At 40.2% G+C, this 57,671-nt stretch carries 55 protein-coding genes, 4 tRNA genes and 1 other annotated feature (1 of these 60 running past the window's edge); of the genes, 17 read left to right on the top strand and 42 right to left on the bottom strand.

The features are described from left to right. The 4 genes from ACTJKA_RS15295 to ACTJKA_RS15310 form a co-directional block, all read right to left on the bottom strand. Window positions 1–266: T7SS effector LXG polymorphic toxin (locus ACTJKA_RS15295; protein WP_327859632.1), on the bottom strand; the 266-nt coding region annotated here is incomplete at its 3' end. A 240-nt stretch (window positions 267–506) separates the two neighbouring features. Continuing rightward, the gene (locus ACTJKA_RS15300) at window positions 507–1,742 is read right to left on the bottom strand and encodes a TerD family protein (RefSeq protein WP_268357473.1); all 1,236 of its coding nucleotides are present in this window, start codon (window positions 1,740–1,742) and stop codon (window positions 507–509) included. Window positions 1,743–2,115: 373 nt separating this feature from the next. Continuing rightward, window positions 2,116–3,555 (bottom strand): 6-phospho-beta-glucosidase BglA, encoded by a 1,440-nt coding sequence (gene bglA, locus ACTJKA_RS15305; RefSeq protein ID WP_440607839.1) that lies wholly within the window; start codon window positions 3,553–3,555, stop codon window positions 2,116–2,118. A gap of 9 nt (window positions 3,556–3,564) precedes the next feature. Next, entirely contained in the window at window positions 3,565–5,463 is a 1,899-nt protein-coding gene (locus ACTJKA_RS15310) for a beta-glucoside-specific PTS transporter subunit IIABC (protein WP_440607830.1), read from the bottom strand. A gap of 155 nt (window positions 5,464–5,618) precedes the next feature. On the opposite strand from ACTJKA_RS15310, the gene ACTJKA_RS15315 reads away from it, so the two are divergent. Further along, window positions 5,619–6,329 (top strand): GntR family transcriptional regulator, encoded by a 711-nt coding sequence (locus tag ACTJKA_RS15315; RefSeq protein ID WP_171465964.1) that lies wholly within the window; start codon window positions 5,619–5,621, stop codon window positions 6,327–6,329. A gap of 49 nt (window positions 6,330–6,378) precedes the next feature. On the opposite strand, the gene ACTJKA_RS15320 is transcribed toward ACTJKA_RS15315, so the two are convergent. Together ACTJKA_RS15320 and ACTJKA_RS15325 are read right to left on the bottom strand one after the other, a co-directional pair. After that, a complete protein-coding gene (locus ACTJKA_RS15320; protein ID WP_017368419.1) occupies window positions 6,379–7,386 on the bottom strand; it encodes a hypothetical protein in 1,008 nt (335 codons plus the stop codon). Window positions 7,387–7,505: 119 nt separating this feature from the next. Then, window positions 7,506–9,683, bottom strand: a complete 2,178-nt coding sequence (locus ACTJKA_RS15325; RefSeq protein ID WP_268357476.1) for an Ig-like domain-containing protein — start codon at window positions 9,681–9,683, stop codon at window positions 7,506–7,508. 252 nt (window positions 9,684–9,935) lie between these two features. Here ACTJKA_RS15325 and ACTJKA_RS15330 point away from each other — a divergent pair, with 252 nt between their 5' ends. After that, window positions 9,936–10,832, top strand: a complete 897-nt coding sequence (locus ACTJKA_RS15330; protein ID WP_265154215.1) for a PhzF family phenazine biosynthesis protein — start codon at window positions 9,936–9,938, stop codon at window positions 10,830–10,832. A gap of 39 nt (window positions 10,833–10,871) precedes the next feature. Here ACTJKA_RS15330 and ACTJKA_RS15335 read toward each other — a convergent pair whose 3' ends face one another. The 5 genes from ACTJKA_RS15335 to ACTJKA_RS15355 form a co-directional block, all read right to left on the bottom strand. Further along, window positions 10,872–11,732, bottom strand: a complete 861-nt coding sequence (locus ACTJKA_RS15335) for a LysR family transcriptional regulator (protein WP_336750380.1) — start codon at window positions 11,730–11,732, stop codon at window positions 10,872–10,874. A gap of 114 nt (window positions 11,733–11,846) precedes the next feature. Further along, window positions 11,847–13,190, bottom strand: a complete 1,344-nt coding sequence (locus ACTJKA_RS15340) for a TcaA 3rd/4th domain-containing protein (protein ID WP_144610818.1) — start codon at window positions 13,188–13,190, stop codon at window positions 11,847–11,849. Between the two features lie 180 nt (window positions 13,191–13,370). Beyond that, on the bottom strand, window positions 13,371–13,877 hold the full coding sequence (locus ACTJKA_RS15345; RefSeq protein ID WP_440607831.1) for an LURP-one-related/scramblase family protein: 507 nt from the start codon (window positions 13,875–13,877) through the stop codon (window positions 13,371–13,373). Between the two features lie 105 nt (window positions 13,878–13,982). After that, window positions 13,983–14,324, bottom strand: a complete 342-nt coding sequence (locus tag ACTJKA_RS15350; protein ID WP_039165381.1) for a darcynin family protein — start codon at window positions 14,322–14,324, stop codon at window positions 13,983–13,985. 71 nt (window positions 14,325–14,395) lie between these two features. Further along, window positions 14,396–14,986 (bottom strand): Crp/Fnr family transcriptional regulator, encoded by a 591-nt coding sequence (locus ACTJKA_RS15355; RefSeq protein ID WP_171465969.1) that lies wholly within the window; start codon window positions 14,984–14,986, stop codon window positions 14,396–14,398. Window positions 14,987–15,086: 100 nt separating this feature from the next. On the opposite strand from ACTJKA_RS15355, the gene ACTJKA_RS15360 reads away from it, so the two are divergent. Together ACTJKA_RS15360 and ACTJKA_RS15365 are read left to right on the top strand one after the other, a co-directional pair. After that, a complete protein-coding gene (locus ACTJKA_RS15360) occupies window positions 15,087–15,335 on the top strand; it encodes a hypothetical protein (protein WP_072368203.1) in 249 nt (82 codons plus the stop codon). A 14-nt stretch (window positions 15,336–15,349) separates the two neighbouring features. Beyond that, window positions 15,350–15,592, top strand: a complete 243-nt coding sequence (locus ACTJKA_RS15365) for a hypothetical protein (protein WP_144471748.1) — start codon at window positions 15,350–15,352, stop codon at window positions 15,590–15,592. Window positions 15,593–15,649: 57 nt separating this feature from the next. On the opposite strand, the gene ACTJKA_RS15370 is transcribed toward ACTJKA_RS15365, so the two are convergent. Together ACTJKA_RS15370 and ACTJKA_RS15375 are read right to left on the bottom strand one after the other, a co-directional pair. Then, window positions 15,650–16,498, bottom strand: coding sequence for an MBL fold metallo-hydrolase (locus tag ACTJKA_RS15370; RefSeq protein ID WP_268357478.1), 849 nt, complete (start codon window positions 16,496–16,498; stop codon window positions 15,650–15,652). 59 nt (window positions 16,499–16,557) lie between these two features. Beyond that, complete coding sequence (locus ACTJKA_RS15375) at window positions 16,558–18,387, bottom strand: hypothetical protein (RefSeq protein ID WP_440607832.1); 1,830 nt, start codon at window positions 18,385–18,387, stop codon at window positions 16,558–16,560. Window positions 18,388–18,836: 449 nt separating this feature from the next. Between ACTJKA_RS15375 and ACTJKA_RS15380 the strand changes: the two genes are divergently transcribed. Both ACTJKA_RS15380 and ACTJKA_RS15385 read left to right on the top strand, forming a co-directional pair. Then, entirely contained in the window at window positions 18,837–19,382 is a 546-nt protein-coding gene (locus ACTJKA_RS15380; RefSeq protein ID WP_171465972.1) for a Pathogenicity island protein, read from the top strand. Between the two features lie 51 nt (window positions 19,383–19,433). Then, window positions 19,434–19,592 carry a hypothetical protein gene (locus ACTJKA_RS15385; protein ID WP_025093698.1) on the top strand — a complete coding sequence of 53 codons (159 nt, stop codon included), beginning with the start codon at window positions 19,434–19,436 and terminating at the stop codon, window positions 19,590–19,592. 390 nt (window positions 19,593–19,982) lie between these two features. Here the strand turns inward: ACTJKA_RS15385 and ACTJKA_RS15390 are convergent, their stop codons facing one another. From ACTJKA_RS15390 to ACTJKA_RS15430, 9 genes are all read right to left on the bottom strand, one after another. Beyond that, window positions 19,983–20,489 (bottom strand): DNA polymerase III, encoded by a 507-nt coding sequence (locus tag ACTJKA_RS15390; protein WP_265154222.1) that lies wholly within the window; start codon window positions 20,487–20,489, stop codon window positions 19,983–19,985. A gap of 42 nt (window positions 20,490–20,531) precedes the next feature. Then, window positions 20,532–20,783 carry a hypothetical protein gene (locus ACTJKA_RS15395; RefSeq protein ID WP_171465987.1) on the bottom strand — a complete coding sequence of 84 codons (252 nt, stop codon included), beginning with the start codon at window positions 20,781–20,783 and terminating at the stop codon, window positions 20,532–20,534. Between the two features lie 593 nt (window positions 20,784–21,376). Next, entirely contained in the window at window positions 21,377–23,146 is a 1,770-nt protein-coding gene (locus ACTJKA_RS15400; protein ID WP_171465974.1) for a DUF262 domain-containing protein, read from the bottom strand. A gap of 663 nt (window positions 23,147–23,809) precedes the next feature. Continuing rightward, the gene (rlmH, locus tag ACTJKA_RS15405) at window positions 23,810–24,289 is read right to left on the bottom strand and encodes a 23S rRNA (pseudouridine(1915)-N(3))-methyltransferase RlmH (protein ID WP_035390089.1); all 480 of its coding nucleotides are present in this window, start codon (window positions 24,287–24,289) and stop codon (window positions 23,810–23,812) included. A gap of 80 nt (window positions 24,290–24,369) precedes the next feature. Continuing rightward, window positions 24,370–24,540, bottom strand: a complete 171-nt coding sequence (locus tag ACTJKA_RS15410; RefSeq protein WP_073414986.1) for a CxxH/CxxC protein — start codon at window positions 24,538–24,540, stop codon at window positions 24,370–24,372. A 164-nt stretch (window positions 24,541–24,704) separates the two neighbouring features. Then, window positions 24,705–25,532 (bottom strand): energy-coupling factor transporter transmembrane component T family protein, encoded by an 828-nt coding sequence (locus tag ACTJKA_RS15415; protein WP_017368435.1) that lies wholly within the window; start codon window positions 25,530–25,532, stop codon window positions 24,705–24,707. Beyond that, window positions 25,523–27,238, bottom strand: coding sequence for an ABC transporter ATP-binding protein (locus tag ACTJKA_RS15420; protein WP_017368436.1), 1,716 nt, complete (start codon window positions 27,236–27,238; stop codon window positions 25,523–25,525). The genes ACTJKA_RS15415 and ACTJKA_RS15420 overlap by 10 nt, the downstream gene beginning before the upstream one ends. Before the next feature lie 19 nt (window positions 27,239–27,257). Continuing rightward, on the bottom strand, window positions 27,258–27,815 hold the full coding sequence (locus ACTJKA_RS15425; RefSeq protein ID WP_024718471.1) for an ECF-type riboflavin transporter substrate-binding protein: 558 nt from the start codon (window positions 27,813–27,815) through the stop codon (window positions 27,258–27,260). A 14-nt stretch (window positions 27,816–27,829) separates the two neighbouring features. Then, window positions 27,830–28,690, bottom strand: a complete 861-nt coding sequence (locus ACTJKA_RS15430; RefSeq protein WP_007497378.1) for an SAM hydrolase/SAM-dependent halogenase family protein — start codon at window positions 28,688–28,690, stop codon at window positions 27,830–27,832. 111 nt (window positions 28,691–28,801) lie between these two features. Beyond that, window positions 28,802–29,072, bottom strand: a binding site (T-box leader). Window positions 29,073–29,264: 192 nt separating this feature from the next. On the opposite strand from ACTJKA_RS15430, the gene ACTJKA_RS15435 reads away from it, so the two are divergent. Then, complete coding sequence (locus ACTJKA_RS15435; protein ID WP_375805772.1) at window positions 29,265–29,954, top strand: ABC transporter permease; 690 nt, start codon at window positions 29,265–29,267, stop codon at window positions 29,952–29,954. Then, the gene (locus ACTJKA_RS15440; RefSeq protein WP_251185900.1) at window positions 29,955–30,836 is read left to right on the top strand and encodes an ABC transporter ATP-binding protein; all 882 of its coding nucleotides are present in this window, start codon (window positions 29,955–29,957) and stop codon (window positions 30,834–30,836) included. Between the two features lie 39 nt (window positions 30,837–30,875). Here ACTJKA_RS15440 and ACTJKA_RS15445 read toward each other — a convergent pair whose 3' ends face one another. The 11 genes from ACTJKA_RS15445 to ACTJKA_RS15495 form a co-directional block, all read right to left on the bottom strand. Next, a complete protein-coding gene (locus ACTJKA_RS15445; RefSeq protein WP_017359973.1) occupies window positions 30,876–31,340 on the bottom strand; it encodes a GNAT family N-acetyltransferase in 465 nt (154 codons plus the stop codon). Window positions 31,341–31,408: 68 nt separating this feature from the next. Continuing rightward, window positions 31,409–32,596, bottom strand: coding sequence for a S1C family serine protease (locus ACTJKA_RS15450; protein WP_056703865.1), 1,188 nt, complete (start codon window positions 32,594–32,596; stop codon window positions 31,409–31,411). Between the two features lie 81 nt (window positions 32,597–32,677). Beyond that, complete coding sequence (locus ACTJKA_RS15455) at window positions 32,678–33,472, bottom strand: MBL fold metallo-hydrolase (protein WP_007497388.1); 795 nt, start codon at window positions 33,470–33,472, stop codon at window positions 32,678–32,680. A gap of 6 nt (window positions 33,473–33,478) precedes the next feature. After that, window positions 33,479–34,342, bottom strand: coding sequence for a two-component system regulatory protein YycI (locus tag ACTJKA_RS15460; RefSeq protein WP_017368442.1), 864 nt, complete (start codon window positions 34,340–34,342; stop codon window positions 33,479–33,481). Beyond that, entirely contained in the window at window positions 34,329–35,708 is a 1,380-nt protein-coding gene (gene yycH / locus ACTJKA_RS15465; RefSeq protein ID WP_050826804.1) for a two-component system activity regulator YycH, read from the bottom strand. The genes ACTJKA_RS15460 and yycH overlap by 14 nt, the downstream gene beginning before the upstream one ends. After that, a complete protein-coding gene (gene walK, locus ACTJKA_RS15470; protein WP_019743492.1) occupies window positions 35,698–37,536 on the bottom strand; it encodes a cell wall metabolism sensor histidine kinase WalK in 1,839 nt (612 codons plus the stop codon). The genes yycH and walK overlap by 11 nt, the downstream gene beginning before the upstream one ends. Before the next feature lie 7 nt (window positions 37,537–37,543). After that, window positions 37,544–38,251, bottom strand: a complete 708-nt coding sequence (yycF, locus tag ACTJKA_RS15475; RefSeq protein ID WP_017359978.1) for a response regulator YycF — start codon at window positions 38,249–38,251, stop codon at window positions 37,544–37,546. A 348-nt stretch (window positions 38,252–38,599) separates the two neighbouring features. Continuing rightward, a tRNA-Phe gene (locus ACTJKA_RS15480) sits at window positions 38,600–38,672 on the bottom strand. 26 nt (window positions 38,673–38,698) lie between these two features. Continuing rightward, window positions 38,699–38,775: transfer RNA gene (locus tag ACTJKA_RS15485), tRNA-Asp, on the bottom strand. Between the two features lie 81 nt (window positions 38,776–38,856). Next, window positions 38,857–38,928 (bottom strand) — tRNA-Glu (locus ACTJKA_RS15490). A 6-nt stretch (window positions 38,929–38,934) separates the two neighbouring features. Further along, window positions 38,935–39,010, bottom strand: a tRNA-Lys gene (locus tag ACTJKA_RS15495). A gap of 334 nt (window positions 39,011–39,344) precedes the next feature. On the opposite strand from ACTJKA_RS15495, the gene ACTJKA_RS15500 reads away from it, so the two are divergent. Beyond that, window positions 39,345–39,869: a peroxiredoxin family protein gene (locus ACTJKA_RS15500; RefSeq protein ID WP_079919806.1), complete on the top strand. Its 525-nt coding sequence runs from the start codon at window positions 39,345–39,347 to the stop codon at window positions 39,867–39,869. Window positions 39,870–39,898: 29 nt separating this feature from the next. Here the strand turns inward: ACTJKA_RS15500 and ACTJKA_RS15505 are convergent, their stop codons facing one another. The 4 genes from ACTJKA_RS15505 to ACTJKA_RS15520 form a co-directional block, all read right to left on the bottom strand. Continuing rightward, complete coding sequence (locus tag ACTJKA_RS15505; protein ID WP_017368446.1) at window positions 39,899–40,108, bottom strand: hypothetical protein; 210 nt, start codon at window positions 40,106–40,108, stop codon at window positions 39,899–39,901. A gap of 14 nt (window positions 40,109–40,122) precedes the next feature. Further along, entirely contained in the window at window positions 40,123–41,256 is a 1,134-nt protein-coding gene (locus ACTJKA_RS15510) for a DUF418 domain-containing protein (RefSeq protein WP_322536141.1), read from the bottom strand. 132 nt (window positions 41,257–41,388) lie between these two features. After that, a complete protein-coding gene (locus ACTJKA_RS15515; RefSeq protein ID WP_007497400.1) occupies window positions 41,389–42,684 on the bottom strand; it encodes an adenylosuccinate synthase in 1,296 nt (431 codons plus the stop codon). A gap of 216 nt (window positions 42,685–42,900) precedes the next feature. Then, complete coding sequence (locus ACTJKA_RS15520) at window positions 42,901–43,503, bottom strand: TetR/AcrR family transcriptional regulator (RefSeq protein WP_282706817.1); 603 nt, start codon at window positions 43,501–43,503, stop codon at window positions 42,901–42,903. 116 nt (window positions 43,504–43,619) lie between these two features. Between ACTJKA_RS15520 and ACTJKA_RS15525 the strand changes: the two genes are divergently transcribed. After that, on the top strand, window positions 43,620–44,825 hold the full coding sequence (locus ACTJKA_RS15525; protein ID WP_017368448.1) for a cytochrome P450: 1,206 nt from the start codon (window positions 43,620–43,622) through the stop codon (window positions 44,823–44,825). Between the two features lie 32 nt (window positions 44,826–44,857). Here the strand turns inward: ACTJKA_RS15525 and ACTJKA_RS15530 are convergent, their stop codons facing one another. The 3 genes from ACTJKA_RS15530 to ACTJKA_RS15540 form a co-directional block, all read right to left on the bottom strand. Beyond that, complete coding sequence (locus ACTJKA_RS15530; RefSeq protein WP_017359894.1) at window positions 44,858–45,271, bottom strand: VOC family protein; 414 nt, start codon at window positions 45,269–45,271, stop codon at window positions 44,858–44,860. 130 nt (window positions 45,272–45,401) lie between these two features. Beyond that, window positions 45,402–46,766 (bottom strand): replicative DNA helicase, encoded by a 1,365-nt coding sequence (gene dnaB, locus ACTJKA_RS15535; protein WP_003214779.1) that lies wholly within the window; start codon window positions 46,764–46,766, stop codon window positions 45,402–45,404. 282 nt (window positions 46,767–47,048) lie between these two features. Then, entirely contained in the window at window positions 47,049–48,005 is a 957-nt protein-coding gene (locus ACTJKA_RS15540; RefSeq protein ID WP_440607833.1) for a DUF4885 family protein, read from the bottom strand. A gap of 109 nt (window positions 48,006–48,114) precedes the next feature. Between ACTJKA_RS15540 and ACTJKA_RS15545 the strand changes: the two genes are divergently transcribed. The 7 genes from ACTJKA_RS15545 to ACTJKA_RS15575 all read left to right on the top strand — a co-directional run bounded on the left by ACTJKA_RS15545 (window position 48,115) and on the right by ACTJKA_RS15575 (window position 55,529). After that, complete coding sequence (locus tag ACTJKA_RS15545) at window positions 48,115–48,972, top strand: hypothetical protein (RefSeq protein WP_008347513.1); 858 nt, start codon at window positions 48,115–48,117, stop codon at window positions 48,970–48,972. Window positions 48,973–49,471: 499 nt separating this feature from the next. Next, window positions 49,472–50,353, top strand: a complete 882-nt coding sequence (locus ACTJKA_RS15550) for an alpha/beta hydrolase (protein ID WP_035390120.1) — start codon at window positions 49,472–49,474, stop codon at window positions 50,351–50,353. 209 nt (window positions 50,354–50,562) lie between these two features. Continuing rightward, complete coding sequence (locus ACTJKA_RS15555; protein ID WP_440607834.1) at window positions 50,563–52,188, top strand: AraC family transcriptional regulator; 1,626 nt, start codon at window positions 50,563–50,565, stop codon at window positions 52,186–52,188. A gap of 98 nt (window positions 52,189–52,286) precedes the next feature. Continuing rightward, window positions 52,287–53,252 carry an iron-hydroxamate ABC transporter substrate-binding protein gene (locus ACTJKA_RS15560; protein WP_017359887.1) on the top strand — a complete coding sequence of 322 codons (966 nt, stop codon included), beginning with the start codon at window positions 52,287–52,289 and terminating at the stop codon, window positions 53,250–53,252. 89 nt (window positions 53,253–53,341) lie between these two features. Next, entirely contained in the window at window positions 53,342–54,130 is a 789-nt protein-coding gene (locus ACTJKA_RS15565; protein ID WP_440607835.1) for an alpha/beta hydrolase, read from the top strand. Between the two features lie 18 nt (window positions 54,131–54,148). Then, on the top strand, window positions 54,149–54,292 hold the full coding sequence (locus ACTJKA_RS15570; RefSeq protein WP_008347524.1) for a YycC family protein: 144 nt from the start codon (window positions 54,149–54,151) through the stop codon (window positions 54,290–54,292). 22 nt (window positions 54,293–54,314) lie between these two features. After that, entirely contained in the window at window positions 54,315–55,529 is a 1,215-nt protein-coding gene (locus tag ACTJKA_RS15575) for a CynX/NimT family MFS transporter (RefSeq protein WP_440607836.1), read from the top strand. Window positions 55,530–55,569: 40 nt separating this feature from the next. On the opposite strand, the gene rplI is transcribed toward ACTJKA_RS15575, so the two are convergent. Together rplI and ACTJKA_RS15585 are read right to left on the bottom strand one after the other, a co-directional pair. Further along, window positions 55,570–56,019 (bottom strand): 50S ribosomal protein L9, encoded by a 450-nt coding sequence (gene rplI / locus ACTJKA_RS15580; RefSeq protein ID WP_007497423.1) that lies wholly within the window; start codon window positions 56,017–56,019, stop codon window positions 55,570–55,572. Further along, a protein-coding gene (locus ACTJKA_RS15585; protein ID WP_017359884.1) for a DHH family phosphoesterase crosses the window boundary here: on the bottom strand, window positions 56,016–57,671 show its 3' portion. It continues 324 nt past the right edge of the window; 1,656 of the gene's 1,980 nt are visible here — the last part of the coding sequence; its start codon lies off the right edge, out of view; it ends in the stop codon at window positions 56,016–56,018. Before ACTJKA_RS15585 ends, rplI begins: the two co-directional genes overlap by 4 nt.

A 57,671-nucleotide genomic window follows, 5' to 3' on the forward strand; every position in this document is an offset into this window, starting at 1 on the left:
TCTAAAAAGTGTTCTTCTACAAAGGTGTCGCCGCCAAAATTTGTATCATCAAGTGTCCCAGAAACACCTTCATGAAAGGCTTTTTGTTTATCAATGAAACTAATAAACATGTCCACATTTCCGGCGAGTTCTTTGTAGAAGCTTTTAATGTTATCGGCACCTTTTCCAGTGAAGTCGTCACCGAGATTGGCAACACCTTGAAGTGCCTTTTTTAAATCTATCATTTGTTCACGGAGTTCCTGATAGTGTTTTGCCCTTGTATCCATGACACTGGTTAGTGCTTTTGCATCAAGTATCTTGCCCAGATTAAGCCACTCCCTCCATTATTGATCATAAAGTCTATTTTACCGTGACCTCCAAAACGGAAAAATAGGCTAAATGACACAAAAAATGGAATGAACTCTCTATTCAATTTACCCTCTAATTTGGATAAACGAGTTTAACAATTGTAGAGATATAGAAAAGGCCAGACAGTTCATTATACTCTGTCTAGCCACATGTTCACGTTACTTATAGTCATTGATTGGTCCTTTATCCATCAAAACATCGATCTCATTTGAATATTTCATTTTTAACTTCGGTCTACGCTCAGAGTTTGGTTTACTGTAAAGCTCTAGTGGATGGATGATCACGCCATCATTTGTGTTTTGAAGAATACCTGGAACACAAGAATAAATTCGATCATTGTCATTTGCATGTTTCGCGTGAATCGTGACAGACGTTCCTTGATGATTATCGATACTCATAGACACTCTATATCTATAGAAAGAACCTGTTCCATTTGATTGAGCAGAGTAAACAACGGGTACCACCGCAAGGATATCATCATTTAACCTTAGTTTAATGACTTCTGTTTTCATTGATTCACGATCTCTACCGACATCTCCCATATGCTCAACAGCCCCGTTACCGTAACTTTTAAGCGCGGGAACACCTTTTGCGCCAAACATGGCCACATCTATTTGTTTTCCTGACTTCGTATAGACCAATGCGTAAATATCATAATCGGTTCCAGACTCCCAAGATACTGTAGCCGTAATCTCTGGTGTTTTTTCAATGATGATCGGTTTATGACCTTTGTCTAGACTAATTTTACCTTGAACTTTCTCTAAGCTAATAGGTGCAGCGACTTTCTCTTTAGCGGCTGTGTTCATTGGAGCAGGCTCATTAATTTGTTTTTCAGAAACCATTGGAGGAGGTGTAGAAACATCCTGTTCATCAGGTTCAACCTCTACCCCATAAAGCTTGCATAGCCCTTCCAATCCAGAATCGAAGCCACGCCAGATGGATCGTGCTTTCGTTTCACTATTTCTTATGTATAGCTCTACTACGACAATACCCTTTTCATTTGTAAAGCTTACTGGTGTTAGGTATAGGACCTCATCACCTGTTCGAATTTCTGCTTGCAGATTCTTCACATGAGAAAAGCCGATGCCTCGATCCTCTGTTAGTGTAATAGCCATCTTTGTGATTCCGACAGGCACTTTGCTCATATCAAAATTCAATTGATGTCTTTTCAACTGATCTGATATCTCTGCTGGTAAAAGTGTTGCGACACCCGTAGTACTCTCCGGCTGATTGTAAAAAATAATACCATTATCTCCTTGAACTAGATTTGAATCTGTTAAGAGAAACGCCGTTAAAGAAATATCAATTGCAGATGACACTTCATAACTGATGGATAATTGCCCCTTTGGAGAGTTTAGTACGGTATTGGCACCCATTTGCAGAGTTTGATTCATTTCAACAACTCCTATTCTTTATCTACCATTTATCGTTTTTATAGACCAATTATACCAAATAGTGCAATAGAACCTATTAATATCTTTCTCTTTTTTCATCTATGCAATGATATGAGACAATGCCACCTAAAAACAAACTACTCTCGAAAGGAGAATCAATGTGTATAAAAAAATCATCCCAGCTGTTACAGTGATATTCGGTTTTTGGATTCTTCTTCAATTAGCATTTAGTATCAATGTCTTCCACAATCCAATGAATTATTTTATTGTGATCACTCTCTTTTTTCTTTGTATTCAGGCCACATTGAAGCATAGGAAATAAAAAAACCCGAACAAGCGCATCCCACGCTCATCCGGGCCAGTCATTTCTTTATTACACTTCTTCACCATTCGTTGCGATGACGTTTTGATACCAAGTAAACGAATCTTTTTTAAGACGCTTCATTGAACCATTACCTTCGTTATCACGGTCAACATAAATCATGCCGTAGCGTTTTTTCATTTCACCGGTTGTGAATGACACGATATCAATGATGCCCCAAGGTGTGTAGCCGATGAGGTCCACACCGTCATATTCAATCGCTTTTTTCAGTGCTTGAATATGAGAAGCGAGATATTGAATTCGCTCTGGGTCATGAATAGAGCCGTCTTCTTCCACTTGATCAATGGCACCAAAGCCATTTTCCACAATGAATAGCGGGATTTGATAGCGATCGTAAAAACGATTCAATGTATATCTTAAGCCTGTCGGATCAATGGACCAGCCCCAGTCACTTGATTTGATATACGGATTTTCCACACCATGTGGCAGTGCTCCATTGACAATGTCTCCGTTGTGATCAGATACCACATCGCTTTTGACCGTTGTTGACATGTAGTAGCTAAAGCCAAGGTAATCTACTTTTCCTTTTCTTAAGCTTTCTTCATCGCCTTCTTCAAAAGGAATGTGATAGCCTTCGCGTTCAAATTCTTTTAACGCGTAGCTTGGATAGTAGCCACGCACCTGGACATCTGGGAAGAAATAGCGCTGTCTCATATATTCTTCTGCCAGCATGACATCCTCTGGGTTTGAGGAATATGGATAAATTGGCACGTGGGACACCATCGCTCCAATTTGAAAGGACGGATTGATCTCTTTTCCTTTTGCCACTGCCCATGCACTTGCAAGCAATTCATGATGTCCCGCTTGATACATGACTTCTTTGGCATTTTCGCCTTCTTTGACAGATACCCCTGAATTTGTCCAAAGGAACAACGGGTTGTTGACGTCCATTTTGTTATTGATTTCATTAAATGTCATCCAGTACGTGACCTTGTCCTTGTACCGATCGAAGCATACTTCCGCAAATTTCGCGAAATATTCAGCGACTTTTCTGCTTCGGAATCCGCCGTATTCTCTTGCCAAATGAAGGGGCATTTCAAAGTGAGACAACGTAATGACAGGCTCGATTCCATGTTTAATCAGTTCATCAAACACATCATCATAAAACTGTAAGCCTGCTTCATTCGGCTCTTCTTCATCCCCTTTAGGGAAAATTCGGCTCCAGCCGATCGATGTTCGCAAGCATTTTAATCCCATTTCAGCAAACATGGCGATATCTTCTTTGTAACGATGGTAGAAATCAATGGCTTCATGGTTTGGATAAAAAGTTCCTTCTTCTATCGTTTCCGTGATCTGTCTTGGTACACCATGAGCACCTGCTGTCATCACATCTACAACACTCGGCCCTTTGCCAGCTGCATTCCATCCACCTTCGAATTGATGAGCGGCTAATGCCCCGCCCCATAAGAAATCTTTTGGTAAAGTCATTATCTATTCCTCCTATTTCACAATTGTCATCATGACGTCAGTTGGCTGACATGTCGAACGTTTCTCTACAATCACATCTTCGTATGCTTGGGTATTGGTAATGATAACAGGTGTGATTGTTTGTAATCCTTTGCTTTCAATTGCTTCCTGATCAAATGTCATCAACAAGTCACCCTTTTTCACCTTGTCGCCTTCTTTGATATTGAGTGTAAATGCCGATCCATCTAGAGAGACCGTATCAATTCCTACATGAACAAGTAACTCCACCCCAAATTCAGAACGCAGACCAATCGCATGTTTTGTTGGTGCAAGCATGACGACACTGCCATCAAACGGTGCAAACAGTTTGTTATCGGTCGGATGAATGGCAAAACCTTTCCCCATCGCCCCAGAGCTAAATACGGCATCTGGCACTTCAGATAACGAAAGCACCTTTCCTGTAAGTGGAGCCGTGATCATTTCTTCATTGTTCATAGAAGTATTTGCCGTTTCTCCGTCTTGATCTTTAAGAGGTGTTTCACCAGCTGACTGTTCTACTGTATCTTCTCCATATCCGAACATTTGAATAAGCACAACTGGTAAAATCAGCGCAATGGCCACACCAATCAAAATACCAATGATAGACGTTGGATAATCTGCACTGATTCCGTTCACAATCGTCAACGGACCCGGCAGCCCTGCATATGCAAAGTAATAAGGCGTAAAGAAGCTGGCCACAATGGCACCGACCGCTCCAGAAATACACCCGAAAATAAACGGCTTTTTAAAACGTAAGGTGACACCGTAAATCGCAGGCTCCGTAATACCGAAGAGTCCTGTGATTCCAGCTGAAACCCCAACTTTCCGTGTTTCCCGATTTCTTGCTTTTAAAATAACTCCCAGCACCGCACCGACTTGAGCGATAACAGCGATGGTTTGATATGCCTGAAAGGAGTCTCGTCCATATTGTTCAAAGTTCGCAAGTACCATTGGCGTGATGCCCCAGTGAACACCGAAAATCACGAGTACTTGCCAGAAACCGCCGATAATGGCCCCTGCCAGAGCTGGTACATTTTCAGCTAAGACATTGTATCCGTTTGCAATCCCATTTGCACCTGCTGTCGAAAGAGGACCGATTAATAGAATGGTTAACGGAACCATGACGACCATACATAGAAATGGGACAAATAGCGGTTTGACAACCTCATGAATTCGTTTGTTTAAGAATTTTTCTACATAAGAAAGAATCCATACTAAGAAAAGCGGTGGCAAGACGGATGATGTATAAACCGTTTCAGATAACGCAATCCCTAAAAAGGTCACACCTTCCCCTGATGCTACACGTCCGGCAATCTCTGTCCAAGCTGGACTGACAAGTGCTGCTGTACAAGCAACCGCGATGTACATATTCGTTTTGAAATGCTTGGCTGCAGTTATCGCAATAAAAATAGGCAGGAACGTAAACGGTGCCCAAGAAATAAAGCTAAACACTTCATAAGTGCCTGTTTTCGAGAAGCTTGGAAATATCAAATTTATTAAGATAAGTGCACCTTGCAAAATACCAGCTGCGGCTAAAATATACACAAATGGCGCAAACACAGCGGACATGGTCGCAATGACCCGATTCAGTATCGTTCCTTTGTTTTCATTCGGCTGATCATCATCCGACGTTTGGAGCTGAACAAGGTTGAAAAAATGCTCATATACCTCACCTACATGCTGACCGATCACAACCTGAAACTGACCACCGTTTTCCACCACTGTAATGACTCCAAGCATGGCGTTGACTGCTTCTTTTGCCTTTGGATTAGAACGCTTCAACACCAAACGCAGCCTCGTGGCGCATCTTGCGGCACTCACCACATTTTCTTCTCCGCCAACTGCTTCTAAGATGTCTTCTGCAAGCTTTTGATAATCCCTCACTTTTGACATATAAAACCCCCCTTTATCACTACTAGTATATGTACATTATAATTATACCGGTACAATTTATCAATACATATATAATTTTATTTTGCATATCAAAGAGAAATCGGGATGTGCTATAATACAAAGACAATAAATCGTGAAAACAAAGAGGAATGGCTATGTTAAAGTATCAACAAATTGCGAGCGATATTGAAAAATATATTGTCACACATGAGCTGCAGCAAGGAGACAAACTTCCTGTGCTTGAGACTCTTATGAATCAATTTGCTGTGAGCAAAAGTACAATTATCAAATCATTAGATTTACTCGAAAGAAAAGGGATTGTCTATCAGGTGAGGGGCAGCGGCATCTTTGTGAGAAGGCACAGGCGCAAAGGCTATATCAGCCTTTTATCCAACCAAGGATTTAAAAAAGATTTAGAGGAATTTCAACTGACATCAGAAGTTCTCACGTTAGTTACCGTCAAACCGCCAGAAGAAGCTGCGCTGAATTTAAACATTGAACCAGATGAGGATGTTTTCTACCTTAAACGCATTCGTTACATCAATGGACAAACTTTATGTTTAGAAGAGTCCTATTACCGGAAAACCATTATTCCTTACCTCAACACAGAAATTGCAGCCGATTCTGTTTTTAAATTCATTAGTGAAGGCCTTGGTCTTAAAGTGGGCTTTTCTGACATGTACCTGCAAGTTGGCAAACTAAACGAAACTGAAGCGAAGCACCTCGGACTTAAGCAAAATGATCCTGCTCTTCGCGTCGAAACCGTCTTTCATCTCACAAACGGCCAGCCCTTCGACTTCTCGAAAATCACATATAACTACATGCAATCCCAATTTTTTATTCAGGCGAATAATTATTATGGGTGATGAAAGGAAAAAGCCCCTCATTTTTGGGGAGCTTTTTTTAATGCTGGTATCATTTGTAGTAGTTATAGTCATTGAATGTTGCGATCATATCTTCTTGTGTCCCTTTTTTCCCACGATTCGTATTAAAATATAACGTTCCGTCATCGAAATCAACAGCTTCTATCTCAAAAAGAGTAAATGCACTGCTCGTTATTCGGAAAGATAGGTCATTTCTAGTAAACAACTCTTTTGAAAAATCTTTTGTTGTTCCCTTTTGCTCTTTGATCATTTGGTTGATATTTAACGGATACGTGAGAATAACACTCACATTAGAAGCTCCTCCGTTGGGATCTGGCTTAGATAAAGGGACATATAATGTTCCTTGGTAAAAAGAAATTCCTTGAAGAATGTACTTCGAAACATCTACCACTGATTGATGGATCACTGCTTTTGTATAATTTAATGTAAATGTGGCCTCATACTCAAATTTTCCTGTTTGATCATTAAAATCTCCAATGAAAAAGCGATTGCCAGACCTCACAATAAATTTGTCTGCTCCAACAGAATACGTGATGCCGCTAACTGATAAATTCGTTCCCTGGTACTGAAGGACATAGGCTTTAGCCACTTTGTATGTACTTTTTTTCGTGTTCACTTGTAGCTTCACGATCTTTTTTACATACTTGACACCATCGGTCATAGGGGCTACATAAATACTAACTTGCTCATCTCCTTTTTGGGCTTTGACAGCTAAGTCATTGGCATGTCCTAAATCATAGCTAGTACTATTCGTGTCAGAGTTTTTAAGAAGCTTCACTGTTCTATTGCTTGACGAGCTGTTCATTTTAATAGAGTACAATTGTGTCAGCTGGGTTGAAGTATTTATTTTTGCAGCATAAATCATGTTATTGTTACGGTCGACACACATTCCTTGCATAGAGGTGTAGAATCCAGAGCCTGACATTCCAGTATACGTTGTATATGTGTTGAAATAACCGGATTGAGCTTGAACACTTGAAGACCACATACTGCAACAAAAGATAATAGCCGTTAGGACGACATATTTTATTTTTTTCAAGATTGGCACCACCCTATGATTGGAGTTATTTTGAAAATACGATCTGAACATAAAATCGTCACCCTTAAAATGAATGACGATTGTTATAGAAATTAAGTGTGATCATTTATTAGGAAAATCTACTTTTCAGCCTTAAACGTCTTTACTATCTTACTACTCTCTGACATTCCTTTTCCTGTAACGGTAACGTAGATCTTACCGCCCTTAGCGCCTAGTTGTTTGATGGTCACCTTTACAACCTTACCTTTAGAGACCGTTGACTGACCAATTAATTTTCCTGATTGGTTATAGATTTTGACAAGGTCCTGTTTCGATAATTTACTAACGGTGATCACGTCATTTTTCTTCTTGTTGTTGACGATGTTGATTTGGCTGCCTTTTAATGCAGAGGATGGCTCACCTTTAAAAGAAACAGCCTGTTTTCCGCTTTCCAACATCTTGTCACTGCTTCGTGTAACAAATACTTTTCCGCTCTTAGCCCCAACTTGTTTGACGTACAATTTGATGGATGAACTGTTAGCCGGTTTTGATGCGGCTAGTAGTTTGCCGTTTGTTGAATAAACTTTGATGACGTCTTTTTTCTTAAGCTTACTCACTGTAATGACGTCATTTTTATTTTTAAGATTATTGATTTTGATCTGGTTGACTTTTAGAGCGTCTGCTTTTTCACCCTGATAGCGAATTGGTACTCGATTTCCCTCTTTTAGACCAGGTTCTTTCATGCTGATATAAAGCGTTCCACTTGTTTGACCCAATTGTTTCATGGAAATCGTCATGTTCGAGCTCGATGCAGTTTGCTGCGCAATCGCTGTTCCACCAGAAGCTTGTTTAAAGATTTTGATGACGGATTGTTTTTTGATTCCTTTTATCGTCACCGTATCGTTTTTACCTTTATTGTTCGTCACCTTCACTTGGGATGCTGCAAGTGGAGATGTGACGATTTTTTTGACGGTTACGACTGGGAGGGAAACCTTCCTCTTCCCGCTTTGCAACGTGATCGTTACTTTAGAACCTTTTGTTAATTTTCCCGTTTTTAATTTAAAATTTTTCCCTGGGGTGATTGGAAATGGGCCATATTTCTTTTTTGTGGAACTTGTGCTGAGCTTGGACATGGCTTTTATTGTGCTATTTGTAGAATCTGATTGTACTTCTACAACAGCATTAGACCCAAAGGTGCTGAAACCATTAATTGTATCACTCGAATCATCTATATCTTCTACATAAACTTTCTGTACATCTTCTTGAGATTGATCTGTTTCACTTGGGTTATCTGCCATGAACGTCTTTACTGTAATTAAGTCACCACCGATTAATTTTGAAACAGGAACGTCATAGACGCCATTAGAGTCTGTCTGACCTTCTCCAATTACTCTGCCTTCTCCATCTAAAATATGAATTATACTTTCAGGAGCTGCGGTCCCACCCACTGAAGTTGAAAGCTGAGTAAATGGATTAATAGTTGGAGTTGTTGCTGTAATTTGGAAGATCTTTTCATGCAAAGCATTATTATAAGAGGGTTCTATCACTTGAAAATAACTTTGATCTAATGCTTTGATGGTGTTTTTGTCTACACTCAATTCAAAGTTGCCATCATCATCAGCAGTAAGCGTTTGAATGACTTCCTTTTGTTTTTTAAAAATAATCTTTGCATAAGGAATTCCCGTTTTGCCTTTAACAGATTTAGACCATTTTGTTGTAGGAATAAGTGAAATCTGCTTAGGATTAACAATTTTTTTGTAAACGTCGATATTGCTGCCAGTCGTCATTTTCACTGTTAGGAATGTGCCTGCATTTAGAACAGGAAGCTTTAAATGAATGGCATCATTAAATGTTCCTGAGGCAATCACTTTACCATCTTTCATGACCTCTACTTTTGTGTTCTTCACAGTTTTCCCCGTTAGCTCCTGAGAAGTATCATATATCGGATCTAATGAGGTAAACGATTCCTTGAAAACATACACTTTGTTTGAAGAAAGCTTTGTCCCATTTTGGTCATAAGTATCTAGCTCTATCGTTTGGCCTGAACTAAAATTTGAAGAGAACAACTTAAAGTTTCCGTTACTATCTGCTGTTGCGTAGTGCATATATTTAGATTTCCAATTAGCAGGAACACCCCAATCTGCAAATGCGACAATCGCATTTGGCGTTGTTTTACCCGTCAAATAGTTATCACCATATTGATAACGATCAACCGTTGTTTTCGTTCCACCCTCTGCGGCACTTACATTTTCTTGTATATTCAAACTCAACATCATCATACAAAGAATAGAAGCTACTACTTTCAGGACTATTTTCATAAAGATATCCTCTCTTTTCCTATTAATGTTTTTATATACAAATATTATACATTTTAACCAATATAGGTACAAGGTTTAATGTTAAGCCTAAAGACTTATAAAAATCCATATTCATAGATATACAGAGTGATTTCGATCGTTTTTTCATCTTACATGAACAATTCCAATTCATCACATTCAAAAGATTCATTTTACGAATGCATCCTACACACTTATGATGAACATAACAACATGTTTAGGAGGATTCGTCAGATGAAAGATATTAGAGTGTATCATGTCGATGCGTTTACAACTGAGAAATTTGGAGGTAATGCCGCTGGGGTGGTGTTGGATGGGGGATGGTTAACGGAGGATGAGATGCAAAATATCGCCAAGGAGTTGAACTTACCCGAATCCGTTTTCTTGCTGCCGGCACATGATGAGAAAGCTGATTATCGAGTGAAATATTTCACTCCAACGGAAGAGGTCAATTTCTGCGGGCATGCGACGGTTGGGTTGACTTGGCTTTTAGCGACGGAGCTAGGGATGGCTAAAGAAAAATCAGGGGTTGTGTTAGAAACAAAGATCGGCCATGTTCCCGTTATATGGCACGAGGAAAATGGCAAAGTTGTGGATGTGGAGATGACACAGGTCACGCCAAAGACGCGAGATTTTATCATCGATGTAGAAGAGCTTAGTGACATGCTCGGTATAAGCAGTGACAGGATTGATCCATCCTATCCTATAAAATTAGCAAACACCGGAAACTGGCATCTCCTGGTTCCGCTGAAACACCAGGATGACATTGATCAAGCGGCACCAAACTTAGCAGCTTTAGGGAAAATGAATAAAGCGCAGGGTATCACAACGACTCATCTTTATACGTTTCAATCCACAAAGGACTGTGATCTTTATACAAGGGATTTTGCACCTGGCATTGGTATACCCGAAGATCCTGTAACGGGAGCAGCAAACGGAGCATTAGCCGGATATCTGTATTTGGAAGGGATCATTCCTCAGCAAGAAATCACTCATCTGCGCATTGCTCAAGGTGATGCCATCGGCAGACCAGGATTGCTTCGTATCACGGTCATTCCGAATGAAGCAAAGCCGGTGATTAAAGTTGCAGGTGCAGCGGTTATTACCATTCGCGGGGTAATAACGCTATAAATTGATCAGCTTGAATAGAGACTCTCGTTCAAGCTGAATCTATTTAAAATGATCTTTGACCACTTCAATCCATCTTTTAGTAGAGGGAGAGGCTGCGTTAAAAGATTTAAACGCCATATTGATTTCGCGATAAACACTGGTCTCAAGTGGAATTACGTTCGCATGAGGCACCTGAGGCGGCAAAATCAACTTCGGAATGATCGTGAGCCCAAGGCCTTCCTGAACCATAGAGATGAGCGTATTGTTGTCCCCAATCTCAAATAAAACATGGGGTTTTACGCCGCTTTCTTTTAATAATTTCTTAATGAGTTGATCACAGCCCGCTTTTGGCATAATAAATGGTTCATCTTGGAACGAAGCCACTTCCATCACCTTCTTTGTATGGAAACGATGACTCTCTTGCATGAGCACTACCAATTCATCTTGAAACAGTGGAACAGTTTCCAAATCTCTAGATGGCTGTGTTAAAAACCCAAGATCAACTGTGCCAGACGCGATCCACTCTTCAATCTCTTCATAGCCGCCTTCGTATAACTCCAATTGGATATTGGGATAACTTTTCGTAAATCGATGTATCAGCTGCGGAAGCATTTTTGAAGAAAAACTAGAAAACGTGCCGATCTTAATACTCCCCACTTCCATCCCTTGAATCAACGCCGCCTCCTGCTCAAGCAATGACGCATGATGAATGATTTGGCGAATATGCGGCATCACCCGCTCACCTGCATCTGTCAGCGACAGCCCGTTTCGATTCCGATGAAGCAGCACAATGCCAAGCTCTGACTCAAGCTTCGCCATATTATGACTCACCCCAGACTGCGTCAGCCCAAGCTTCTCACCAGCTTTTGTAAAGCTGCCGCATTCAACAACTGTTTGAAATACTTTGTATGGGAATGTCATTCGTTTGCTCACCTCTTTTGCTTTCTGGCCATTAGTATTGGAACGCAGAAAGTACAATTTCCTTTTAAAAGAAATTGTACTTTCTGTAAAAATTATCTCATTTCTTTTGCTAAATTAAAAACTTGTTTTTTCTACCTCTGTGCTTGTCATATACTCATCACTATACGAGTAATCGTCTTCAACACTGCTAATTATCCATGATTTTTTATCTTCAATATATTCGAGAGTAAGCTCAACTTCTGAAAATCCTTCTTCGCTTTCACTGTCGACGTATTCAAGAACTTCTCTTTCTTTATCATGAAACTCTACTGGAATATGTATTAGATGTGATCCTCCACTTCCAATTTCATAGGTAGCCTTCGAAAAATCAATTCTTGTGCCTAGTGCCTTTCCCTCATAATAATTCTTTGAATCATACCCAGCAATCACTTCTATAAACTCTTTCTTAAGATTATCAGACACTTGTTTTAACTTATTTGCATCCTTAGAATTTTTAGCCTCGACCCTCTGCTTTGCGAAATCATTTATCACCTGTTTCATATTTTCTTTAAAAGCTTTATCAATGATTGGATTAGGTGTTAAATCATACTGATTTGTTGATCCTCCGAAAACAGAAGACGTATCTGTATCTTCTTCAACTTTCACTTCATATTCTTTGCTTTTGCCTTCTCCCCATGGGAATTTAGCCTTGCCTTGTAGAGTGATCCCTTCTTTCACAGGACCAAAAGTCGTACCTTCTTCTATTTTCTCTCCAGTTCCTTTTCCATTCACTACTATTTCTGTATTAGGTATCGATGATGAAACATCTACATTATTACCTGAAAAATTAAGACTGACTGTTTTTTCAAAAGAATCAGCATCAAAAAGAGTGAATTCCTCCTCATCATTTACTGTTGTATAATTAAATTTTTTTTCTCCTTTTATATCATATACACCTGGTCCGTAATAGCCCAGCATTTTAGAACTACTGTCTTTTAAGTTGATTTTTTCTCCATTAAAAGAAATTTCAGCACCCTTGGCGGCTTCCACTTCTACCTTATAAGCTCTCGCTTTAATCGTATATTTCTCTCTCCCTAAAAAACCTTTCTCTTTATCTATAAAGAATGGTCCCATAGACAAAAAGGCTTTTCCAAATAGACTCTCAGTAAATGTACTATCCTTACCGTCTGAATTATAATATTTTGCTTGATACTCTAATAACTCAACCTGATTTTCAAATTCTTTACTTTCATTTTTTAGATAGTTAATAATGCTTTCAGCATCATTTTTATCCCATGACATCTCTTTATTTTGAAGCTTCACTAATTTAACTAGGCCCTTTGCATCCCCATTTTCCACTTTTTCCTTAAATTCTTTTGCCAAATCTGCTGGATTTGCTGAACGTCCAGCTACCAAAAAGATAATAATAAATAACAGAACTACACTACTACCAATAATAAATAACGTCTTTTTTTTCATTTTCATACTCCTTAATCAATTTATTTGATTATTATAACACTAAAGTTAAATAATAGAGTATGACCCAAAAAATTCATAATATATGAATCATAAGAATTAGCAATTAAAACTCAATTTACAAAAACACCTCGAAAAGCTTTAAGCTCTTTGAGGTGTTTTATGGATGACTATATTCTGTTTCTAGTTAGTCGTTGTCGTCGACGAAGACCTAGACGCCGCTTCATCCGCTTTCACACAATCAATCGCAACAACCAATGCAATCATCACAGGCTCCATCTCTTCTTTCAAAATATCCACCTTATAGCTGTCACCCCAAGTAAACCATTCCTTCTTTACCTGACCGATCACTTCGCCGCTTTGCAGCACTTGGAAATTCATATCCCACCAGTTCCCTTGTACTTCGATCCTAGCGGCATCAATTGAATATTTTGCTTTGAAGAATGTAAACTCTTTTTTGATCGTCAATACCTCTTGCCCACCGACTTCTACTAAAAACTTTGGTAAAAAGCTGAACATTTTCTTCGTGATTACAGCGATGACTTCTCGTTCTGTATTCAAAATGGTAAACGTCTTTGGCACCTTCATAAAGCTGCCTTCGACCACATATACATCATTCTCCTGTTGATCCTTTACCGTAAACCGGCCGCTCAGACTAAATACCTTTTGCTTCATATACAGCTGCTTCATAAGTACCTCCGATTCCGTTCAAAAATTTATCCGTTCTTCCCTTACCCCTGATTATACCAAAAAATAGAATGTGCAAAAAACCACCTGATAGCAGGTGGTTTTCGATTACTGATCCATTTTCAAAGATTCTTTTTCATATGTTTGAAAAGCATCTTCCATTCCCATGATGACCTCTTTCATTTTGACATAACCACTTGTGTAAGGAATAGAATCTCTAATCTCTTCCCACATAAAATGATAGAACTTCAGGTCATCCGTTTCACACATCACAAAATCTGTGTAATCCTTACCCGGAAGAGCTTCAGCATCAAAAAAGCGCACCGTCACATGTTCCTCATATTTCTGCATCAATTCTTGCAGCGAAGCCGCATGGGTTCTGCGCTCCTCTCGTGGTAAAGCAAGCCAAGATGGATAGAACTCTAATAAAACAACCATCATATATTTCATCATCATGCCCCTCGATTCTTCTATGATGTGATGATTGTACGCCAGATCTAGAGAATGTGCATTAACATAGGTTAATGTTCAGCAGGATGCAGTAGCCTGCTCAGCGAAACTGGAGAAATACCGATATATGAGGCAATATGATATTGAGCGATACGTTGATGTAACCCGGGATATTTCAATAAAAACGCCTGATATCGCTCAATGGCTGGCAAATAGAGCAGTTCCCTCTCACGCTCTTCCTTTCTCGTATACAGCCTTTCTACACTCACCCGAACAAACCGCTCCCACATATGACTGCTGTCCATCAACATTTGAAGCAGATCATACGGAATTTCAATCACGATAGAATCCTCCATCGCTTCAATCGAATAAGGAGAAGGCTGCCCGTTGATCATACTTGCATAAGAAGTAGCAAAATCATCTTCCAACGTAAAAGCCACGTTGTACTCCCTTCCATCCGGTAACAAATAGAAGAGACGGAAGAGACCTGTTATGCAGAAATAGGCATGCTTCACCGGATCGCCAGCCTTGATTATGCATGTACCTGCTTTTAACTGTTTAATCGTTGTTCCATCTTTGAAAGCTTGCCAATGATTTTGTTCAATTGGATATTTCGATATTTTGGTTTTGAACGTGTCGTATAGGTCAGTTATGTTGTCCATCTGTAAGTAACCTCTCTATTAATAGAAGAATTGATAAAAAATGGTGTCAGAAAACACTCAGGTTATAATGGAAATATAAGCGATGATGAGAGGAGAAACAATGAAAAAAATCACTTTTTTTGACTGGACCATCCATTTACAAGCAGACTTAACAGCGATTACAGATCATCATGAAAAGAAAATGGTCATTTTAGAGCCATCTATTGAACTAAATAGCATCATCTGGTTGGATGACAACAACGAGCTACAAATCAAACCTACTTGGGATTGTGTCATTTCAATTGATCCAACCAATAAATCACTGACAATCCGGCAAACAAAAGAAGTATTCGGAGATGTGTACGAATGAAAATAGGAGGAACTATGAAGAAAACCACTTTTTATGATTGGACCGTTCACTATCCTGAACATTTAACAGCCGTCAAAGATGATACAGAAAAGAAAATGGTCTTTCTAGAACAGACTGTTGAATTTAAAGGAATTATTCGTATTGATGAGAATGATGAACTGCAAATTAAACCTACTTGGGATTGTGTCATCATTATTAATGCCAAAAACATGTCTGTCACAGTTCGTGATGCAGAAGATGTTGTGGGTTTGCCGTAGAAATAAAAAAGTCTCGTTTGAGGAAAATCACTCAAATGAGACTTTTTCATTTATTATTTAATACCCATTTACAAAGTACTCTATAGTTTCTAATTCATCTTCTTTCCGTTCTCTGTTCACATACTTTTGATATTCATTCGTGATTTTCTGCTTATCTCCACCACATAGATCAGTGAATTTCGCAATCTTCCTAAGCTTGTCTGTTTCCTGACGAAACTCCTCTTTTGTCCACGGTCTTTGGTGTGAAGGAATATACGTATCGGCATCAAAAGCATCTAACTCATCTAAAAGACGCAAAATTTCTTTTACCGTAAAATGTACTTTTTCTGCATACATTTTCGGATAAATGCAATCACCAAGAAACAGGATTTTTTCCTCTTTCACATACACGATCACAGAATCTGCAGCATGATCGCCCCCAACATGCTGCACAACACAAGTGACCCCGCCAAGATCAATCTCCATCCGGCGATCAAACGTGACATCCGGTAAAACCACCTGAATGTCTCGATGATTCTTATATTCTTCTTTTATCGCCTTCGCGCAGAACTCAATCTCCGTTCCTTCCCTCACCCGCTCATCAATCGCCTCATCTGACCAAGAAAACGGAAGAAGCTTCTCCATTTCTTTTCTGGTTTTTGCAGAAGCAACTGAAACCGCATGAGGCAACGCCGGTAGACCAAAAATATGATCCCAATGCCAATGCGTGAGGACCACCATATCGGGCGTGGCATTCTCGTGTTTTAAAGTTTTTTGGATAAAATAGTTCGCATGATCTTCCGAGTTGCCGGCATCGATCATTAATGTTTTGTTATTGCCTACGACCATGCCTAGGATGGGGCGGTCTGTGAGTGATACTGGTGTGATGTAGGAGAAGGTTTGGCCTATTTTTTTGATTGTGTGCATGGTGTGCCTGCTTTCTAATATTTAGATTTCATTCTCGTAGTGCGAAGGTAAACCGAATCCTATTTCTTTAATAAGTATTTGGCTAACTTTCGATCTTCTTTATCCTTTGTCTTCACGGCAATATGTTCAATCAATTCTCTTGTGGCCGCTTGCTGCGAATACGAAGGAGACCATTCTTTTAATACACTTAAAGCATGATACTGTAAATTTCCATCATCTGATCTAAGTGCAGCTTGAATCAATGACAATCCTACACCTTCGTGTTCATATAAATCTTGCACAATATATTGTAGACAAGCCACTTCATCATCGGAGAGGTTTAATAACGATAAATGTGTTTCTGCAAATGTGCAAAGCTCTCTAATATGCTCTTGATGATTTGTGTCCATCACAGCAAAGTATATTTCACTATTTGTCGGATCTTTCTCAAGTAAAGCAAATAGATGCTCAATCACATCTAAACGATAAAAGAGAGCGATTTCAAGTGCTTGGGAGCTAAAACCCTGTTGTAACGAATCGGTTGCAAGCTTTGACCATCTACTGTCATTGATAAACGGTTGAACAGCTTCCTGGATAGCCTTATAATCGTCCTGTTTCCATGAATCATTCAATCGGTCTTCCCAAATCTCTTGTTCATCATTTAAAAACTCATTTATTTTCAATATTGGATAAAAGTCCTCAATTGTTTGGCAGTGCTTATGAGCATGGTGAATATATCGGCAGAGAACTGAGCTTGCATTTGAATACTCATCGATTCCGTAGATAGAAACCTCATCTTCTAATAATGCTTGAATGATGAGACTCGCTCCATCGTATAATTCTTTGGAAATTTCATCTTCTGATAAAGCGGTTTCTAAATCACCATTAAGAGCGCAAGTATAAGCTGAGTATTCATTCATGATTGTATTTTCGCAGCCCTTTGTTAGTAGCCATCGTTTTATTTCTGACGTCGATGCTTCCAATTGCTCAACAGCCGAAATCTTCCCCCATCCATCGACGGACTTTGCAAGACGCCAAACATGTTCGTTTCCTTGAATTGTGCCATTCTTCAATGCAATCACGACATAAGAAGTAAATTCTTCATGCATACCTATTGTGAATAAGAGCTCTTTGTATTTTTCACAGTTTGTACATCCCAGTATCATGACTGCAAATTTGACGACCTCCCGATGTGCCGCATGTTCAAGAAGCCATAACGCTTCTTGCTGTACACGGGATTCATCCCATTGTGTTTGCTGAAATCGTTCAATTAACTCACTGCTGCGGCTCGCCATATTGTTAGAAATGATTTTTTCATATGTTTTCTTTCTTGTTTCATTTGCAGGATGATTTAGTTGTTTTTCAAAAAGCTTCAATAGCTTCTTCACATAAAAAGGGGCAGGTCGTTCATCTACATAATAATCAGATAAACCGGGAGCCAATCGTGGTTCATTTTCGTCAAATAAATAATCTTCATCGGGTAAACGGTCGTCTACTATTTTATGATGTGATTGAATTTGTTGTTGAATAAAGGGAACGATTTTCTCTTTATGATCCCATGGGAGAAAGTCTATCTTCATTGATTCATCTAAAACTGTTTCATGATCTACTTTCACAATGCAACGAAATCGTACATACCCACCAAGTTTAACGGACACTTTGTGTTTTGTACCATCTTGAAGCTCCAATATCCCTGACAATTTTGAATAAGGGATCATATGAGTCAATAAACTTTTTCGTTGTTTTTTATCAACTGTCACACCATCAATGATTAGTTGCTCTTCTTTTATTTGGTTTGTAATTTCTATAGAATGCCCTTTATATTCAATTTTCCATGTTTTATTTATTTCTTTTTCTACGTCTTTTATTACGTTACGCATTTCACGTTTAAAGTCAGCTTTAATACCCATGAAAGTCTCCTTTAACTATTTATAACTAGAATAAGATCAGTATGTTTTTCCTACTATGATTTCATTTATTGGAATAGTTGTTTTCATTTTATATAATACGATATTTAATACAGAAAATCTTTAAATAATAAACTTATAAGAAACAAGAAATTCCCATTACCTCTCCTAGTTATTATTTCTCATTGAATTATCAATTCAAGATTTTTATATCTCTTACTGGCAACATCTTTCTTTATATGCCAAAGCAGCGCTTACTATTAAAAGTAATCACAACTGATTTATCAGATCGAAACCTCTAAATATAAAAATACAGATGCAACTTTAAAAAATAAGAAAAAAGTCATTATTAAATTTCATTTAAAACATTATTATTTACTTATTTTATCTTTTCATCATTTAACAGCATGTATAGCTATGTTAGTATGGCATCCAAAGGAGGATGATAAGTGATGAATATTAAATTAAAAAGCACTCTAATCAAATTGGTAGCATCTCTATTTCTGATGAGCGCCGTGGCTCTACCAATTTCACCTAAAGATGCAAATGCCACAAAGTCACAAGCCACATATAAAGTGGAGAACCTTAATGATAGTGAATTAAAGATGACGTTCGATCATGCTGATGTTCATATCGATTCTAAAGGAAATGCTATATTGGAAGATCAAATAACGAATGAAAAACAAGTTCTTCCTAAAACATCGACCGATAAAAACAATAATCCTGTTACCTTGCATTATGAAAAAATTAAAAATGGGATTTTAATTAAAGTTGTGAGTGAAAAAACAAGCGGGAAAATCAGTACTCAATCTGTCGGAAAATGTATTCTAGGTACTAGTGGTGGGGCAGTAACCGGAGGTGGTACGCTTGGTCTTGCTGGTGCTGCTGTAGGAACTGTCACAATACCTGGTATCGGAACTGTAGGCGCTGGTGCAGTTGGTGCAATCACAGGTACTGTTGGCGGAGCAATGACAGGAGCTGCTGCATCTTGTTTTTAATGAATTGCAAAAAGGGTACTCTCTTTTTATCCTAAAGGGAAGGTGATCATGGTGTATAAAATCATCATTCCATCTATACTAATCATTTTTTTTCTCTGGATTCTATTACAGATTTCACTAGAGATGAGCATATTTAAGAATCCAATGAATTATTTTATCTTATTCATTCTTTTCTTTCTTACCATCAAGCTTGTAAAAGAGAAACAATAGGAACCTTATGGGATGTGCTAGAGGAGATGAATAAATTCATCTCCTCTTAGTTAATATTCTCACTGATATCTTTAATTGAAGTTCTTCAGAAAAACCTTGTTGGAGGTAATCTTGTAATGGTTCTAAATGATAAAACTGCTGCTGGAGATATTATTGGACGTGTACTATTAATTGAAGATAATTACATGTGTAAGTCTTCAATTCTTTTTTAGAAAAAATATAATTAACATAGCTAAGGTGGCACCTACAATGGATTGGTGCTGTTTCTGTTTTTTTAAAATCCCACTCACTTATGTATAAGGCTCACCGTGATGCCTTTAAATGAGGTTATTAGAATATTATTTTATGTTGCAAGATCTCTAGAACTATATTTAAATTAGAAATTGCTTATCACTCTACACAAAAACTAATGATTTCCTTCGGTACAGGTTCAAATATTAATACCTCTGGCTTTGGATAAGGCCTTTTCCTCAAATAATCTTTGAGTGGGATCATACTTTTCCAGTACTGCGCAATCCAATATTCCATCGTTTCTCCAGTGTCAAAATTTAAAGCTTCCTCATCAAACTCTTTCATATCTTCATAGAACGCTTGATCATAAATAGAAAGCGAAATATCACGATCAAATACAAATATCTTGTCCGTAAATATAGGGAAACAAAAAGACTCTGAAAAACGATTGATTATATCAGCGCCGATTGCTTCTTTGAAATGAATCCATTTAGGAATATTGGAAGGTCTTAAGTTTTCTGTGATCTCTAATTTCACTCTTCCACCATTACTATATTTATAATTTGACTTCGTAGAATATTTAATGCCACTGTTCATGACTTCTTGCTGTGAAACATGAAACTCATGGTTCTCGGGAAAATATGCATGGTATATTAAATGACTCATGTATCTCATCTTCCTATATATAAAGTTGTGTTTGAATCTTTTTTATGACTCAAAAGCAGTTCTTTCTGGGAATACCCCTCCCTCTCTGATTAGACACACTGCTAACCTTTGAGCAGCTCTATCAAAATAAAATTTTGAAGGAATATTCTCATCGGGTATAGCTTCTATCTCTGAAACTTTTTTCGTCAATTTATTCAATTCAATTTTCCCCATACTATTTTCATTTGGACCAAATCTATATATGACAGTAGTGTGATTTTCGTATTCTTTTAGTAACAAGACATATGAAGCCATTTTTCCTCCTCTAATAACATATTTACTCTTCATCCTATCTTTTTAAACTCCCCAGAAACTGGGTCATTGAAGGATGCCTGAAGGATGATATTGATAGATACCTTTATCCAACTATGTAGGAATAATTTGTTTTTTAATAATGCATATTATAGTTTTGCTTTAGCAATCGCTAAGAGCTTTTAGTTTGTATCTATATGTTAGTTGTGACTTTTGTTTTTATTAATTTTGTGAATGAACGCCTTATAATATACAATATTCACTAGACACATTACATAGCCTAAAACAAATATAATCGCTAAATCTTTAAACGCTAAGTTTGTCCCTTTATGTGTAATGATACTCCATATAAAGGGAAGTATTTCTACAGTGAATGCCATTGCAGCTCCTAATATTGAAGGTAATATAATAAAAGTAATAATAAATGATTTAATTATCTTCTTCTCCTTTAATAGTTTTTAAAATTAATTTCTATTAACTGTTCATTTAATTTGATGTTTTTAATTCCGTGACGTATCTAAGTGAAGTTTTAAGTATTTTTAAAGCTATGAAAATAACACAAGTGACTCAAATTCATAGCTTCTAAAAAATAAATTTCAAATTAGACCTTTTCTTTTTAATTCCCTTATTGCTCTTAAATCTTCAGGGGTTGGGGTTGGTTGTTCTTCACTTTTACTTAGAAAATCGGGTTGATTTAATCCCCAATCATTAAATACATTTAATAGCTCGTCAGAAATTCGTATGTCTCTTTCTCGAATTTCATTCATTCCCCAGTCTTTATGTTCGCTAGATAAATTTAATAAGATTTGAACTTTAGACTTATTGTAGCTGTCTTGTTTCTTTTTAAAATATCCATTACTTGCAATGATATTAAGCTTTTTTTCAAAAGGTATTTTATTTCCCAAATGCTCCACAAGTTCTTTTACCTCTTCCTCAGAATTATTTGGAAAATAACTAGATTGCCATTTTCTAGGTAGTATATGCTCGATTTCCCATTTATCAGGAAGGAGTTCCTCCTGCTTTTGATAAGCAAGTATCTTTAGAATCATCCGAACAGTATTACGATGCGCAGTTTTAATCTTAATTTTTAGCTCTTGTTCATCCAACTTATTAAAATTAAATATAGGTGTAGGCGAATTAATAATTTCAGAGTTTAGATTTAAAATCCCTCGCTTGACTACATTAATTGTTGGCGTAACTATGTAACGAGCTGCCAAAACAGCAAGTAAATTTTTAAGAAACCGTAAAAAAAGGTTTTCGAAATTTGGTAACTTATGATGATTAAGATAATAAATAACTACTGGATACTTCCAAAATTCATTTGGATACGAAGATAACCCATCAAGTATTTGTTTAATCTCGATATTTTTAGACCAATTCTCATCTTCTATTTCCACACGATTGTTAACCACTCTCCATAAATTCAGCATTGAATTTAAGTTTGTAATAATATCAGTTTTATATAACTGTTCAAAATTATTTCTTGAATAATACTTTCTTAGACCTGGAGTTGTAGTATTTCGATCATTTTCTAAGGCTCTTAAATAGAACATATAATAATAGAATAGTTTTTGAATGCTTTCACCAGCATCTTTCGCTTCATCATCAAGTTGTTGCCATTGCTCAATGAAAACAGCCCTCATATCAACACTTAAATTATTATAGATTTTCGCTTTAAAAATATCAGCATCCGATAAAGCTAGTCCTCTATCGTTAAGAGTTGAAAAGATCGTTAAAGCTGTATCTTGGGAATCAGCTGTGATTGGTAATAAAATTGCCTTGTTTAAAACATTCCTAATAAACCAAAAAAATAACTCCGGTTCATTTGAAGCATAATTCTCAATTAACTCTGTAAATAATTTATAGTTAAGTGAATAGTTATCTTTTGCAGTTTCTTTAGTAGTCCCGTTAACAAGAATCTGACCAAAAATTTTGTTTCCCTCATCACTTATAACTCTAGATTCAATAAGAGCTTTTTCAAAGTTAACCTCAGCTGTTAATTCATCTTGTTCCCACAATGCTGATTCTATTTGTGCTTTAAAGTTTGCTACTTCTTTTGTTTCTTTCATTGATTTAAGTTTGAAGTAAAGCGCTCGTAACAATAAGAATAAAGACGTAATTCGCTGCTGACCGTCTATAATTTCTTGTTCACCACTATCATTTTCATAAGAAACAATCGTTCCTAGAAAATAAGTGCTTCCATTATCATTTTCTGTATACTCTGTTAAGTCTTCAAAAAGCGTTTGAATCTGTTCGTCAGTCCATGCATACGGACGTTGATATTCAGGAATAATAAATTTATTTACTTTTCCTGTTTCTAATAGTTGCTTTACACTCTGTTTATTTACTTCTATAGATGTAGCCATTATTTATTCTCCTTTCTTTTAATACATTTACTTTATACTACCGATTAATAATTGAATTATTAATCTTTTACTAGTATGCTATCTTGTAAATCAATATGGATAATGTGCTGGAGATACAAGTTCTGAAAAGGTATTGGTCAGAAAGCTTTCTCTTTCTATCTTTACACCAGATATTTTTAATGCTTGTTCAAGTGCGATATCCATATCTATTTAATATTTTATTTTTTCAAGTTATGTCTCCTATTATTTAATTTTCCATTACCTAATTTCAATAAAACTTCATTCAATCGAATAATATTTTAACAGAAATTGTTAGTCTCTACGATTTCACAAAATAGGTTCATTATCATTCATATTCTTCTACTCACTATTGTTTAAATAAGTTATGGAATTAGACATAAAAAATTAACAGTAAGAATAAACCTAGCGATTTTAAAAAGAAAAAATATTGGTTATTGAAAAATTCAATGATTTTCCTATGATGCATCAACAAAAGATAAAACAGAGAAGACAGCGAATGGAAAGTTTAATGTATCATTATCAGATACTCATAAGATTTAAGTTTACAATGTCTAGCAAAGACATCTTTTATAGAACATTAAGCTGAACCTTTTTACATCAAGATACTATTAATTATGGTAGGAATGATTAAAAAAACCTCATCTACTTATGATAAGGCTCCCCCCGCACAATCCGAAACGCCCGATAAATCTGCTCCACCAACACCAGCCTCATCAACTGATGCGGAAACGTCATTTTTGAAAATGAAAGTTTCTCATTCGCACGCTGCATCACAGCATCACTTAACCCAAGTGACCCACCTATGACAAAACACACCTTACTTTTTCCGTATGTTGCCAGCTTATCTATTGTATCGGCTAATTCTTCGGAACTTTTCATTTTTCCTTCGATGGCGAGGGCGATGACGTGGGCGTCTGGGTTGATTTTGCTTAGGATGCGTTCGCCTTCTTTGTCTTTGATGATTTTCATGTCTTGCTCGCTGAGATTCTCGGGTGCTTTTTCGTCTGCGAGCTCAATGATCTCGATTTTTGCGTATGCCTGTAATCGTTTTGTGTATTCGGCTATGCCTTGCTTTAAATATTTCTCTTTTAATTTTCCTACTGTGATAATTGATATATTCACAGGTCATCCCCACCTTAAGAACAAGTTATTCATATAAGTTATCAACAATTGTGGATAAAATTTGTGTATTTTGTGTCCGATCATTCGTTCCCCACTATATATATTGCAGGTTCATCGCACAATTCACAGGTTGTGGATAAGCTGTGTGTATGTTCGATTTTTCTGAATTCTGGCGGTGTTTCGTGATCATCTATGTACATGTCTAGTACGGTTTCTATATGTTCTGCACAAGCATAAAGTAATTTGTTCATAAGTTTCTAATTCCTCCAATATATCGTCTGTTTATTCACAAGTGTTTCGCTCATTGTTCAATATAACCGATTTATTCACATGTTAATAGTCTTTTACCATTTTCCACACCTTTTATCCACAAACCAAATAAAAAAGCCTCCACTCTTGTGAAGGCTTCCTTCTATCAAAACGGATTGTAAAATCTCGTTCCTCTAACAAATGTAATCACTAGCGACACAATCAGCACCACGCCAACAAACAATAACGCCGCATAATCTGCTTTTTGAAAGTCTTTCGCCGTAAACCATGTGCGTTTTTTATGCTTTCCAAACCCGCGCAGTTCCATCGCATTGCTGATCGTTTCAATCCGCTCTAGGCTAGAAAAAATCAATGGCATCACAATCGAAAGCGCATTTTTAATCCGTTTCCCCAGTTTTTCATTCTTCGATAAATCAATGCCTCTTGCTTGCTGAGAAATGGCAATCGTGCGAAAATCACGCTGAATATCTGGAATATAGCGCAAAGCAATCGCTACCGCATACGAAATCCGGTAGCTGACCCCGATTCTGCTGAGCGATGAGGCGAATTCACTTGGATTTGTTGTGACAATAAACAATAGCGCCGCTGGCATCACGGTCACGTATTTCAGTGTAATGTTCAATTGATAGAAAAGCTGTTCAAGTGTGACGTTGTACCAGCCTGCAATGTGAAACAGCTCGTGCTTCGCTCCATAGATGGCGACACCTTGCTGGGGAGCAAAGATGTAAATGGCGATGTTGTTGATCACAAGAAAAATCGCCAGGACAATCACTACGAAAGAGATATCACGAAATCGTATGTTTGATAGCTGAAAGAACACGATACTGGCAACTAGCATAAACACTAATACGCCTGTATCATATGTGAGCATCGCTGCGGATGACCAGAGGATAAAGCAAATGAGTTTGGTGGCGCCTGTCAGCCGGTGAATCGGCGACGGGCGATCGATATAAGACAGCATGTCTACAGCCATGTCATTCGTTCCTTTCTGTCAACCTCAATGAAGCGATCCACGAGTTCATTTGGATTCGGCCAATCAGCTTTCAGCGCCAGTTCATATAGCGACGTTTCCTTTAAGCTCGCCTTTTGGACTAGCAACTGATCTGTCAGTACTTTGGCTGGTGTATCATCTGCGATTTTTTCTCCATCTGAAATGACAATGGTTCTTGTTGTGTATTCGAGCATGAGATGCATATCATGGGTGATCATCAAGATCGTGACTCCCTGCTGATTTAATTGCTCTAAAAACGTCATCATCTCTGTGTAATGTCTAAAATCTTGACCGGCCGTTGGCTCATCTAAAATGATGATTTCTGGCTCTAACACAAGAATCGATGCGATGGTGACGCGCTTTTTCTGTCCAAAACTAAGGGCTGAGATCGGCCAGTTCCGAAATGGATACAGCCCGCATACTTTTAAAACCCGCTCTACACGATCCTTGATGTCGTCTTCTTTTACGCCTCTTAAAACGAGACCGAGGGCGACTTCATCAAAAATCATTTGTTTCGAAATCATTTGATTTGGGTTTTGCATGACGACACCGATTCGTTCGGAGCGCTGTTTGATGGTGTCTCCTGTGATGTCATCGCCATTTAGATGAATTGTCCCTTTTGTTGGCTTTTCAAATGCGCAGAGCACCTTGGATAGTGTCGTCTTGCCTGCGCCATTGGCACCGGCGATGCTGATCATTTCTCCTTTTTTGACGGTAAAAGAGATGTTGTTCAGTGTGTTAGGTCTTGTCGGATAATCAAAGCTCAGCTCACGCACTTCTAGTAAATCCGGCGCTTCATTCTGCTCGACTGATGGCTCAGATGCTTCCATCCATTGCTCGATTTTCTCTTTTGCCTCGTCATTTAAGGTGAGATGCTGTAAATTAGCGATTTGATCTCCTGCTGCAATCGGAATGCCTGCATATTTCATCGCTCTCACATATAAAGGCTCACGTAAATACGCCGCTTCTAATACATTCGAGGCGAGCAATTCATCTGGTGTCATATCCGCTGCAATCGTGCCGTCATTGACAACGATGATGCGGTCGACATGGCGGAAGAGGACGTCTTCCAATCGATGTTCCACCATCACGACCGTTTTTTTCGTTTCTTTTTGCAGACGGTCAATGAGATCGATCACTTCTTTGCCTGTTGCGGGATCAAGGCTTGCCAGTGGTTCATCAAACAGCAAAATGTCGACATCATTAACAAGTACGCCTGCAATAGCGACACGTTGTTTTTGACCGCCTGACAGCTCATGCACGGATGATGCCAGTTTGCCGTCTACCTCTGTTAATTTTGCCGCTTTCTCGACACGTGTTTTCATTTCTTCGCGTGTGACTTGATCATTTTCAAGTGTGAACGCGATATCTTCTCCTACAGTCAGCCCGATAAATTGTCCATCAGGATCTTGCAGCACCGTTCCGACGAGCTGTGAAAGAGAGAAAATGTTCTCTTTCTCTGCATTTTTCCCGCCGATGTGAAGACTTCCTTCCATAGAACCTTTATAAGACGCAGGAACTAGCCCATTGATACAATGGGCTAGTGTGCTTTTTCCCGATCCAGACGGGCCTGCGATGAGGACTTTTTCTCCTTCATAGATGGTCAGGTTGACATCTTTCAATGTTGGTTCTGCCTGACTGCGATACTTGAATCCGAAATGTTCGAATTGAATCATCGGTTTCTTCATTTATGTGTTCCACCTTGCTTCATGATGTTTCTTTCGATAGACTGCCGCTTTTGCTTCTTGTTTTCGCATAAGCCGCAATGATGATGGTGCCTAGTACACCGACTGTGATGATGTTTGAGATTCCTGCCACGATTCCTTGAACAAACACTTTATTTGCAGGTTCTGCATAGATCACAATGTCGAGTACCGGCGCAATGACAAACCAGCCTAATGCTTGTGCGCCGGCTTGGACGGCGTTGAAGAGCGTGATTTTTTTCCAGCCAAAGTCGCCCTCTTCTACTTTTAAACGGTTCGAAATGAGGCCGATCAATAAACCAACAACACCCGAAACGATAATCCAGCTCCACCAAGGTCCAAATGTGGTGGCATCTTTAATCAGATGACCAATAAATCCAATCAATGCGCCTGCAATAGGACCAAATAGCACGGCCATTAACGCAAGGAACGCGTACGATGTTTCAATTTGTGTATTCGGAATCCCAGTTGGAATGGAGACGAAGCGTCCTAAAATGACAAAGACGGCTGCCCCAATCCCGATGGCAACGACAGTTTTCGTTGAAAGTTGTTTACCTGCCATGATGTTTCCTCCTCTTATTCATATATAATGCGCGGAGCTTTGCGAATCGAAAGGCGCCAGCCTGTGCCTGTACCGATGTTATAAGCCTTTGCAAATGACCCTTGATTGATCGCCACGCCTAAATGATCGAGTGAATTGACATATACGAGTGGTTCGCCTACCTTTAAATCGGCAAAAGATCGTCCATAGGTCATGATATTTTTATACACATTTTTTGGCCCGTTGGCAATGGTAACTTCTATTGCATCCCCATAATTGATTGAAAGCTGTTCAAATAACGTATGATGAATGTTTGTCCATAGGTTTCCGAACCGCACATCTAAAATATCAATCGTCCCTGTGATTACTTCTTCTTCCGCATAAGCTTGTACGACTGGAAGGTGAATAATGTCCTCTATATTCGCCTTTGGCCCGACCTCTTCAAAAGAAATCACACCTGAAGCAATTCTCGCGCCTGTATAGGCGTAAATGTCTCTACCATGGAATGTATGTGATTTTCCTGACTTCGGCAGACGATTGATGGTTTCATCTAAATACCGAGCCTCCACGATGCCAATATCCTGTGCGACATGCGTAAGTGTCCCATTATCAGGTGTGATGATGTAGTGTGAGCTTGTTGTTTTGACGACAAGGCTCTTTCGCTCTGATCCAACGCCTGGATCAACAACGGAGACAAATACCGTTTCTTCCGGCCAATATGTGACCGTCTGAAGCAAGCGATAAGACGCTTCCCAAATGTCGTATTGGGGAATGTTGTGAGTTAAATCAAAAATGCGGATGCCGCTGCTCACTGTATTGGCTACGCCGTACATTGCGCTGACCGCTCCATCATCAATACCGAAATCTGATTGTAAAACCAATGCATGTTCACTCATGTTAATCTCCCTTTCATTTGAAAAAATGGTAGTGGTGTTTCACGTGGAACATTTGAACATTTGTATGAAAAAAAGTGGACAATAAAAAATACCCCATCCTTATCTATGAATCATAAGGACGAGGTATTTGTCTCGTGGTACCACCTTTATTTACTGTTTGCTCGCGCTAAACAGCCTCTACAAGTACAAAGCTCCAATTTGGCTCATATACTGTGGTTTTGATAACGAGTACCAACTCTCGTCGTCACCTACTAATATCATGGATATGTTCAGCACGAGGCTCAGAGACCATTTTTCGAATCATTATTTTTGCTTCTTTTCAGCTACCGAAGCTCTCTGTGGAAAAATTGATGATTGTACTTTCTCTCGTCATTGCCTGTTTAACTATCTTGAATTAAAGCTATCATACATGATGTTTTTTGATAAATCAAGATATTTTTCTGAACATTTTTAAAAATGAGTTAACTGTTCTGGAAGAGTCTTCTTTTTTATAAAATTTAAGCAAATGTTAAAGAGCGAGATATGGTGTCTTTCTTTTCTAGCGGTATAATAAAGATGAAGGGAGGTACAGTGTGTGTGGACCATCTGTATGAACGAATTTAAGCAGCTCTTCAAAAGCACAAAATCCATCTTAACTATTGTTATTATTTTCATTTTATCTACTTTTGTATCAAGTCTTCCATTTATAGCTGCTTATCAAGGGAAGTGGGAACAGGCAAAAGACCCTTATTCCATTGGGAATGAACTAGTGATTTCGTTATTTGGTTTCTTCCTTATTTTTTTATTATCTCATGATATTTTGAGCCGCGAAATTCATTTGAAAACCATTCGTTTTCTCGTCAGCAAAACGACCCGTTTAAACATTGTCATCGGGAAATATCTTGGGCTGATGCTGTTTTGGCTCATTTGCATTATGACCACATATATATTAAATATGGTGATTTCACATCGTTTTCTGTTCTCTGATGCCTTAAAAATATTAACGTTTATCAGTGTCGGCATCTCCTGTGCTTTGTTTTTGTCCATGCTCTTTCCAACACCACAGAAATCGATGTTTGTTGGCATGTTGTTTTCCTTTCTATTTCCGATCATGAGCATGATGTCTGTTCTTTCTTCAGAACGGTTGATTCACTGGTTCCAATACGTGACGCCTTATTATTATGCGCGCTGGAGTGAACCGCTGACCTATGTGCTGATGAATGCCGCATTGACTGTTGTCTTACTCGTTGGAACTGCACTACTGTTTCAGAGGAGGGATGTCTAAGTGCTTCACACAAAAGGGCTGACAAAAAAATATCGGACAAAAGTCGCAATAGATCATATTGATCTTGATATCCATCAAGGGGATATCTTCGGCCTCATTGGACCGAAGGGTGCTGGTAAGACGACCTTTTTTAATATCATTACAGGAATCTCCCGCCCCACCTCTGGCACGTTTATCATGATGAACATGACGTCGTTAAAAAAAGTACGTCATCATATCGGTGTTCTGCCTGAATATACAGATTTATATGAAGGGCTGACTGCTATTGAGCATATTGCCTATTTATCGAAAATTACGGGTACTCGCCAGAAAACGAGCTATTATGAAGAATTAATCGAATTTGTTGGCTTACATCGTTATCATCAAGAGAAAGTCGGTGCCTTTACACCTGGGATGAAGAAGCGGCTCGGAATGGCTCAAGCCATCGCTCATCAGCCTGACTTTATTTTACTTGATGAGCCTTTTGCGGATATTGATGCAGATTCTATCTTACATATCCAGCGGGTGATTGAATCGTTAAAATTTGAAGGAAAAACTGTCTTTTTAACAGCAGACGAGCCAAGGTTCACCCAGCCTATTTGTACCAAAACAGCTTTCATATCTGAAGGAAAAATCGTGTCCTCAAGTACTCATCCTCAAGAGAAAACCATCACGTCCTCAACCATTCGTGCCACCTTCAAGCATGCATGGATTGATGATGAGGTGAAGCCTGTTCTCACGCAGTACTTACAAAGTGTGGGAACAGACCTTGTGATCAGAGATGACGAGACCTCATTGTTGATTCGTTCAGAAGCTCAAGTCCCAGCCATCATCCGTGCGTTTGTGAAATGCAAAGTCGATCTATACCGAGTCACGGCGCAAGATGCCATGATGTCCACATAAAAAAGTACCGTACGCTCGCCGCACGGTACTTCTTTTTTTTTATAAAGGCTTGCTCATGTAAATCCCAGTCTCAGCGAATCCCGTTTTCTCATAAAGTGAGCGGGCGATTTGATTATGGGCAAAGACATGCAGCGATAGTTTCTTCACACCTAATGACTTTGCCTGCTCTTCTAATGCCGCCATGGCCTGTTTTGCCAACCCTTTTCCTCGATACGCTTCAAACAAAATAAAATTATAAATAAATCCTTCATGCTGGGGATGATCTGGATCATAGCAAAGCCATACCCACCCAATGGATTCGTCTCCATGCATGAATGTCCACAGCTCATGATCCTCTGTCTGAAGACCTTCAGGTAGCAGCCGCTCAAATTGTTCCTCTGCGTTCTTTTGCGCTTCTTCCTGACCCCACGTCCCTGCGAGTATCTTTTCTTCTGCGTACCTCTTAATGGATGCCTCTATCAAGACGTCATAATCCGTTTGTGACATCGGCTGTAATGTGACCAAACGTATCTCCCCCTTTCCTTTATCATATGCCGGGCATGTAAAAAAAGCCAGTCCCCTATAGGAACTGGCTAGCCTCCGAACCGATCGGTTTGGGAGAGTTTGATCTCGACTGATTTTTTCTTTCCGCTTCGGTAAAATTGCACCTTTACCTTGTCGCCGACTTTCTTTTGATAAAGATATTTACGCAGATCAACGATATTTTGTACTTCCTTGCCGTCAAACGACGTCACGACATCCAGCTCTTTTAACCCTGCTTTTCCTGCTGGAGATAAAGGCTCGACACTCATCACGACGACTCCGGTTGTGACCTTTGATGGCAGTTTTAACGTTTCCTGCCAATGATAGCTCGCAATATCTGCAAGTGATTTCATCCCAACACCAAGGTACGGACGCTTCACCTCTCCATAGCGCTCTAAATCCTCTATGACAGGGATCACCAGATTCGCAGGAATAGACAGCCCAATCCCTTCCACCTCTGACTCAGCAATCTTCATTGAATTGATGCCGATCACTTTGCCGTCCATATTAATCAAGGCTCCGCCGCTGTTCCCAGGATTAATGGCGGCATCCGTTTGCAAAACTTCCGCATTCCAATCCGTCTGTCCGTCCCCATTAGAATCAACAGGGATCGCACGCTCCGTTCCAGAAATCACACCTTGTGTGACGGAGCCAGCAAATTCAAGGCCCAATGGATTTCCAATGGCGATGACAGGCTCACCTGGTTTAACATGGTCTGAATTGCCGAAGGCAGCGGTTTTCTTGATCTTATCACTTTTGACCGTAAGTACCGCTAAATCCATCAGCTGATCACTGCCGACAAGATTTGCCCCGATCCTTGTCCCGTCCTGAAGGCTCACTTCAAGCTGGTTTGCGCCTTTGATGACATGATGGTTGGTCACGATATAAAAGGTGTCACCCTTTTTTTTATAAATCACACCTGACCCGCTGCCTGCTTCACCGCCTTCTTCCCAAAAGCTCGACTTTTGAATGTTAATGACGCCGACAACTGTATCCGACATACTCGATACCACTTTTGTGACCGCATCATTCACGTTCACATTGACGGTCTTTAAAGGGCCATCTGATGCCTGCTGATCTCCAGCTGACTGCCATCCAAAGGGGCTGCCGTTTTGTCCAGACACATAGGGGAAAAAGAATCCCATTAAAAAAGCTCCTACCAATACACCGATCAGACCAGATAGGAAATATCCTTTTCTGCTTCGTCTCGGCTTCCACTCTACATCGCGATAATCCACTATGTTTCCTTCCTTTCAGTGAATAGATGATGTATATAGTGTTGGTAAGAAGCTCTTATCTTAATCATACGATTGTAAAAATCATACGGCGCAAAGCGGGGTTGCTTTTTTCGGGTCCGTATCATATAAATCAAAGCCGTCCCCTACAACAAAGCCCTTCATTTCAAGCGTCTGCTGGACCGCCATACGGGCTAAGTCCTTCATGTTGTTGTCTTGACTCAAGTGGGCCAAATAAATGCGTGAGGTGGCGTCTCCAATCACGTCTGTCATAGCAAGAGCTGCATCTTCATTGGATACGTGTCCGACATCGCTCAAAATTCTGCGTTTAATGCTCCATGGGTAGCGCCCCATTTGCAGCATGCCGACATCATGGTTGCTCTCAAATACGAACGTATTGGCTGATTTAATAATCCCTTTCATCCGGTCACTCACATAGCCTGTATCCGTCATAAGGGCAAGTTTACGCCCGCCATAATGGAATACGTAAAACATGGGCTCTGCCGCATCATGTGATACGCCAAATGATTCAACATCGAGACCGCCGAATGATTGAACCGTCTCCATATCAAAGTGGAATTTCTGCTCCGTATCCACTTTCCCAATATGTGACTCCATCGCCTTCCATGTTTTCGCATTTGCATAGACAGGAAGCTTGTACTTTCTTGCCATCACACCAAGTCCTTTAATATGATCTGAGTGCTCGTGTGTGACAAAAATTCCGTCCAAGTCTTCTGGCTTTCGGTCGATTTGACCAAGCAGCTCTACCATCTGTTTGCCGCTTAAGCCCGCATCTACTAAAAAAGCATGCTCGTCTGTTTCTAAATAAAAAGCGTTCCCCGTACTTCCGCTCGCTAGTACACTGAACTGCAAGCTCATGTTCTCTCACTCCAATGAAGATTTGTCTTCTTTCTCTATATGATCAAGTGTTGAGCCATCAATGGCATTGATCAAATATTCTTCTTCTGTCTTTTTCTTTGAACCAGCTGCCACGCCTTCAATCTCTACTCGCCATACAGGAACCATGACTTGAGTGCTTGCACCTGGGTATTGCGTGTAGTAGCCAAGCTCCACTTTTTTCACTGTCGTGTTTTGGCTCAGCATATTTTGTGTATATAAGTCCTTCACCGTTTCAAGCGCTGGGACAAGGGTTTCTTTTCTCACTTCATTAATCGATGTCACCATCGACTGCCGATACGAGACGACCTCGTTTTGATCGTTCACATCCAATGTGATCTTCCCAATAGTTTCGGTGTCATCAAGACCTTCTTGGAAGATGTATTTTCCTTTATACGTTTGGAAAAAGACGATTTCACCTGTTTCTTCATCGATGCTCCAGAGCTTATAATTCTTACCATCCAGTAAACGCTGGCTCACAAGATTGGTCGCTGCTGTTTTCATATCTTTTTTCGGCAATGCAACTGGTTTATTGAAGGTCATTTCAAGCAAGGTGACAGGATCATCTTTCTCGGTTTTCGGGAATGTGCTTTTCGTCTTTTGATCAGCTAATCCGTCGACATCCTTTTTCGTATATTGCTTTTTCTCAGCTGTAATGCGGTATCCAATCTTCGCTTCATCTGATAGATTGCCATATTTGATTCCGTCTGCCTTCATTTCTTCCAGCGTATCTGTTTTTTCGATAATCGCAAAATGATCGGTCGATCGCTTTTCAAAGTATTGAAAACCTAGAAAGATATCGAGAACGAGAAAGGCTAGGATAAAGATCGTTTTGGTCTTATTCCACTCCATGATTCTCGCTCCCCTCTGTCAGCAAATCATTCGTTAAAATGACGGTTTTTCCGTTATATTTCATACACCATACCGGCTCTAGCCAGACAAACATCGCTTGATCCTGATCTGATGCCGTGGATGTCGCTTGATAGGCAGGGAAAATCTGTTCAATTTTCTCTAAATCATCATACTTCGTCTGCTTGATGATCAAGTTTTTCAGCTCTGTCCCATTCATCAGTTTGACCTGTTCACTCTGACTCGCTTTGTTGCCGAGAATGTAGTTTGGACGCTTATAACTCAAAATGTCATCATTCGCCCATTGCACTTCAAGCGATGTCATACCAAATGGATGCTTTGTGCTGTTGACGATCGGCAGTCCATCCATAAACATATTAAAGGACAGCTGCTGGTTGCTGTTGATGCCGAAGTATTGATAATTATCGGTAAAACTTCCGTTATCATTGAAATATTTCACGCTTCGCTTGATCAAATCTCCCGTTTGGAATACGGTACTAGAATTGATATTACGATGCTGATATTGGATGCGGTGGTCTTTTTGATTTGCTTCAAGACGACTCGTTCCATCTGTATACACCGTCCGGTTTAAATTAGACTCTTCCCCAACTAGACTTGGGTCTGTAAACAAAGCGTCCTTGAATTTGCTTGTCTTAATCGTTTCGATAAAGAACATTTTCGCTTCAAGCTGCTTTTGCTTCTGCGGCAGAAGGAAATCTCGTTTTGAATTTGTAGAGAAAGTATATAGATCATAGCGCGGCATCTCGTTTTGAGCGGCGGCAATGCTATCCATCAGATTACGATAGTTGGCTGATTCAATCGTCAGCTCAAGCACCGATTCCTTGCTGTATGAGATCAAATAGACTTTCTTATTGGCCTTATCCGGCTGAGCGAACGGCACAATCATCCGGTCAAACGAGTTGTATTCAATGGATTTATTCGGCCATTTAAACAGCGCTTGGAAAATATCAATCGGAATCGGATCATTGAACACAAGATCCAATGTTTTACCTTGCCCCTCGCGTCCATAGAAGAAATTCTTAAATTTCTGCTCGGAATATTGGTCCGACACATCGGCAATCTCTTTGACATCCCACAGGCTCACATCATTCCAAAAGTTTTGGAAGAGTTCCTTTTGATCCACTTTGAAATGCTCTCCATTGGAATGGATGAACATCTCACGCGGCTTCACGACATCAATGAGACTCCGAGGCTCGTCGCTTGAAATCTTCTTCGTTTCCACGACCTTTGTGCCGGCATCCGCCTGATCCTGCATGACGGGCTGGAACATCCAAATATTCCACGTAAACACAAGACTGATCGCAATTAGGATTGTCAATATAATGGTTTTAAAGGTCTCACGCTTCATCCCAATCATCCTCTTGTTCTTCATTGTACGGAAGGGTAAAGGTTACCGTTGTTCCTTTTCCTTCAATGCTGTCAGCCCAAATATCTCCGCCATGAGCCTGAACCATTTCTTTTGCAATCGCAAGGCCTAGGCCGGTTCCGCCAAGCTTTCTTGTTCTTGCCTTATCCACTCGATAAAAACGTTCAAAGATTTTATCCATATCCTTCTTCGGAATACCGATTCCTTCATCTTTGACGCTGAATAACACAAGGCCCTTCTCCTCGTCCAGATCGACGGTAAACGTAATGTGTCCACCCTCTGGTGAGTATTTCATGGCATTGGAAATGATATTATCGAGCACCTGTGTGATTTTGTCTTGATCAATTTCCACATAGATTTCACGCTGCGGCAGGTTGCGGATGAAATCGACATGCTGCTCCTTCGTCATTTCAAAACGATCAATGACGAGCGAGATAAACCTGATAAAATTCGTCCACTCACGATTGAATTGATAATCCTTGCTGTCGAACTTAGACAGCTGGAGCAGGTCATTCACAAGTCTAATCATGCGCTCTGTTTCATTTTGCGTGACACTGAGGAACCTTGGCGCAAGCTCTTTATCACCAATCGCACCTTCAGCGAGTGCCTCAAGATAGCTTCGCATCGTCGTAAGCGGTGTGCGCAGCTCATGCGATACGTTCGCCACGAATTCACGACGTTCCGCATCAATTTTTTCCTGCTCGGTTACGTCATAAATGACTGCAATTAAACCATCAATCTTCCCATGCTCTTTCTGAATCACTGAGAAATTGACACGCAAAACAGACAGTTGATCTTCACGTTCAATTTCTAGCAGCATGGAGTCTTGATTTTCGACTAAATCTTCAAATGTATGAGTTTCTTCTAAGCCAAGCAAGGACGTGATCGGCATCTCTAGAGCTGTTTCACGTGAAACATTCAAAAGCTCTAGTGCCGGGCTGTTTAATAGAATAATGGCCCCGTTTTGATTCGTGGCAATGACGCCATCTGTCATATAGGCGATAACAGAAGAAAGCTTTTTCCTCTCACCCTCTGTCATCAGCTGCGCTTCCTCCAGCTCTCTCGTCAGATGGTTAAATGTCGTCGCTAGCTGACCAATCTCATCATGTCCATACTTTCGGACCTTTCTGGAAAAGTTCCCTTTGGCGAGCTCGATCGCTTGCTTTCTCATATCCGAAATTGGGTGTGTAATGGTTCTGAATATGAATATACCAAGTAGAGCGGTCGTCCCAAGTGCGATGAGTGTACCCGTCGCCAAAATGGTGTTGATTGTTCGCATTTGGTTAAAAACACTTTCCATGGATGAGACCACATAAATGACACCAACAGTTTCTTGGTTCTCATTTTTCACGGCTGTCGCCGATATGCGGACTCGTTTATTTGATTCTGGGTCATAGAATTTTTTCTCGTAGTCTTTGCCAACCGCGAAAATACGGCTAATGATTTGATCTGTGATTTTCTTCCCGGCAATCTCTTGACTGCCGTTATTCACAGAGGCAATGACCTCTCTGCTTTCGTCAATATAGCTGACTTCAGAAATTTCATTAGACTCATCTTTGTTGTTAAAATCGTTTAATATCTTTTGAGCATCCTCTTTTAATTCTGCCTTGCTTTTCGATGAATCTTGTTCTAGGTAATACGATAACGAGTAGATTCGCTGATTCAAGGAATTATCATAGGAATTAATTAAGGACTGCTCTAGCTGCTTCACAAAGTACACGCCAATAATCTGCATGGCGACAATGATCAGCAGCACATAAATCAAGGTCAATTTAAAGTGAATCGAGCGAAAAAAACCTACTTTACTCATAAGAATCTTAGTCCTGCTCTGGGTTTCTTAAATAATAGCCGACGCCTCGTCTTGTTACGATCCAGCTCGGGTGGCTAGGGTTGTCTTCAATTTTTTCACGAAGACGGCGGACTGTCACGTCTACTGTACGGACATCCCCGAAGTAATCGTAGCCCCAAACCGTTTGCAGTAAGTGCTCACGTGTCATGACTTGTCCAATATGTTTCGCTAAGTAATGAAGCAATTCGAACTCACGATGCGTTAGCTCAATCGTTTCGTCACGCTTAGACACGACATACGCATCTGGGTAGATCACAAGTGAACCAATCTCGATATCATTTGATTCAGATTCTTCCTCTGATTGCGGAGCAGCCGTCTGTCTTCTTAAATTTGCTTTTACACGTGCAAGCAGCTCGCGTGTACTGAATGGCTTTGTGACATAATCGTCTGCACCAAGCTCAAGACCAATGACTTTATCGATTTCAGAGTCTTTTGCTGTCAGCATGATAATCGGCATGTCATATTTCTTTCTCACTTCACGGCATACTTCAACGCCATCTTTGTTCGGCAGCATAATGTCGAGCAAAATAATGTCTGGCTTAATTTCTTCTACCATTTCAAGGGCTTCATTTCCGTCATACGCACAATGAACCTCGTAGCCCTCTTTTCTTAAGTTAAATTCCAATATATCCGCAATCGGCTTTTCATCATCTACGACAAGAATCTTTTTTTCCATTGTGATTTCCTCCTGCATTTTTAGCATCTATGTCATTCCATTTTGCATGTCTCATTACGCCTTTTTCATTTACGAAAAAAAGGCTCACTGTCTATTATAACGTTTTAAGAGGCAAAGATAAAAATAATAACGGCTTTCTTTGCTAGTAAACGTTGGATAGAAGAACTCCGCCCAAAAAAATTTGATGACTTTTCCCTTTTTTATTGAAACTTTCCCAGTCACCAAACGTCTATATACATGTAACGTCTTCTTCTTATGGAGCCGGGCCCTACCTAGGTCCGGCTTCTCCCTTTTTATGCCTTCTTTTCATAATAAAAACGCACCTGCGATTGCAGATGCGTTTGGAAGTGGCTCGGGACGGAATCGAACCGCCGACACACGGATTTTCAGTCCGTTGCTCTACCAACTGAGCTACCGAGCCATCATCAAAAGATGAATATGTATAAATGGCGGTCCGGACGGGACTCGAACCCGCGACCTCCTGCGTGACAGGCAGGCATTCTAACCAACTGAACTACCGGACCTCAGTAACTTGCCCGAAAAAGCAATCGTGGTGCTCCTTCAAGCAAGTGAGGAAAAATTAGCTTAACGCTAAAGTAAATCAATGACCCGTACGGGATTCGAACCCGTGTTACCGCCGTGAAAGGGCGGTGTCTTAACCGCTTGACCAACGGGCCAAAACATGGTGAGCCATGAAGGACTCGAACCTTCGACCCTCTGATTAAAAGTCAGATGCTCTACCAACTGAGCTAATGGCTCTCGGTTTGTGAAAAGTAATTCTGAAGAAGTTGTACTGCGTCAAACCAATCGCTTTAAAAAAGCTGGAACATCGCATTTTAACAAGTTTCAGAGACCTTTGCAACAACGAGATTTATAATATCATAGAGTAATTACATATGGCAATACGTTTTTCGACATTTTTTTAAAAAAAGTGTCGGATTTGATATCTTCTGTTAAACCGCCTAATTCTGCAAGCGCCTTCATTCAATCATTGGCTACTGCCCAATCCAGCACACAGAAACGTTTGATTCCGACCAATATTGGTTATACAAGAAACAAACAGCATGGTGATTGAAAAAGGAGGAAGCATAGGATGAGTTCATTTAAATTAGGAGATAAAATGCCCGATTTTTCACTGCCAACAGTGCAGGGCGATCACATTGAGTTTTACAAACATTTAGAGGAGCATCAAAGCTGGCACCTCATCGTTTTCTTTAGAGGATCATGGTGCCCAGTATGTGTCGAGGAATTAAAAGAGCTGGAAAAACAGCAATCCTATTTTCAAGACAAGGATATTCACTTAATGACGATTTCAACGGATAACGCTGAAGACTTGAAAGAATTTGCAGACAAAGAGGGACTTTCTTTCCCCATCATGTCTGACCAAAACCTCACATCATTGAAAGCCTATGAAGTCTTCTATCACGGGGAAGATGCCCCATACGAAGACCACGGGGTGCACGGAGAACCTGCCTATTTCTTATTAAATGAAAAAGGCCAAGTCCTCTATCAGCAAAGACAAACAAGTCCATTTGGCAGACCACATGCCAACGAACTGCGCAAAATCATTCAATACATTCGTAAAAATTTAAAAGGCCAATATAAAAGCCTGAAGTAAGGAAAAAGCCCTCGTGATGAGGGCTTTTTTTATGAACGCCTTTTATTATATAGCCAATCTGCGGTGAAAAAAACAAAGAGACCCGCCATGAGAATGATAAAAGTGACAGGTGGTTTATTACCCTGGAAATACATGTACAGCGCATGTCCTCCTAATGCGAGAAGATAAAAGACAAATGCTGTTACAGCTGCTTTATGTGTATTCGCTTGTTCTCTTTTCGTCATTTTTTTAAAAAACATTGTGTCTATCCCCTTTATGATGCTTTTTTCATCGTCACCCGGCGAAGTGCCCGTGAACGAATATATTCCATTGGCCCGATTCCCCAGACGTTTAAGCAGCATGCTGAAATGGCGATTTGCAGCAGAGAGATCAACAACCATGATAAGACGATAAGGGGGGCGTTGATTTGACCGCCAAGACCCAATCCCCAGCTGTAAAAAAGAAGCGAGCAGATGACATTTTGCAGGATATAGCAGCTAAGCGCCATTTTCCCTACATATTCAAACCAAGTCCACATGAACCATGACTCCGTGCGTGCTAGAAGCTTCGCCACGACAGCAATATAGAAAATAGAGAGGAATGGCGAAAACACATAGCGCACCACGAATTCCACTATGTCATTTGGTACAAAGACGAGCGCATTCAGCGGCAGTCCAATCCACAAACCCATTCGGAACAATGTTTTCCGCAGAGTTTGCCCACGCTCATTTGCATAAAATACACCGGCTCTCATCATCCGCACACCTAATAAAAACAAAAAGGTATTCATTGGGATAATAAAGATTGCTTCTTCTCGGTACATCAAAAAGTGCTGTAATCGGTCTTGAACTTGAGATATCCATGTCTCCGGCAGTTGTTCTTCGTACGCTGGTTCACTGCTCTCGCCATAGGATTCATTTTCCAATTCAGAGAAAGAAAATACAACGAGAAAAGCCGTCACCAACAAATGAATGACACCCGAGACAATCATGCCTTTTTTGATGCGCCGACTTCCTCCACGGACAATAAACGCCACAAGCAAACCCGTGATGGCGTAACTCATGAGCACATCATATTCCATCACTAGCGCAAAATGGACAAAGCCTTCAATAAATAAAAATAAAAGAATCCATAAATATGTACCCGGCCAAGTCATATTTTTTCTTTTCGCCTGCTGGTATTTCAGCTCTAGCCCTACGCCAAACATGATTGTGAGCAGCGATAGCATTTTGCCATAAACGAACATAGAGACAAGACTTTCAAGAAAACTGCCATTTTCATATTCATCCGCAATCTGATCTGTCGCAAAGGTATCCCCTGCGTATGCAAAAAACCAGACGTTTGTACCCAATGTACCTAATATCGCAAAACCTCGTAAAATATCTAATAATCGTATTCTTTCTTTCACTAGAACGCTCCTTCCCTTTTATACAGTTATCATATTTTGGTAATATCGGGAAGTCAGTTCCGTAGAAATTAAGGAATATTTAAACAAAAAAAACACCAGTAAAATGTGTAATTTTACTGGTGTCTGATCAGTCTATAATGATGGACGGTACACGCTGCGGACAACGTTCGTTTGGGAACGGTCTGGTCCGACTGAGAAAATAGAAAGTGGAATACCTGTTAATTGTGAAATGCGCTCTAAGTAATGACGGGCATTTGCAGGCAGTTCACTTAAATTCTTCACGCCTGTAATATCCTCTGTCCAACCTGGCATTTCTTCGTAGACAGGTTCACATTTCGCTAATTCATTTAGACTTGCTGGGAATTCTTCAGTGATTTCTCCGTTCAATTTATAAGCAACACAGATTTTCAATTTCTCAATCCCTGTTAGTACATCGATGGAGTTAAGAGATAAATCTGTAATTCCGCTCACACGGCGCGCATGACGGACAACAACACTGTCAAACCAACCAACACGGCGCGGGCGGCCAGTTGTCGTACCGTATTCACGGCCAACTTCACGGATTTGATCGCCAATTTCATCATGGAGTTCTGTCGGGAATGGGCCATCACCTACACGAGTTGTGTAAGCTTTTGATACGCCGACCACATGTTGAATTTTCGTAGGACCTACACCAGAACCAATCGTCACGCCTCCAGCCACTGGGTTAGATGACGTCACGAACGGATATGTCCCTTGATCGATATCAAGCATAACGCCTTGTGCCCCTTCAAAAAGAACACGGCGGCCTTCATCTAGAGCATCGTTCAATACAACAGATGTGTCCACGACATATTTTTTCACTTGCTGACCATATTCATAATACTCATCTAAAATATCTTCAATTTTGAAGCCTTCTGTGTCGTACATTTTCTCTAAAAGACGATTTTTCTCTTCTAGATTACGGGCAAGCTTCTCTTCAAATACTTCACGATCTAATAAATCTGCGATACGGATTCCGACGCGGGCAGCTTTGTCCATATAAGCTGGTCCGATTCCTTTTTTCGTCGTACCGATCTTGTTAGCCCCTTTCCGCTCTTCTTCTACCTCGTCCAATTTTAAGTGATAAGGCAGAATGACATGGGCTCTATTGCTGATTCTGAGGTTATCTGTACTCACATTCCGTTCGTGAAGATACGCAAGCTCAGTGACCAACGCTTTAGGATCAACCACCATTCCATTACCGATGACACAAGTTTTCTCTTTGTAAAAAATACCGGACGGAATGAGGTGTAGCTTGTAAGTCACTCCATCAAATTTGATTGTGTGACCTGCATTGTTTCCCCCTTGATAACGGGCAATCACCTCTGCATTTTCTGAAAGGAAATCGGTAATTTTCCCTTTCCCTTCGTCACCCCACTGCGTACCTACTACGACTACTGAAGACATATCGTGCACCTCCGTTAACCTTTCAAAACGTTATCTCTTTCAAACACATTTATTTTATCAATGGACAATGAAAAAGTCAACGTGAAATCCGAACATTAATATCTTGAAATCAAATTTTGTTCGTTTTACATGTGAGGAAAAGCGCTTTAATTGCTCATTCTACGCTTAAACAAGGAGATTTCGATCAAAATTACTGTTTTTCTCATTTCCGTTTGTTCAGTGATTTTCAATCAATTGAATCATCGAACTTGCCATAAAGTCGGGTGAGTATGGTCTACCTTTTCTCAGCCACCACTCAGCTGTTCCAACATAAGCAGAAATGACAAATTGCTTCTGCATCTCGAGAGGAACGTGTTGTGGATCAGGTGTTGAACCTGTGACTTCTTCTAGCCCCAAAGTAAAACTTTCTTCAAAAAAAGCACTGGCCGTCTGATGAATATTAAGCTCTCTTCCCCTTTTCAAGAGAATCTGATACTCCTCTTCATGTTCCTGCAAATGCTGATAAAAGCGATAAATATACACATATGCTGCATGATCGCTCTTCCACTCACTTTCATGTACAGGAGCAAAAATAGCGGTTTTCATGACATCAAACATCTCATCCATGACCTGCTGAGCTAAGTCAAACTTATCCTCATAATGCTGATAGAAGGTGGTGCGATGGATTCCTGCCTTGTTCGTCAAATCTTGTACAGAAATCTTCCCCCATTCCTTCTCCTTTAATAACTGAAATAACGCTTTTCTTAATTGTTGCTTTGATTCAGTTGTGCGCTTATCCCCTCTGTAGCAGTCCGCCACAAGCCGCTCTCCCCTTCCCATTTTCTTCAACAGATTTCTCTTTTCTGTTGGTTGAATCCTTTCTCCTGATGAATTACCTTTAAATCTAACACAGTGAAAAAAAGGAATCATCTGACAACCCATAAGGAGTGATGATCATGGAAACAACAACACCTAGTGCCGTTCAGAAAGCGTTATTAAGAGGGAAAAATAAGCAGGACCCGTATCACCCATTTGATTGGTACGCCAAAATGCGTCAAGAATCCCCTGTTCATTTTGATGAACACAGCCAAACATGGAGTGTCTTCACCTATGAAGAAGCAAAGCGCGTCACCATCGATAAAGATACCTTTTCTAGTCAACCTCCTCAAGACCACCGGAAACATTCACTGATGAAAACAATGGTCATGATGGACCCGCCAAAACATACACGAATCCGTTCCATTGTGAGCAAAGCCTTTACACCCCGGGTGATGAAATTGTGGGAACCACGCATTCAAGAGTTAATGGATGATCTCATTGCACAAATAGAAGGTAAGGAAGAGATTGATCTTGTTCAAGACATCTCCTATCCGCTTCCTGTCATAGTCATTGCAGAGCTTTTAGGTGTGCCAACAGAACATAAACAATCCTTTAAAGAATGGTCCGATATTCTCGTCAGCATGCCTAAAAGTGAACATGAAAAAGATGTCGTTGAATGGCAAAAAACACGGGATCAAAGCGAAGCGGACATGATGGCGTTTTTTGCTGACATCATTGAAGAGAAGCGGCAGAACCTTAGTGAGGATTTGATTTCGCTTTTAATCCAAGCGGAGGAAGATGGAGATAAGCTGTCCGCAGACGAATTAATTCCTTTCTGCAATCTTCTCCTGTTAGCAGGCAACGAAACGACCACCAACCTGATCTCCAATATGATCTTTAGTTTGTTAGAAAATCCGGGGTCGTATGAAGCGCTCGCTCAATCACCTGACCTCATTCCTCGAGCTGTGGAGGAGGCTGTCCGTTTTCGTGCCCCTGCGCCTACCATCGTCCGGTATGTCACAGAAGACACCGAACTTGGAGGAAAAGTCTTGAAAAAGGGAGACAGTGTGATTGTCTTTCTTGCTTCTGCGAACCGGGATGAGCGTCAATTTCCAAACGCACATGAGTACGATATACACAGGCACCCTAATCCCCATATTGGCTTTGGCCACGGCATTCATTTCTGCCTAGGCGCACCACTTGCTCGCCTGGAAGCCTGCACTGCCATCAAAGCCATACAGTCACGATATGAATCACTAGAGCTTCTCTCTTACGTCCCAATGACAAGCAGCGGTATGTATGGACTAAAAGCACTGAAGCTCCGTGTCACGCCTCGTTGCTAACAAAAAAGGCTCCCACAAGATGGGAGTCTTTCTTAATCAGGTGTAATTCCTTCTGTATTCATGAGCACCACTCGATATCCATCTGGATCTTCAATCGTCACGCCTCCTCGATCCCAGTACGGGTTCGTAGAGGTGACATGCCGTCCGCCAAATGCGATCAGTCTCTTTTTCATCTGCTGAAATTCCTCTTCATCCGGAATATAGAATACAAGCAGCTGCTCTGGGTGGGGAACAGGCAAGCTTTCGTCTTCTTCATGTTTGGTGATTTCCAGATGAACATGCTGGTGAGGAAGCCCAAGCATGACCCCATCATACCCTTCATGCTGATCAAATGAGCCTATTCGTTTCAGCCCTAAACCTTCTTCATAAAAAGAAACAACCTCTTTCATGTTGACGGTCGGACGTGCGATGCGTAATTGAGCGGCTTCGAATTGTTGAAACTTCATCAGTCATCACTCCTTTTCTCTCCCTTTAGTATACGCTCTCTTTTTCTCCCACTCCTCCTCATTTCGACTGTTTTTCAGTCATTCTTTCGATGTAGATGGATCAAAAAAGCCCAGCTTCTTGAGCTGGGCTTTAAGCACCGGGCGGAACACCCGCATCGTCAAATCTTCTCTCTAAGTTGACGAATTTGTTATATTCTTTCACGAAAGCCAGTGATACCGTTCCAACTGGACCGTTACGCTGTTTCGCAATAATAATTTCAATAATGTTCTTATTCTCTGATTCTTTGTCATAGTAATCATCACGATAAAGGAACGCCACAATATCGGCATCCTGCTCAATACTTCCTGATTCACGAATATCAGACATCATCGGACGTTTGTCCTGACGCTGCTCTACCCCACGAGAAAGCTGTGATAAGGCAATGACCGGCACTTCAAGTTCTCTTGCTAGTGACTTTAAAGCCCTAGAAATTTCAGATACCTCTTGCTGACGGTTATCGCTTGATCGTCCACTCCCTTGGATGAGCTGTAAGTAGTCAATCAGGATCATACCAAGCCCGTTTTCTTGCTTCAAACGGCGGCATTTCGAGCGAATCTCACTTACTCTAATACCAGGTGTATCATCAATGAAAATCCCACTGTTTGATAGCGAACCCATCGCCATTGTCAGCTTACCCCAGTCCTCTTCTGTGAGATTACCGGTTCTTAGGTTTTGTGCATTGATATTTCCCTCGGCACAAAGCATACGCATGACCAGCTGCTCAGCGCCCATCTCTAAACTAAAGATGGCGACACTTTCATCTGTCTTGGTCGCAACGTTTTGTGCAATATTTAACGCGAAGGCTGTTTTCCCTACGGACGGACGAGCCGCTACAATAATCAAGTCATTTCGCTGGAAGCCAGCTGTCATCCGGTCAAGCTCTGAGAAACCCGTTGGAATCCCAGTGATATCACCTTTTCGATTATGAAGCTGTTCAATATTATCATATGTCTGAACAAGAACGTCTTTAATGTTTTGGAAAGCTCCTGAGTTTTTACGCTGAGCCACTTCCATAATGGTTTTTTCAGCATCACTCAATAGATCTTCTACTTCATCCTCACGCGTATATCCATCTTGTGCAATGGTTGTCGCTGTACGGATCAGACGTCTTAAAATGGATTTTTCTTCCACGATTTTTGCATAATATTCAATGTTTGCGGCAGTTGGGACAGAGTTCGCAATATCGGTTAAATACGAAATCCCGCCTACCTCTTCTAGTAAGTCTGTATTGGCAAGTTCTGATGTCACCGTGACAAGGTCAACCGGTTCCCCTCTATCACCAAGTACAAGCATCGCATTGTAAATCTTTTGATGCGACATTCTATAGAAATCCTCTGGAATTAATACTTCAGAAGCGAGCGTTAGCGCAGATGGTTCTAAAAAAACAGCACCTAATACGGCCTGCTCGGCTTCTATATTTTGCGGCGGCAGCCGGTCATCGAGAAGTTCCGTCATGCCAAGCACCGTCCTTTCATAAAAAAATACGCTACTCATCATTTTAACATTTTCATCAATAAAAAAGTGAAAAACATCAACTATAGTCAAAATTACCATGTCGATGTTTTGTTGAACAGCGAAACAACACACTTCAAATAGAAAAGACTCTGTAACATAAATTGTTATAGAGTCCTTTGTATCGCTAATGGAATTTGTAGCTGTTGTTCACACATGTGATCGATACTCCAACATGGCATGAACACGCACATGATCAAACCTTGCAAATATCAGGTGCGTTTTTTAATCTATCGTTTTCTTAACTCCATAATTCACCTGTTGCCCAATGTCTTGTAAGGAGCCATTTTGATAACTAATAGATAACACCAAATCGGGAATAGAATCATACCCGTTCTTCGCTAAGTCAAAGAGCTGTGCACCATAATGTGATGCAGCAATGCGGGCATTTTCTGCTGTGTATGGGTTTTTCAGAAGTTCTTCTTTGTAGATATCAAAAATGTTCGCTCCGGTATCCGTTACAAATTGACCGTTTACAATGCTTAAATCTTTTAAATTGTAGCCTGTCACCGTTTTAATTTGATTGACAAGGTGGAACTTTGCAAGTGAATCCGGCGTGAATTGAGTCGAATCATCATTTCTACTTTTCATAATATGGAAAAATAGTTCTCTTGTATTGTTGCTTGTATTTAATATGTCTTCTATTTGTTTGATCAGTGATTCATCAGTTGATCCACTCACCACTAATTTGAAATGATTTGGGTCAATGGTAAAAGTTAAATTGGCGTTTTTAGGAATGTTCAAACCATTGGTAGAAAACAAAGCTTGCAGTTGTTCGTTCACCTTTTGACGATTCAATAGTTTCTTTTCTACACTTTCTTGGGTAGGGTCGTACCGATTTTCATTACGGAAGGCGGCATCATTAAAATTATAATACCCTCCTCTCCCATGGTTAGCCCAACCAATTTCCATAGAGTAAGCAGCATCTCTTTCTGGTTTGGTTAGGTCACTTCTGAAATAAGGAGAGTATGGATTTCGATACTTATCAAATATATGACCATGAGGATCTTTGAATCGTTTGTTTTGTTCATTTATTTTTTCGTATTTTTCATCTAATATTTTCATCCGTCTATCAGATTCGGTCATCACTTCATTTGTACTTTTAATAGCTGATTGACCTTTAGAATCTATTTGGTTCAGATTGTTCGAAGAACTGGCTGTATATGACGTATTAATATTCATTTTGATTCTCCTTTTTTAAGAAAATAGTGATTATTAAATATATCGGCAATTCAGTTAAAATTTGTTAGTTTAATGTCGATATAGTAATTATTACAAGTAGGGTTAATATATGACAAATACTATCTTTAAACGTTTATTATTACCAGCATTATTATTGGCGCTTGTTACTAGTTTTTTTGCACCTAAGTCAGCGGAAGCAGCAATTACCGGGAATAACAGTCCTAACACTGCAAGTTCAATGGGATATTGGAAAAATAGTCGTTCAGACACGACAATCTTACCTGAAGGTGAAAATGAAGCGTATTATCAGTTTACGATCAATAAAGGTGAAAGAGTTTATGTCAGAAGTTCGTATAATAAGCAATATACTGGGATGAAAATCGAGGTTTATAACTCAAAATATTCTGATGCGAAAACAGAAGTAATTAATCCTGATTCAGTAACACCCTTTATTTTTGCAAATACTGGTGACGTGACTTCAACTTCAGAAACTTATTTTGTGAAAGTAACCCGTGGTACATATACCGGAGACATGTATTTTTCTGTTTCCATTCAAGATCGTATCAAATCTGGAAATGGGACATTCAATTTTACGGGGACGGCTACAAACTTGGGGAATTCTTCTTTAAATTTTTTAGGGGTTGATTCTTCTGTCATTACAATGGATTTAACGAACAATTCTTCTATTCCTAAAAGTGCAATTGTCAAATCGATTACGACAACTAGCACTCAAACACCCAACCAAGGGAATGTCACACACAAACTAATGGCTAGTGATAGTAACATTTGGTATCAATCACTTTTCTCCTCTGCAACAAGTGGTTCTTATCGTATATCTCTGGATGATCAATTAAGAGTCGCTCAAAAATGGAGCTTTAAGTACAACGCAAAAGCTACCGCGAGATCTACTATGAGCAATGTCAAAGCCGATATCCGTTACGAATATGATGTCACAGATGGATTTTAAGTGAATGATGTTAACAGATATGTACACCAATATGATCAAAAAGTAAGGGCACATCCCTTACTTTTTTTATTGCCTCATTTTTGATGTTATATGTTATTTCGCCACTTTTAAAACAGCCCCTCCTCTTTCAACACGCTCTCTAGCAGAACCCCGACTGACCATTTCATTTTGTTATGAATGAAAATGTTAAAAAGAAGAGTAGTGTATTTTTGTATGAAAGGACGGTGCTTGGTATGGCAGAACTTCTCGATGACCGGCTGCCGACGCAAAATATAGAAGCAGAGCAGGCCGCACCAATGAATTGGGCAAAATTAACATTTATATAACTTTATGAACATTTGACTTTATAATTAATAACTATTATTATTTGGTGTGCTCACATGATAATTGAGAATCATTTTCATTTGAAGTTTTCAAGTAATACTCTCATCCAACCAATATTCACAAGTCTGCTTTTATCACCATATGAGGATCATTTTGAGGAAGGGAATTTTTATATATGTTGAAACACCCTGAAGGAATGGGTACTGAGAATTCACTTTTCGGAGAAAGCCGCCCCTTTTTTATACCTGGGACGGAGCAACTGGATATCACAGCACACCCATACAGACTTTTTATATTTAAACCGAATGCTACTCCTCCAGCGGCTGGTTTTCCAGTCATGTACGTACTTGATGGAAATTCGCTTTTTGGCACAATGGTCGAAGCCATTCGTTTACAGTCAAGAAGACCTGAAAAAACAGGAATCATACCTGCAATCATTGTTGGAATTGGCTATCAAACAGAAGAATCCTATCATCCGCTTAGGCATTATGATCTCACTCTTACCGCCCCTGATGCTTCCATTGGGAGGAAAAGAAAGGACTTCTCCAACCATACATATGGCGGCGCTTCTACTTTCTTTTCTTTTTTAGAAATGACGGTAAAGCCCTATATCGAACAACGCTTTCCGATCAACCAAAGTCGTCAAACACTGTTTGGGCATTCTCTTGGCGGTCTTTTTGTATTACACACACTATTTGAGCACCCTGATGCTTATCAGACATATATTGCAGGGAGCCCTTCTATCCACTGGAACAAAAAATTATTTCTAGAAAAAGAACACCAATTCACCAACTATATACGTCAGGTGCCTATGGATGTCAGGCTGCTTGTAGGTGTAGGTGAGTTAGAAAAACATCATCCATGTCAAATGAATGATCATGCCAATTCACTAGCAAATCGTATGTTGCCTTTATCGTCATACGGCTTGCATACTGCCTATCACGAGTTCCCTGAAGAAGGACATACGTCCGTTTTGCCGGTGCTGATGAATTATGCTTTTCGTTTTGCACTCTATCATGATGATCCTTTAACAACCACAGACATGAAAAAAAGCTAGTGAACACACGAAATATAGTGATCTATCTCAAAAGATTGCCCTTATCACAGGCGCAGGACGGACAACGAATGCAAGTATTTCTCTATACCCTACGCACCCTGATCTCCATCAGGGTGCTTTTTTGACAGAATAAACACACCATTTTCCAGCTCTTTCTGATACAATTCAATTGAGAATGTTTATCAATTAATAAGAGATCAGGTGGTTTTATGGGAAACAATCATCAATTATGTACAAAGGTAAATGCTGAACAATGCATTTATCGATTAACATATACTGAAAAAATAAATAATGCAGATCTTCCACATACGGAGCAGCAGTTGTCAGATACTTTCTGCCTCCTCTTTAACATAAGCGGCAGCGGTTTACTTACATTGAATGATCAAAGATGGCGATTGAAAAATCTGACACTCTATACGATGATGCCTAGGGAAACATTTATGTTGAAAACAGAGCCTTATCAAAAACACGAGCTCTACCTGTTTCGCTTTCAGATGTACACGCCGCAAGGTCAAAACATAGAAGAAGTATCAACTGAACAAGCCCGATCTTTACTGAATGTATGGCAATTTATCGATATTAGCTCGATTGAACACATTCATTCTTTACTGTCCGACATGACAGCAAAATGGCAAAAACCTGAATCCATTAGCTTTTTTAGAAGCCAAACCCTTTTTCAACAGCTCATCCTGCAGCTTTTCACACTGCATAAAGAAGACATTTGTGACACAACACATGCCCTTTTCAAAACAAAACAATATATCGATCAACATTCCGAAGAACCTCTCAGCCTTACAAGTCTATCTCATATGGCTGGTATCAGCGCCAATCATTACAGCGAGCTATTTAAAAAGCATTTTGATGTGAGTGTCACTGATTATATCACCAAGAAAAGACTGGCTAGAGCCAAACAGTTCATGGCAAAAGGTCATGCAAAGCTCAAAGACATTGCACAGGCCATCGGCTATCAAGACCCCTATTACTTTAGCCGCATCTTTAAGAAAAAAACGGGTATCACTCCTTCTGCTTATATGAAAAGCCGTCAACGGAAAATGGCTGCTTATGGTCATTCCATACTCGGGCAGCTCACACCCATTCATATCATCCCATATGCTGCCCCTCTTCACCCTAAATGGACAGCACATGATTTTGAGCATTATGCAGAAGAAATTCCGATTCATCTGAGTGCACATCGTATCTACGAGCACGCTGAAGCCAATTTACAGCAATTGAAGGAAGCACAACCTGAGCTGATCATTGCCAATGATCATGTGACAGAGGAAGAAAAACAAGTGTTGAAAACCATCTGTCCTGTTCACTTTGTTCCATTCACACAATTGGATTGGCGCGCTCAATTCAGACAAACAGCTCTGTTCTTAAACGAAACGAGGGAAGCAGAAGAATGGCTCCTTCATTACGAAGAACTCGTCATTCAAGCGAAAAAGGCATGCCTTATTGATCATCCACCAAGAACCGTCCTGCCTCTTCGTATCTTTCAAGATCAGCTCTACTTATCTGTCAATCGTACTATGGCAGAAGTAATTTTTCATGACATTGGCCTTCTACCAGCTTTTCAGAATGATGGACAGCTAATAGAAAAAAAAATCAGCATTCACTCTATACAGCAGTTAGACCCCGATGCCATCTTCCTCTTGTTGCATAAAGAACCAAAAACCATTGCTTTTTATCAAAAGTTAAAGCAACAGGAGGCTTGGCAAAATCTCAAGGCTGTGACGCAACAAGCCGTCTATCCACTCGCTTCTGACCCTTGGCGTGAATACACAGCAGCCAGTCATCAACGAGTCATTCAGGACCTTTTATCTTTTTTTCCGTAAAAAGTCCATCACTAGACAGATCATTGTCTATGGATAAAAGGACGAATGACTACTACAATCTTTAATTGAGAACAATTATCAGTTAAAGGAGAAAATAAATGAAAAAATGGTTCGCATTGCTTATCCTTTGTATCATGACGATCACCGCAGCAGCCTGTGGTGCTGCAGAAAATAAACCGGCTTCAAACACAACCAAAAGCAAGTCAGCTGAAGCAGCAGAAACAAACATCAAATATTTAGATCAAACGTACAAACTCAAAACACCAGTGAAAAGAGTCGTCATTGCTGGAAGCCTAGAATCGATGGAAGATGCAAAACTACTTGGTATCGAGCCTATTGGTGCTTCTACTGTCGGCGGCACTTTCCCTGAATTATTTAAAGACATTACAGCAAAAACAGAAGGCATTGGGGAAAAAACAGAACCGAACCTAGAAAAAATCTTAAAACTAAAACCAGACGTGATACTCGGATCAACCAAGTTCCCGCCTGCAACAATTAAAAAACTAGATAAAGTTCAAACGACGATCCCAGTATCACATGTCTCTTCCGACTGGGAAAGCAACCTTTTATTACTCGGTGAACTGACTGGAAAAAGTGAAGAAGCGAAAAGCATCATTTCTGATTATCAGAAAGATCTCAAACAAGCGAAAGAAACCCTGAAAGACAAAAGCAACAACAAAACAGCTGTCATTTTACGCATTAGACAGGGCGACCTGTACGTGTACCCTGAAGACGTATACTTCAACTCTACTTTATATGGGGACTTAGGATTTACAGCACCAAGTGATATCAAAAAAGCCAAAGCACAAGCAATGATTTCATTGGAACGCCTAGGTGAACTCAATCCTGATTATATCTTTGTTCAGTTCTCCCAAGAGGAAAACTCATCGAATCCAAATGCATTGAAGGACTTAGAGGGAAATAAAATTTGGAACAGCCTAAAAGCTGTGAAAAATGGGCACATCAATGAAAATGTCGTTGATCCTATGCTTCAGGGAGGAACAGCACTAAGCAAAACCACCTTCCTTGATCAGGCTGTCAAATGGCTAGATCAAACCAACTAAAAAGATGCGCATCTTGACAAAGGGCTAAACATTTTAGCCCTTTGTTCTTCTTTTCAGCGAAGCTTGAAAACTTGAAGGAGAGAATATACATGAACGGAACGTTTCTATATGACGAATTGAACGGGCGGCAGCTTGATATTTACCTTCCACGAGACACCTCTATTGATGTTCCAGCTGTCTTTGTACAAGATGGCTCTTCTTTGTTTAGAACCCACCTGCTAGAGATCGAAAGCATGATTGAAGCCAAAACCATCTCGCCAATCATCATCGTCGGTATACACCCCTTCAATCGACTTGACGAATATACACCTTGGAAGGCATCATCACTGCATTCTGGATTCCCTGACTTTAAAGGTGAGGCACAGACATATGTGTCATTTTTAGCAAATGACTTGCTTCCATATATCAAAAGAGAATACCCAGTCAAACAGACCGGTCATGAACATAGCCACGTAGGTGCTTCATTAGGTGGACTCTTTGCTATTTATACCTTATTCATGTACCCTGCTCTTTTTAAAAACATCGCATCTATCTCTGGGTCATTTTGGTATCAAGATTTTCTACCGTTTGCTAAACAACAAAGCATTCAGTCTGTGGACCACCTTGTCTATTTGTCTGTAGGCAGTGAAGAAGGGAAAGGCAAAACATCTGTCCAACAGCACATGCCTTTATTCAACAAACAACTCCATGATCTTTTATTACAGAAAGGGATGCAGGAACGAAAGCTTCACTTTCACCTTGAACAAGGAGAGGGCCACCATCTGAAACAATTTCAAAAAAATTTCTTATCGGCCATCAAGTGGTTTTATAAAAGAAAACCCAAATTTTTTATCAGCAAGTCACAAAGTCGATATGGTATATTGGAACGTATAGATTGAAAGAGGAGGGATTTGCGCATGAGACCTTTACAAATCTCAGCCGATACCGCACAAAAGCTTGCTGCATCACTCAATGTACCGTTAGAGCAAATCATGCATATGCCGCAGCACATCTTATTAGCTAAATTAGCGGAGCTTGAACAGAAGAAAGATCGTTCTTAAAGAAATAAAGGAGTTTACATTCATGGAACAACAACTAGAAAAATCAACATTTCATCCCCGCAGTACAGGGCAAACCATTTTGCTGATTGCTGGGATTTTACTCATTGCCTTTAACCTGAGGCCAGCCATTACGTCTGTTGGTCCTGTGATCGGTGCCATTCGTTCTGATTTACAGCTTTCAAATGGACTTGCTGGTTTCCTCACGACATTACCACTGCTCTCATTCGCATTGCTATCTCCCATTGCACCTAAAATCGGAAAACGTCTTGGGAATGAACGAACACTTTGGCTTGGGCTTGCTGTCCTGCTCTTTGGGATTGTCATTCGTTCATTTGGCAGCATCACCTTTTTAATGATAGGAACGGCGCTAGTCGGCGTCGGGATTGCGATTTGTAATGTGCTTTTACCTGGACTTGTGAAACATAAATTCCCTGCACATGCTGGATTAATGACAAGCGTGTATACGACATCGATGTCCGTTTTTGCTGCACTTGCATCTGGTGTCAGCGTTCCGCTCAGTCATGCAATGCCTGGCGGCTGGAATACATCATTCCTTGTCTGGGCCGGACTTGCCCTTCTTGCGATGATGGTGTGGGCGCCGCAGCTTCTTCATCAGAACACAGCGGCTGTCAAAAGCATTTCGCTCAAAGAGCAGCCAATATGGCGTTCACGTGTCGCATGGCAGGTGACCTTTTTTATGGGCTTGCAATCATTCCTTTTCTACAGCAGTATCGCATGGTTTCCTGATATTTTGACATCACATGGCATGAACCTAGCGACAGCGGGATGGATGCTATCCATTATGCAGTTCACTGGTCTGCCATCGACCTTCTTAACGCCCGTTTTTGCAGAAAAATTAAAAACGCAAAGACCGCTTGTCGTCGGCCTTGTCCTTGTGTATTTACTCGGCATGATTGGTATCCTCCTCGGAGGGTCGACGCCTATTCTTGTCATCTCTGTGCTATTCATCGGCGTCGGACAAGGGGCCAGTATCAGTCTTGCCCTCACATTTATCGGATTACGAACAACCAATATGGAACAAGCAGCTGCCCTTTCTGGAATGGCGCAGTCACTCGGTTATTTATTAGCCGCTGTTGGTCCATTCATGATCGGTATCCTTTTTGATGTGACACATACATGGACGCCATCTATTATCATCTTTATCATCGTTCTATTTTTCATGTTTTTATCCGGTATGCGTGCTGGACGAAGCGTCTATATTTCAGATCCATCATAAACAAAGAACCCGTCTCACGAGGAGACGGGTTCTTTTCTGTTTATGCTTGTTCTGTGACGTGCACCTTTAATGTTGCTTGTACTTCTGGGTGAAGCTTCACCGGTACATTTGTGTATCCTAACGCACGAATGGCATCATTCAACTCGATTTTACGCTTATCGAGTTTGATTTGATGTTCTTTTTGCAATTTATCAGCGATCTGTTTGCTTGTAATCGAACCAAATAGACGACCGCCTTCACCTGATTTAGCAGTGAGTTCCACTGTCAGCGCCTCAAGTGTTTCTTTTAATTGTTTCGCTTGCTCAAGCTCTTGGATGGCATTCTTTTTCTCTTTGTTTTTCTGCCCTTCCAATGCACTTAGGTTCGTTGGAGTTGCTTCAACAGCTAACCCTTGTTTGATGAGAAAGTTGTGAGCGTATCCGTCAGCTACATTTTTGACTTCGCCTTTTTTCCCTTTGCCTTTTACGTCTTTTAGAAAGATGACTTTCATCTTTGAACCCCTCCTTCGAAATATTCGTCTATGGCAGCTTTTAACTTCTCTACCGCTTCTTCAATGGTTATACCATAAATCTGGGTCGCAGCGTTAGTTAAATGACCGCCGCCATCTAATGCTTCCATAATGATTTGAACGTTGATATCCCCTAACGATCTTGCACTAATACAGACCGTATCGTCATCTCGCCTTGCGACAGCAAATGATGCTTCAACCTCACTCATCGACAAGAGAGAATCAGCCGTCTGTGCGATCGTAATTTGATCATAATACTCAGACCTGTCAGACGGCAAGGAAGCAATCGCTACCTGATTTTGATACAGCTCTGTATGCTGAATGAGCTTTGCCCGTTTGATGTAATGATCGACTGTCTCTTTCAAAAACTTTTGCACAAGGACAGGATCTGCCCCTTTTGCACGAAGGTAGGATGCTGCATCGAACGTTCTTGACCCCGTTCTGAGGGAGAAACTCTTCGTATCCACGATGATCCCAGCAAGAAGTGCTGTGGCTTCAATCATGTTAATCCGCAATTTCTTCGGCTGATACTCTAACAGCTCTGTCACAAGTTCTGCTGTAGATGAAGCATACGGCTCCATATAGACAAGTAAAGGATCACGGATAAATTCCTCACCACGTCTATGGTGGTCAATGACAACGACGTTTTCGATCTTATTTAGCAGTCGTTCTTCCATCACAAGCGACGGTTTATGTGTATCTACGACCACAAGCAATGTGTCATCCTTTGCAAGCTCCATCGCTTCCTCAGGCGTGATAAAACGGGACCAAAGTTCTTCATAATTTTTAATTTCACTAATTAAGCGTTGAACGCTATCCCCAATCTGGTTGGCATCAATGACGATGTAACCTTCTTTTCCATTCGCCTGAGCAACCTTTAAAATCCCGATCGAGGCACCGATAGAATCCATGTCGGGGAACTTATGCCCCATGATCATGACATTACCGCTTTCAGATACAATTTCTTTTAAAGCATGTGAAATGACCCGTGCGCGTACTCGTGTCCGTTTTTCCATTGGATTGGTTTTCCCACCGTAGAATTTCACTTTCCCATTCGGCTGTTTAATCGCTACCTGATCTCCGCCCCGTCCGAGGGCAAGGTCAAGACTCGACTGCGCAAGTGCGCCAAGTTCTTTTAAAGAAGGAACAGACGCACCGATTCCAATACTAAGGGTAAGCGTGGCGCTATGTGCCCCTGTTTTCTCACGAACCTCGTCTAAAATGGAAAACTTCGACGCTTCAAGCTCTGCTAAGATGCTCTCGTTTAATACCGCCATAAATCGTTCAGATGAAATTCTTTTTAGGAAAATGCCATATTCTTGTGCCCAATTGTTTAACAGCGATGTGACTTCACTATTAATCGCGCTGCGCACCTGATCATCGAGACCTTGTGTGACATCATCATAATTGTCTAAAAAGATATAAGATAACACCGTTCGTTCATTTTCATACTGTCTTTCAATCTGCACTTGTTCCGTGACATCAAAGAAATATAAAAGGCGCTCTGACCGTTTAATAATGACTTTGAATTTCCGGTCATTCAGCGTCACATTTTCTGTCTCAACCTCTTGTTTAATAAGAGGCACAATGGATTCAAATGTATCATACAAGGATCTGCCGACAAGTGTGCTTTC

The sequence above is a fragment of the Bacillus sp. 22190 genome, assembly GCF_052045575.1.
GTDB lineage: Bacteria > Bacillota > Bacilli > Bacillales > Bacillaceae > Bacillus > Bacillus altitudinis.

Coding starts and splice junctions, on each gene's coding strand:
- ACTJKA_RS15300 (WP_268357473.1), bottom strand. CDS start 1,742: ATGAATCAAACTCTGCAAATGGGTGCCAATACCGTACTAAACTCTCCA.
- ACTJKA_RS15310 (WP_440607830.1), bottom strand. CDS start 5,463: ATGTCAAAAGTGAGGGATTATCAAAAGCTTGCAGAAGACATCTTAGAA.
- ACTJKA_RS15315 (WP_171465964.1), top strand. CDS start 5,619: ATGTTAAAGTATCAACAAATTGCGAGCGATATTGAAAAATATATTGTC.
- ACTJKA_RS15325 (WP_268357476.1), bottom strand. CDS start 9,683: ATGAAAATAGTCCTGAAAGTAGTAGCTTCTATTCTTTGTATGATGATG.
- ACTJKA_RS15330 (WP_265154215.1), top strand. CDS start 9,936: ATGAAAGATATTAGAGTGTATCATGTCGATGCGTTTACAACTGAGAAA.
- ACTJKA_RS15335 (WP_336750380.1), bottom strand. CDS start 11,732: ATGACATTCCCATACAAAGTATTTCAAACAGTTGTTGAATGCGGCAGC.
- ACTJKA_RS15340 (WP_144610818.1), bottom strand. CDS start 13,190: ATGAAAAAAAAGACGTTATTTATTATTGGTAGTAGTGTAGTTCTGTTA.
- ACTJKA_RS15345 (WP_440607831.1), bottom strand. CDS start 13,877: ATGAAGCAGCTGTATATGAAGCAAAAGGTATTTAGTCTGAGCGGCCGG.
- ACTJKA_RS15350 (WP_039165381.1), bottom strand. CDS start 14,324: ATGAAATATATGATGGTTGTTTTATTAGAGTTCTATCCATCTTGGCTT.
- ACTJKA_RS15355 (WP_171465969.1), bottom strand. CDS start 14,986: ATGGACAACATAACTGACCTATACGACACGTTCAAAACCAAAATATCG.
- ACTJKA_RS15360 (WP_072368203.1), top strand. CDS start 15,087: ATGAAAAAAATCACTTTTTTTGACTGGACCATCCATTTACAAGCAGAC.
- ACTJKA_RS15365 (WP_144471748.1), top strand. CDS start 15,350: ATGAAGAAAACCACTTTTTATGATTGGACCGTTCACTATCCTGAACAT.
- ACTJKA_RS15370 (WP_268357478.1), bottom strand. CDS start 16,498: ATGCACACAATCAAAAAAATAGGCCAAACCTTCTCCTACATCACACCA.
- ACTJKA_RS15375 (WP_440607832.1), bottom strand. CDS start 18,387: ATGGGTATTAAAGCTGACTTTAAACGTGAAATGCGTAACGTAATAAAA.
- ACTJKA_RS15380 (WP_171465972.1), top strand. CDS start 18,837: ATGAATATTAAATTAAAAAGCACTCTAATCAAATTGGTAGCATCTCTA.
- ACTJKA_RS15390 (WP_265154222.1), bottom strand. CDS start 20,489: ATGAGTCATTTAATATACCATGCATATTTTCCCGAGAACCATGAGTTT.
- ACTJKA_RS15395 (WP_171465987.1), bottom strand. CDS start 20,783: ATGGCTTCATATGTCTTGTTACTAAAAGAATACGAAAATCACACTACT.
- ACTJKA_RS15400 (WP_171465974.1), bottom strand. CDS start 23,146: ATGGCTACATCTATAGAAGTAAATAAACAGAGTGTAAAGCAACTATTA.
- ACTJKA_RS15410 (WP_073414986.1), bottom strand. CDS start 24,540: ATGAACAAATTACTTTATGCTTGTGCAGAACATATAGAAACCGTACTA.
- ACTJKA_RS15415 (WP_017368435.1), bottom strand. CDS start 25,532: ATGGCTGTAGACATGCTGTCTTATATCGATCGCCCGTCGCCGATTCAC.
- ACTJKA_RS15420 (WP_017368436.1), bottom strand. CDS start 27,238: ATGAAGAAACCGATGATTCAATTCGAACATTTCGGATTCAAGTATCGC.
- ACTJKA_RS15425 (WP_024718471.1), bottom strand. CDS start 27,815: ATGGCAGGTAAACAACTTTCAACGAAAACTGTCGTTGCCATCGGGATT.
- ACTJKA_RS15430 (WP_007497378.1), bottom strand. CDS start 28,690: ATGAGTGAACATGCATTGGTTTTACAATCAGATTTCGGTATTGATGAT.
- ACTJKA_RS15455 (WP_007497388.1), bottom strand. CDS start 33,472: ATGAGCTTGCAGTTCAGTGTACTAGCGAGCGGAAGTACGGGGAACGCT.
- ACTJKA_RS15460 (WP_017368442.1), bottom strand. CDS start 34,342: ATGGAGTGGAATAAGACCAAAACGATCTTTATCCTAGCCTTTCTCGTT.
- yycH (WP_050826804.1), bottom strand. CDS start 35,708: ATGAAGCGTGAGACCTTTAAAACCATTATATTGACAATCCTAATTGCG.
- walK (WP_019743492.1), bottom strand. CDS start 37,536: ATGAGTAAAGTAGGTTTTTTTCGCTCGATTCACTTTAAATTGACCTTG.
- yycF (WP_017359978.1), bottom strand. CDS start 38,251: ATGGAAAAAAAGATTCTTGTCGTAGATGATGAAAAGCCGATTGCGGAT.
- ACTJKA_RS15500 (WP_079919806.1), top strand. CDS start 39,345: ATGAGTTCATTTAAATTAGGAGATAAAATGCCCGATTTTTCACTGCCA.
- ACTJKA_RS15505 (WP_017368446.1), bottom strand. CDS start 40,108: ATGTTTTTTAAAAAAATGACGAAAAGAGAACAAGCGAATACACATAAA.
- ACTJKA_RS15515 (WP_007497400.1), bottom strand. CDS start 42,684: ATGTCTTCAGTAGTCGTAGTAGGTACGCAGTGGGGTGACGAAGGGAAA.
- ACTJKA_RS15520 (WP_282706817.1), bottom strand. CDS start 43,503: ATGGGAAGGGGAGAGCGGCTTGTGGCGGACTGCTACAGAGGGGATAAG.
- ACTJKA_RS15525 (WP_017368448.1), top strand. CDS start 43,620: ATGGAAACAACAACACCTAGTGCCGTTCAGAAAGCGTTATTAAGAGGG.
- ACTJKA_RS15530 (WP_017359894.1), bottom strand. CDS start 45,271: ATGAAGTTTCAACAATTCGAAGCCGCTCAATTACGCATCGCACGTCCG.
- dnaB (WP_003214779.1), bottom strand. CDS start 46,766: ATGACGGAACTTCTCGATGACCGGCTGCCGCCGCAAAATATAGAAGCC.
- ACTJKA_RS15540 (WP_440607833.1), bottom strand. CDS start 48,005: ATGAATATTAATACGTCATATACAGCCAGTTCTTCGAACAATCTGAAC.
- ACTJKA_RS15545 (WP_008347513.1), top strand. CDS start 48,115: ATGACAAATACTATCTTTAAACGTTTATTATTACCAGCATTATTATTG.
- ACTJKA_RS15550 (WP_035390120.1), top strand. CDS start 49,472: ATGTTGAAACACCCTGAAGGAATGGGTACTGAGAATTCACTTTTCGGA.
- ACTJKA_RS15555 (WP_440607834.1), top strand. CDS start 50,563: ATGGGAAACAATCATCAATTATGTACAAAGGTAAATGCTGAACAATGC.
- ACTJKA_RS15560 (WP_017359887.1), top strand. CDS start 52,287: ATGAAAAAATGGTTCGCATTGCTTATCCTTTGTATCATGACGATCACC.
- ACTJKA_RS15565 (WP_440607835.1), top strand. CDS start 53,342: ATGAACGGAACGTTTCTATATGACGAATTGAACGGGCGGCAGCTTGAT.
- ACTJKA_RS15570 (WP_008347524.1), top strand. CDS start 54,149: ATGAGACCTTTACAAATCTCAGCCGATACCGCACAAAAGCTTGCTGCA.
- ACTJKA_RS15575 (WP_440607836.1), top strand. CDS start 54,315: ATGGAACAACAACTAGAAAAATCAACATTTCATCCCCGCAGTACAGGG.
- rplI (WP_007497423.1), bottom strand. CDS start 56,019: ATGAAAGTCATCTTTCTAAAAGACGTAAAAGGCAAAGGGAAAAAAGGC.